The organism is Brachybacterium sp. AOP42-C2-15, from assembly GCF_052377065.1.
GTDB lineage: Bacteria > Actinomycetota > Actinomycetes > Actinomycetales > Dermabacteraceae > Brachybacterium.
Window position 1 is genome coordinate 111800 of the sequence record NZ_JBQSWK010000002.1, and the last position, 55307, is coordinate 167106.

Consider the following 55307-nt stretch of genomic DNA (forward strand, 5'->3'; position numbering starts at 1 on the left):
GCCGCTCTCCGAGGATCTCGGTGAGCCGTGCCGAGACATCCGCGTCCGCGGAGCGCAGCACCTGCGAGGAGCGGGCGATCAGCGTGACCTCCACGCCGAAGGAGGCGAAGATGTGTGCCATCTCCACCGCGATCACGCCGGAGCCCAGGATCGCGAGCGAGGCCGGCAGCTGGTCGATCCGCATGATGGTGTCGGAGGTGTGGGGCTTCGCCTCGGCGAGACCGTCGATCGGAGGCAGCGTCGGGCGCGATCCCGCCCCCAGCACGATGGTCTCGGCGCTGATCGTCTGCACTGAGCTCTCATCGCCGTCGTTCAGCGTCACACGCAGCGTCTTCGCACCCGTGAAGCGAGCGGTGCCGCGCAGCAGCGTGAGGTTGGCATTGTCCTCGTGGTCGCGGCGGTACTCCTCCCCACCGGCGGTGATCGGATCGATGCGCCCGAAGATGCGGTCGCGGATCGCGGGCCAGTCCACATGGCGCAGCTGCTCGGTGAGCCCGAAGCGGGTGGACTCTGCGGGCGTGCGGGCGAGGTCCGCGGTGTGCACGAACATCTTGGTGGGGATGCACCCGAGGTTCAGGCAGGTTCCCCCGAACACCTGATCGGGGCCCACGCCGCGGTCGATCTGCACGATGCTGCGGCCAGCGAACTCCGGACCCGGGAAGGAGTTCGCGGAGCCGGAGCCGATCAGGGCGATGTCGTAATGCGTCACGTCAGTCACCTCCCCAGGCTAGCCGGGGCAAGCAGCCCGAGTGACACAATGGCTCGGCGTGGGATGGTCCGCGCTCCGATGCGCCCCGAGGAGCCTGCTCGATGTCTGCTTCCCACCACCCGGCCGATGCCCACGATCTGATCCGAGTGCGCGGCGCCCGGGCGAACAACCTCCGCAACATCTCCCTCGACATCCCCAAACGCCGCCTGACCGTCTTCACCGGCGTCTCGGGATCGGGCAAGAGCTCACTCGTGTTCGGCACCATCGCCGCCGAGTCGCAGCGGATGATCAACGAGACCTACAGCTCCTTCGTGCAGGGTTTCATGCCGCAGCTGGCCCGGCCCGATGTCGACTCTCTGCAGGGATTGACCACCGCGATCATCGTCGACCAGGAGCGGATGGGCGCGAACGTGCGCTCGACCGTCGGCACCGTCACCGATGCGAACGCCTACCTGCGCACCCTGTTCTCCAAGCTCGCGCAGCCCCACGTGGGCGGCCCCGGCGCGTACTCCTTCAACGTCCCCAGCGTGAGCGCCGCCGGGGCGCTGACGGTGCAGAAGGGTGCCAAGACCATCGCGGAGAAGACCACCTTCTCCCGGGTGGGTGGGATGTGCCCGCGCTGCGAGGGCATGGGGCAGGTGACCGACCTCGATCTCACCGAGCTGTACGACGAGGACAAGTCGCTCCAGGAGGGTCCGTTCCTGGTGCCCGGATACTCCGCCGGCGGCTGGTACGAGAAGCTGTTCGCCTCCTCCGGCTTCTTCCCCGCAGACAAGCCGATCAGGTCTTTCACCACGCGGCAGCTCCACGACTTCCTGTACAAGGAGCCCACCAAGGTCAAGCTCGACGGGGCGAACATGACCTACGAGGGCCTGATCCCGAAGATCCAGAAGTCGATGCTGTCCAAGGACCGCGACTCGATGCAGCCCCATATCCGCGCCTTCGTGGACCGGGCGGTCACCTTCATCGTCTGCCCGGACTGCGAGGGGACGCGCCTGGCCGAGCACGCCCGCAGCTCGCGGATCGACGGAGTCTCGATCGCTGAGGCGACCGCCCTGCAGATCACCGACCTCGCCGCCTGGGTCTCCACGCTCCAGGCGCAGCACGGCAGCGAGAGCGTCGCCCCGCTGCTGACGAACCTGTCCGCGCTGCTGGACGCCTTCGTGAATATCGGCCTCGGCTATCTCTCCCTGGACCGTCCCTCGGGCACCCTCTCGGGTGGTGAATCGCAGCGCACCAGGATGATCCGTCACCTCGGTTCGGCGCTCACCGACGTCACCTATGTGTTCGACGAGCCGACGATCGGGCTGCACCCCCATGACATCTCGACCATGGACTCGCTGCTGGTGGATCTGCGGGACAAGGGCAACACGGTGCTGGTGGTCGAGCACAAGCCCGAGGCCATCGCGATCGCCGACCACGTGATCGACCTCGGCCCGCGCGCAGGTGCCGAGGGCGGCGTCGTGCAGTACGAAGGGGATCTGGCCGGGCTGCGCGCCTCAGGGACCCTGACCGGCACGCACCTGGACCGGAAGGTCTCCCTCAAGGAGGAGATCCGCACCCGCTCCGGCGTGCTCGAGATCCGCGGCGCGGACCAGCACAATCTGCGCTCCGTGGATGTGGACATCCCGCTCGGGGTGCTCACCGTGATCACCGGGGTCGCCGGTTCGGGCAAGAGCTCGCTGGTGCACGGCTCGTTGCCGAAGGGCGCCGGCGTGGTCGTGGTGGACCAGACCGCGATCCGCGGCTCCCGGCGCTCGAACCCGGCGACCTACACGGGGCTGCTGGAGCCGATCCGGAAGGCGTTCGCGAAGGCGAACGGGGTGAAGCCCGCCTTGTTCTCGAACAACTCCGAGGGTGCCTGCCCCGTCTGCAAGGGCGCCGGGGTGATCTACACCGAGCTCGGCTTCATGGAGACCGTCGCGACCCCGTGCGAGGAATGCGAGGGCAGACGGTTCCGCACCGACGTGCTCGAGTATCGCTTCGGCGGGAAGGACATCTCCGAGGTGCTCGCCCTCTCCGTGGCGCAGGCCCGGGAGCTGTTCTCCGGCCCCGAGACGAAGGTTCCGGCCGCGGCGAAGCTGCTGGGCCACCTGGACGAGGTGGGCCTCGGCTATCTCACCATCGGCCAGCCGCTGACGACGCTCTCGGGCGGTGAGCGCCAGCGTCTCAAGCTCGCCACCCATATGGGCGACAAGGGCGGGATCTACGTGCTCGACGAACCGACCACCGGCCTGCACCTGGCCGATGTGGACCAGCTGCTCACCCTGCTGGACCGCCTGGTCGACTCGGGCAAATCGGTGATCGTCATCGAGCATCACCAGGCGGTGATGGCCCATGCCGACCACCTCATCGATCTGGGGCCCGGAGCCGGCCAGGAGGGCGGGCGGATCGTCTTCGAGGGCTCCCCCGCCGCGCTGGTCGCCGACGCCTCGACCCTCACCGGGAAGCATCTGAAGCAGTACGTCGGCGCCTGAGCAGCAGCCTCCCGGCCGGACGTACCCTGGTCCTCGTGTCCCGCCCCCTCCCCGCGCCCCTCGCCTCCTGGCTCGAGAGCCTGGCCTGCCCGCGCTGTCACCGCCCGCTGGAGATCGCGGACCGCACGCTGCGCTGCACCGAACGCCATTCCTTCGACGTCGCGCGTGCCGGCTACGTCTCGCTGCTCACCGGGGCACCAGCCACCAGCGGCGATGACGACGATATGGCCCGGGCACGGGACAGCTTCCTGGCCACCGGCGCCTACGGCCCGCTGCGGGACGTGATCGCCGATCTCGCACCGAGCTCCGCCCGCAGGATCCTCGACATCGGCGGAGGCACCGGCTACTACCTGGCGGGGCTGCTCGAGCAGCTCCCCGCAGCGCAGGGTCTGTGCGTGGACACCTCGGTGCGGGCGCTCCGCTTCGCCGCCCGTGCCCATCCGCGGGCCGCGGCGGCGAGCTGGGACGTGTTCACCCGCTTCCCCCTGAAGGATGCCGCCGCAGACCTGGTGCTCGATGTGTTCGCGCCCCGCAATCCGGCGCAGTTCGCGCGGGTGCTGGAGCCTGGCGGCCACCTCCTGGTCGTGCGGCCCGACGCCGATCACCTCTCCCAGCTGCGCGCGCAGGTCCCGGGCATGGTCGGGGTGGACCCCCGCAAGGAGGAACGCCTGCATGAGGCTCTGGATCCGCTGTTCAGCACCGTCCGGACCGTCCCTGTGCGCTTCGAGGTGTCCCTCGACGCCGCTATCGCCCGGGATCTGGTGGCCATGACGCCGAGCGCGCGGCACGTCGACGAGGAACAGCTGAGGCTGCTGCTGACCGGCACCCGCGAGGTCACCGTCTCGGTGCGGGCGAGCCTGCACCGTCGGCGCTGAGGGCCCCTGGGAACACAGCGTTGTGGCCTCGCCGGTGCACGGAACTGAGGCCCCACGGGCGCTCAGCGGTGACTCTCCCAGCTCAGAGGTGACATCCCGGACCTGATGGCCGCCGCGCCCAGCGTGCTCACCTAGGCTGAGAGAACCGAGACCACCAGGGAAGAAGGAGCATCCGTGGCAGATCGCCGCTGCGTATTCATCGATTTCGACGGCACGTTCGCCCATCGGGGGGTGGCTCCGCGGTCGCACGCTGACGCCGTCCGCCAGGCACGGGCGAACGGGCACGTGATCCTGCTGTGCACCGGCCGGCCCGACTCCATCGTCGCCTCGGAGGTGGCTGCCCTCTTCGACGGCGTGGTGGCCTCCGCCGGTGGCTGGATCAGCGTCGGCGGCCGGGTGCTGCGCGATGAGCGCTTCCCCGAGGCGCTGGGGCGGCGCGCGGTCCACGTGCTGCAGCGCCACGACATCCCGTTCACGCTGGAGACCCCGGAGGCCCTGCTGTGCACGCCACGTTCCGCGCACGAGCTGCGTGCCCGGGTGCGCCCGCAGCTGCCGCAGGGCGGCGTGGGCAACGGTCTGCAGGACCTGATCGACGCGATACACATGCCCGAGGACCTCGCCTCCGCCTCCTTCGCGAAGATCTCCCTGTGGGGTTCGCCGGTGAAGATCGAGCAGCTGGCCGCGGAGATCGGGCCCGAGGTGGGCGCACTGCCCAACTCGATGACGGAGGACGTCAGCTCCGGGGAGCTGCATCTGGTCTCGATCGACAAGGCCGACGGAGTGCGGAGGGTCGCCGACCACCTGGGCATGGCTCTTGCCTCGACGGTCGGTATCGGAGACGGGATGAACGATCTGGGCATGCTGCAGGTGGCCGGGACCGCCATCGCGATCGACGGCGCCCCCGCGCCGGTCCTGGACGCCGCCGGTGGCAATACGGTGCCAGGACCGATGGAGCACGGCATCATCACCGCCTTCGAGCGACTCGGGATGCTCTGAGTCAGGAGGCGAGGAGCTCTCCCCCGAGGGCCTCTCCCCCAGAGCCCGATCCCCGGACCTGGTGGAAGTCGGACCCGATCCCCGGGGCCGATCTGATCCCCGAGCCCGACCCGCGGTTCAGCTGCGACGGCGCAGGCCCACCAGCACGAGGCCGATCGCGGTCACCAGGGCGCCGGCTCCGAGCATGATCACTCCCTGCGGCATCATCGCCGTCTGGAAGTGGCCCTCGAAGACCTGGACGATCGGGCCGACGAAGGGTGCCTGATCGATCGAGTCGGGCACCACGGCCTGCACCTGCTCGCCGAGCCACCACACGCCGGCCCCCGCCAGGATCCCGCCGAGACCGGCCATGATCAGCATGGCGCGGCGGTGCAAGGCGATCAGCAGGGCCAGGGCGAGCAGCACGAGCGCCGCCGGCCCCGCCCAGTACGCCCACGGGGTCACGGCGGAGACTCGGGTCAGCAGCGGGATGTCGGGGATGCTGGCCAGGGTGATGGTCGCATCCTCAGGTCGCGGGATCTCGATCGGCAGCTTCTCCTCCACCGGGGTGAGGATCCTGTCGATCACCGGGCCGAGGTCGACGTCCAGGTCCGAGGCGCCCGGGGAGAAGAGCGCCCCGTGCAGCTCGACCATGGTGGCCTTCCACATCGTGGCGTACACGCCGGTTCCGGTGAGCGCCGCGGCCTGCTCCTCGGCCAGCGGCGTCAGGCTCTCCTCGATCCATCCCGGGATCCGGTCGTCGCCCAGCAGCATCTCGACAGCGCTGTCGCTCAGGGTGCGCTGGAAGCCGGGATCCTCGGCGAGCGGGTCGGTGATGGCGAGGAATCCCTCGCGCTCGACCACGTTGTGGTGGAGCCAGGTGGCCGGCGCCCACAGTGCGCCGAGCACGACGGCGAGGATCAGCAGGACGACGGCGAGGAGATCACGGGCGGAGGACACATGCCTACGGTACCGGTCTCAGGTGCCTCGAGAATGGGAGCGGCCCCGCACCACGAAGTGGTACGGGGCCGATGCTGCGAGGGATATCAGCCGACGCGGATGAAGGTCCAGCTGCCGGAGTAGATGTTGCGCTCGGAGGTGTCCACGCGGCTGTTGCCGGCGTCGACGAACTGATTGCCGCCGGCGTAGATGCCGATGTGACCGGGCTTGTAGACCAGGTCGCCGGGGCGCGCCTCGGAGCGGGAGATGACGGTGCCAGCAGCGGCCTGGTCGCCGGCGCCGCGCGGCAGGCTGACACCGTGCTGGGCGTAGACCCACTGGACGAAGCCGGAGCAGTCCCAGCCGGAGGGGGAGGTGCCGCCGTAGACGTAGGGGGTGCCGATGCCGGAGCGCGCGGTGGCCAGGACCGAGCCGCCCTTGGCTGCGGAGGGAGCCGGAGCGGACTTCTCCTCGGACTTCTCCTGCGAGGAGGACGAGGAAGAGCTGGAATCGGACGAGCGGGACTCCTCCTGCTCGGAGCCGCCGTCGCGGCTGGAGCGCTCCTCGGAGCGCGAGGAGGTGTCGTCCCCACGGGTCTCGGTGCCCTCGCTGGAGGAGTCGTCCTGCTCGGTGGACTCCTCCTGCTCGGACTGCTCAGCGGCCTCGAGCTCAGCGGCTTCACGCTCAGCGGCCTCTGCCGCAGCGATCTCCTCCTCGGTGGGGCCCACCTCGATGGAGATGGCGCCGGCGACCGGGGCGAGCGCGGGCTCAGCCTCAGCGGTCGCGACCTCGACGGCCGGGATGCCCACGGGGGCGATGGCGGGGCTCAGCAGCGCGGGGGCGGCGTCTGCCTGGGGTGCGTCGGCCTGCGGGTCGGCGGTCGCGGCGGCCGCTCCTCCGAACAGCATGGCGGCGGCCATCGCTGCACCGGCACCGGCGCGTCCCGCCCTGGAGACGGGGGTCACCGTGCGCATGGCGCGGCGGTGAGTGTTGTTCGCAGTCTTCGACACGTTGTGGCTCCCAGCCCCGGGTGAAACCCTCGCGCAGCTCCGACGTCCTGCATCCCGTTCCGGTGCGCGTGGGGCTTCCGGGGGGAGTGCCGAGATCCTTGTCGCCTTGGCACGCCCTCGAGACTAGGTGCCCGGACCCGCCTACGTCAGGGTGACAGGAAGCTTCTGGGGAGAGCTTGACGGAGCCTTTACCCGGCGGTCTACGTCGTCACATGGAGCTGGTCCGCCACCACGTCGCCCACGGCGACCTCTCCCCCTCCAGGGCCCCGCAGCACGAAGCTGCCAGCCACTCTCTCCACCGCCATCTGGGCCCCCGGAAGAATGCCCTGACGTGCGAGTTCTCCGAGCAGCGCGACGTCGCTCTGGGCCCGCTCCCCGATCCGCTCGAGGCGCACCTGGCGGGTCTCGCCATCGGCGACCGCCTCGCTCAGCTCACGGCTGGGATTGGAGGGGTCTTTACCTGCCGAGGTGGTGTGGGTCTCGTCGATCCCGAGGGCGGCGAGGCCTGGGATCGGATTGCCGTAGGGATCCACATAGGGCGGCGTCATCTGCTGCGCGAGCCGCTTCTCGACCTCGAGGCTCATCACGTGCTCCCACCGGCACGCCTCCTCATGGACGTGCGCATAGTCCAGCCCGATCACGTCCAGCAGATGCCTCTCGGCGAGGCGATGCTTGCGCATCACGTCGGTGGCCACCGAGGTGCCCTCCTCGGTCAGCCGGATCCGCCGCTGGTCATCGAGATGGAGCAGGCCGTCCCGCTCCATGCGGGCGACAGTCTGGGAGACCGTGGGACCGGAGTGGCCGAGACGCTCAGCGATACGGGCCCGCATGGGCGCGATGCCGGCCTCGTGGAGCTCGAACACCGTCTTCAGATACATCTCTGTGGTGTCGATGAGATCTCCGGACACGGGCCCTCCTCAGTAGCTGTACGACTGGCGCGGTCCAGCTTAGTCGGCGCTCCGGGAGGCCACCGGCGATTTCGCCACTGGCGTCGGTCGCCTCAGCCGAGCAGGCTCAGCAGGTGCAGGAGCACAGCGAAGCCGTTGAGGAGGATATGGGCGAGCACACATGGCCACAGCCGCCGCCAGCGGCTCCAGATCACGCCGAGCGCGATCCCCGTAGTCCCCTGCAGCGCGATCACCTGTGCGGCATTGACCCATAGCGGTCCGTCGCCATGGGAGAAGATGTGCATCAGGCCGAACAGAAGGGACGCCGCCAGGATTCCGGTCCAGGGGCCGGCCAGCGCCTCCAGACGGGTCTGCAGCAGCCGGCGGAAGAGGACCTCCTCGCCGATCCCGGCGGTGACCGCTGTGGCGGTCGCCGCGATGATCAGCATCGGCAGCGGCGGCCAGGAGCTCGGCATGCCCGGGGAGAACGGGCCGATGCTCGAGAGCACTCCGAGCACGAGCACCGGGAGGATCAGGACCCACCGCGGAACCTGCGGCCGCGGGATCCGCACGCTGGAGCCCCGGCGCCTCTTCCCCACGCCGAGCACGAGCCCCGGGATCAGCAGGAACATCGCGAACTTCAGCAGCACGTAGTCCTCGGGCAGCGGGAGCACCGGCACCAGCAGCAGAAAGCCAGCTGCCAGCCCGATCAGTCCGGCGGACTCCGTGGCAGCACGAGGCTGTCTGCGCACGATGGCCGAGCTGTCTCCGCTGCCCGCCGGCAGCAGCAGCGCGAGCACGATCGCGAGCCCGGCGGGGACCAGCAGCAGCGGCACAGCCATCGGCACGTAGCCGGGATCGGCGGAGACGACGACCCCTTGAGGGCTGCGGAGCGCGGTCACCACGATGGCGGTCACGAAGATCCCGCTCAACACCCCGATCACCGCCGGATGGTCGGCGCGGGCGCGGTCGGCGAGCGGAGGCGTCACAGCGGACGATGGCGGTGCCGGAGCCGGGAGCTGAGCAGTCATGAGGACATCCTTCCCGCAGCCTGCGGGACGGCGCCTCCGCCGGACGGAGGAGATCCTCTCATCATCCTCCGCGAGCGATCCTCCGCGATCGACCTCGAATGCGCAGCGCCCCGGATCCGCAGGGGTTCCGGGGCGCTGGCGTCGCGGTGGGACGGACTCAGCCGTCGATGCCGCGTGGGTCGGCTCTCAGGCCAGGCCCTTCATGATCTCGCGCATCAGGTCAGCGGTCTCGGTGGGGGTCTTGCCCACCTTGACGCCGGCGGCCTCGAGAGCCTCCTTCTTGGCCTGCGCGGTGCCCGCGGAGCCGGAGACGATGGCGCCGGCATGGCCCATGGTCTTGCCCTCGGGGGCGGTGAAGCCCGCGACGTAGCCGACGACCGGCTTGGTCACGTGCGCCTTGATGTACTCGGCCGCACGCTCCTCGGCGTCGCCACCGATCTCACCGATCATCACGATGCCGGCGGTCTCCGGATCGTTCTCGAACGCCTCGAGCGCATCGATGTGGGTGGTGCCGATGACCGGGTCGCCGCCGATGCCGATGGCGGTGGTGAAGCCGATGTCGGCCAGCTCGTACATCATCTGGTAGGTCAGGGTGCCGGACTTGGAGACCAGGCCCAGCTTCCCCGCACCGGTGATGTTCGAGGGGGTGATGCCCGCGTTGGACTTGCCGGGGCTGATCAGTCCCGGGCAGTTCGGCCCGATGATGCGGGTCGAGCCCTTCTCCTGCGAGTAGTTGAAGAACTCGGCGGAGTCCTTGACCGGGATGCCCTCGGTGATGATCACCAGCAGCTCGATCGCGGCATCAATAGCCTCGATCGCGGCGCTCTTGGCGAACTTCGGCGGCACGAAGACCACCGAGACGTTCGCACCGGTGGCCTCCATGGCCTCGGCGACGGTCCCGAAGACCGGCACCTCGGCGCCGCCCTCGAAGGTGACGGACTGGCCGGCCTTGCGGGGGTTCACGCCGCCGACGATGTTCGTGCCGGAGTCGAGCATGCGCTGGGAGTGCTTCATGCCCTCCGAGCCCGTCATGCCCTGGACGATGACCTTGCTGTTCTCATCGAGAAAGATAGACATGTCGGGTGCTGCTCACTTTCCTGCGGCGGCGAGCTCGGCAACCTTCGCGGCGCCGCCGTCCATGGTGTCGGCCTGGGTGACGAGGGGATGGGCGAAGTCGGCGAGGATCTTGCGACCCTCCTCGACGTTGTTGCCGTCGAGGCGGACGACGAGCTGCTTGGTGGCTGCATCGCCAAGCTTCTTCAGGGCGCCGACGATGCCGTTGGCGACCGCGTCGCAGGCGGTGATGCCGCCGAAGACGTTGACGAACACCGCGGAGACCTGCTCGTCGCCGAGGATCACGTCGAGGCCGTTGGCCATCACCTCGGCGGAGGCGCCGCCGCCGATGTCCAGGAAGTTCGCGGGCTTCACGCCGTGGGACTCACCGGCGTAGGCGACCACGTCGAGGGTGGACATGACCAGGCCCGCGCCGTTGCCGATGATGCCGACCTCGCCGTCGAGCTTGACGTAGTTGAGATCCAGCGCCTTGGCCTTGGTCTCCAGCGGGTCCTCGGAGGTGACGTCGACGAGAGCGGCGTGGTCCTCGTGGCGGAACTCCGCGTTGTCGTCGAGGGTGATCTTGCCATCCAGGGCGACGATGTCACCGGCGCCGGTCTTCACCAGCGGGTTCACCTCGACGAGGGTGGCGTCCTCGTTCTTGTAGACATCCCAGAGCTTCTCCAGCACGGGGGCGACCTTCGCGCCGGTCTCGGCGTTGAACTTCGCGGCCTCGACGATCTCCTTCGCCTTGGCCGCGTCGATCCCGACGTTGGGGTCGACGGCCACGCGGGCGAGGGCCTCGGGGCGCTCGACGGCGAGCTGCTCGATCTCCATGCCGCCCTCGACCGAACACATGGCCAGGTAGTTGCGGTTGGCCCGGTCCAGCAGCAGCGAGAAGTAGTACTCCTCGGCGATGTCGGCACCGGCCGCGATCATGACGCGGTGCACGGTGTGGCCCTTGATGTCCATACCGAGGATCTCGGAGGCCTGCTGCTCCGCCTCCTCGGGGGACTTGGCGATCTTGACGCCGCCGGCCTTGCCGCGGCCACCGGTCTTCACCTGGGCCTTGACGACGACGACCGGGGTGCCGAGCTTCTCTGCGCCGGCCTTGGCGGCCGCCGGATCCTCCGCGACGACTCCTCCGAGCACGGGCACGCCGTGCTTCTCGAAGAGATCGCGGGCCTGGTATTCATACAGGTCCACGGGGTGGGTTTCCTCTCGATGTCGGCAGTGGGCGGCCGGCCGCACTGGCCTCGATGCCACCCCTGGGAACATCGCCAGGGTATCGCTTCCCCCGACCGTGATCGCACCACTGGCAATGGTGTGCGTGGAGTCTCACTCGATGCGGTCACGACCTGGCGGGGCTCCCCCGCGCCCGTCCTGCGCTCCCCGCGCCCGCCCTGCCCCCGCACCGCCCACGAGACCCGACCTCGTCCTGGGTGCATGTCCAGCCGGCGCGACTACGATGACGGGATGAATCGACGACCCCGCGGCCTGGTCCGGCGAGTACGGGACCACATCGGCTTCAGCGTGATCGCGATCGGCGTGCTGTTCATCGTGCTGCGGCTGGTCGGGGTGCGCTCCACGTTCGCGGGCTTCGTCCTGTCCGTGGCCATCACGCTGGCCCTGAACGTGGGCCTGTCCTACTACACCGACTACCGCGCGAAGCATCCCCGGCCGCAGCGGGAGAACCGCGGAGGCGGAGACATCCGCTTCCGTGAGGACGATGCGCGAGATCAGCGCCGCATGGACCCTCGTGACCGCGACCGCCACCCGGTGCGCGAGCATCGCGACGAGAACCGCTGAGAGGAAGAGTCGCCATGGCCGATTGGAAGACGTACGCGAAGGCCGCTCGAAATACGGCCCGCAAGCAGGCCCCGGAGGCGCGCGACGCCGCCCGGCGCGCTTCCGACCGAGCGGGCGGTTACGTCCGCGCCGCCGGGAAGGCGATCGACGAAGGGCGCGACGAGCACTCCTCGCCGCGGACCACGACCTCAGAACGGCCACGGGTCGACGGCGACAGGCTCCGCAGCGACGCCGTCGCCTACTACACGGTGGCCAGCCGCCGCGTGACGGCTGCGAACATCGGCCCCCGGATCCTGCGTTCTCTGCGGGACGCCCTGCTGATCGGGCTGTCCCTCTTCATCATCTGGGGCGTGCTCGCTGCGGCCGGGATCCCGATCCCTTTCACCACGGTGCTGATCATCGTCGCGGTGATCGTGGTGGTCAGCTTCGCCGGTGGCGTGTATGCGCAGTGGAAGCGCGCCCGGGAGGCGCAGCCGCCCGCCGCCGAGCCGCGGGCCTGACCGGCCGGCTCCGCAGAGTCGCGGGCCTGACCGACCCAGGACCTTCGCCACCGCCGTAGTGCGGCCCACGGATCTACTCTGGATAGGTCCCTGCCCGTGGCTCGACCGGATGAACGTCGTCCCGGCCGGAGCCTCCCCCCGAGGTGGTCATGCCTGAGCCGTCCCTCCCCCACGCCGCCACCCCGCTCCGCGGTCGTCCCCGCCCGGAGGGCTCGTCGGGCCGTGGCTCCTGGCATCGCCGCGCGTCCCGCCCCGTCTCGTTGTGGATGGTCGCGCTGGTCGTGGTGGTGCTGACCCATCAATGGATACCGCAGTCACGCTGGCTGCTGGTGCACATGGTGACCCTGGGGCTGATCACCACCTCGATCATGGTGTGGGGGCAGCATTTCACCGAGGCGCTGCTGAAGACCCGCCTGGGTGAGGAGTCCCGGCCCCGACAGCTCAGCCGCATCCGTCTGCTGAGCGCCGGGGTGCTGGTCACGATCCTCGGCATGCTGCCGACCTGGCCCTGGGTGGTGGTGCTCGGGGCTCTGATGGTCTCCGCTGCGCTGGTCTGGTACGCCGTGGCGCTCGGTGCCCAGATCCGAGCGGCTCTGGCGCCTCGCTTCGAGTTCACCGTCAAGGCGTACATCGGCGCGGCCTGCCTGATCCCGGTGGGTGCGACGCTCGGCGCAGTGATGGCGTTCAGCCCGGGCGAGCCGTGGCAGGGACGTCTGCTGCTCGCCCACCAGCTGGTGAACATCCTGGGCTTCGTGGGGATCACGGTCACCGGCACCCTGCTGACGCTGTGGCCCACGGTGCTGCGCACCCGGATCGAGCTGGCCGCTGCTCGGCGGTCAGCGGGCGGCCTGCTGGGCATGCTGCTGGCGGTGCTCGGTGCGACCGCAGGCGCCCTGCTGGGCTCGACGCTCCTCGGCTGCGCCTTCCTGCTCGCCTACCTGGGCTCCTTCGCCTGGGTCGCGGTGACCCTGATCCAGGTGACGCTCCGCGCCGCCCGCCAGGAGCGCACCGTGCCGCTGCCGCTGTTCCCCGTGCTCTCGATCGCATCCGGGGTGATCTGGTTCGCGGTGACCGTGGTGGGGCTGCTGGCGATGTGGTGGCGATCGGCCGACGAGCAGCTCGCCAGCTCGCTGGTCGCCGCGGATATCCAGCAGCTGACTGTTCCGTTCGTGACCGGCTTCCTGCTGCAGGTGCTGCTGGGCGCGATGAGCTACCTGCTGCCTGTGACGATGCGCGGCGGCCCACGGTCCACGAAGGCCGCGCTCGAGGTGATGAGCCGCTTCGCGGTGCTGCGCATCGTCACCTACAACCTCGCGGTCGCACTGTTCGTGCTGTCCGGGATCGGGACCTCCGCCTCTGGGGCGGTGTTCGCTGCGCTCACGCTCGGAACGGCCGACGTCGCGGACTTCGGGTCGTTGTCGCGGGTGGTGCTCTCGCTGCTGGGCTTCGCGGTGCTGTTCACGTTCCTGGTGCTGATGGTCATGGCCATCAGGGCGAGCGTGCGGAATCGAGGCGTCGGCCTGCCGATGCCGGTCCGGGCCCCTGACACGGCGCCCGGCGCCGCGACCGGGACCGCCTCGGCCCTGCCGGTCCCGTCGACTCCCGTCAGCGCGGCGGCACCGGCCTCCGTTCCAGCCACCGCCGACGCAGCGGCATCGCCTTCCGCTCCGGCCCCCGCCAGCGCGGAGGCAACGCCCTCCCCGTCGGCCCCGCCCCGGGCAGCGGCCGCTTCGGCGTCCCGCTCCGAGGGGATGGACCGTCGGGCGCTGACCGGTGCGCTGCTGGGGATCGGTTCGGTGCTGGGAGCGACAGCGCTGGGCACCTCGCTGGACCGTGCACAGGGTTCGGTCCCCGACCACGGCGCTCTGCACGGGGCCGGCGTCGGCAGCGCGGTCGCCCCCACCGGAGCGACCACCACCATCGCGGTGAGCATGGCGGAGATGCGCTTCTCCCCCTCCACTCTCGACGTGCCCGCCGGGAACGCGCTGGTGATCGAGCTGAGCAATGACGACCCCTATGACGTGCACGACCTCGTGCTGGCCAGCGGTGTCTCCTCCGGTCGGCTGCAGCCCGGGGAGAGCACCACGGTGGATGCCGGGGTGATCGGCCACGACCTGGAAGGCTGGTGCTCGATCGTCGGCCACCGCGCGATGGGGATGACCCTCCAGATCACTGCCGGCGGAGCAGGCGCCGCACCCGGGCCCGAGCATCCTTCCGCTGGTGCGACCGGGCAGGAGCTCGCTCGGATCCCCCTGGATCTGCAGGCCGCTCCGGGCACCGCCCACCGCCCCCGCCCGGCGCTCCTGCCGCCGAGCGCAGGACCGCAGCAGCGCCTCCCCCTCGAGATCACGGAGGTCGACGCCGAGATCGCCCCGGGGGTGCGGATGGACGCCATGACCTTCGGCGGCACGGTGGTCGGCCCGGTGCTGCGCTCTGAGCTCGGGGCACGGCTCACCGTCGATCTGGTGAACCACGGCTCGATGGGGCACTCGCTGGACCTGCACGCCGGACGCATCTCCCCGGACCAGTCGATGCGCACCATCCCGCCCGGCGAGAGCCTCGAATACTCGATCACCACCGACTATGCCGGGATCTGGCTCTATCACTGCTCGACCATGCCGATGAGCGTCCACCTGGCGGCCGGGATGGTCGGGGCGCTGATCGTCCCGCCAGCGGTCCTGGCGGAGGTGGACCGCGAGTACGTGCTGGTCCAGTCCGAGCACTACCTGGTGCCCGAGGGTGCCGCCGGATATGACGCGGCGATGCACGAGGGCGCCCATCCCGTCAGCCCTGCGAAGATCGCAGCCGAGCAGCCGGACGCCACCGTGTTCAACGGGCATGCCAACCAGTACGTCCACGCCCCGCTCGAGGCTCGAGTGGGTGAACGGGTGCGCCTGTGGGTGCTCGCCGCCGGCCCGTCGCGGGGGATCTCCTTCCATGTGGTGGGCGGGGTGTTCGACACCGTGTTCAAGGAGGGTGAGTATCTGCTGCGCCCGGACAACGAGAACCGTGGCGGGTCGCAGGCGCTGGACCTCGCTGCCGCGCAGGGCGGGTTCGTCGAGCTGGTCTTCGACGAGCCGGGCACCTATACCGCGGTGAACCACTCCTTCGTGGAGATGGAGCGCGGGGCGCGAGCACTGATCCGGGTGACCGGCTGAGAGTCCGCTGCGGTGGTACCGTCAGCCCATGACCTCACCGCCGCCTCGTTCAGGCCTCCATCATCTTGAGCTGTGGACCGCAGATCTCGCCGCCGCAGAGCCAGCCTGGCACTGGCTGATGACGACCCTCGGCTGGGCGGCCGAACGGTTGGAGGGCTGGGAGCGGGGCCGCATCTGGCGCTCGGCAGATGGCGGCTACCTGGTGCTCGAGCAGTCCCCGGACGTGCTCGGCACGCGCTCGGAGCGTCGCTCCCCGGGCATGAACCATCTCGCCCTGCGGGTGACCGACCGTGCCGTCCTCGACGCGATCAGGAGCGCCGCCCCGGAGCACGGCTGGCGCGAGCTGTTCGCCGAGCGCTACCCACACGCCGGCGGGCAGGACCACACAGCCTGGTACGGCGAGGACGCCGAGGGCATCGAGGTGGAGCTGGTCCTCGCTCCCTGAGCCCGGCTGAGCAGGCCGCGCCGGAGTTCGGTCCGACGGGCCACGCACGAGCCAGGCCCCTGGGCTCCGCCGGAGTCAGGCCCTCGACCCCGCCAGAGCCCGGCCCCGCGAGTCCCGCAAGAGCGGGGCCTCGCGGTCCAGGTGTGCTCAGAGCTTGGTGTGCTCAGAGCTTGGTGACTGCGGCGTAGCGCAGCACCAGGCGCTTGGTGCCGTGCGGAGGCTTGAACTGCACCTCGATCTGGGTCTTGTCCCCCTGCCCGGCGACCTCGGTGACCGTCCCCATCCCGAAGGAGTCATGGGTGATCCGATCACCTGCCACGAGCTGGGGCAGCTTCTCCGCAGGGGTCGCCTTGCGGCCCGAGCCGAGGCTCGGTCGCTTGATGTCGCTGCGCCCGCCGCCGATGCCGCCGCTGAAGGAGGGTCCGCGTTGGGAGCTGGTGCTGCGGCCCCCGCCGTAGCCGCCCGAGCCGCTGTAGCTCCCGCCGAATCCGGCACCGCTGAGGGTGGACCCCGCACGGGCGACGTCGAGCACCTCTTCAGGGACCTCGTCGAGGAAGCGACTGGCGGGCATGAACTGCGACTGCCCCCAGGTGGAGCGCATCTGCGCGCGGGTCAGGTAGAGCTTCTCTCGGGCGCGAGTGATGCCCACATACGCGAGGCGCCGCTCCTCCTCGAGCTCCTCCGGGTCGCCGAGCGTGCGGTTGTGGGGGAAGGTGCCGTCCTCCATCCCGGTGAGGAAGACGACCGGGAACTCGAGGCCCTTGGCGGTGTGGAGGGTCATCAAGGTGACGAACTGGTCCTCCTCCCCGGGGATCTGGTCCGCATCGGCGACCAGGGAGACCTTCTCCAGGAAGCGGTCCACAAGGCTCGCCTCGGGATCATCCGGAGCAGTCAGTGCGGCATCGGGCGCGACGTCGGCGCCGGGAGCATCCGCTGCGGGGGTGGCGTCAGCGGCGGTGGTGGTGGTGACGGTGGCGGAGCTCACATCGACCGCTGCCGGAGCGTCGCCTGCCTCCGCCATCTCGTCCTCGTACTCGCTGGCCACCGCGTCGGCCTCTTCGGTCTGCGCCTCGAACTCGGCGGCGACGCTGATCAGCTCGGCGAGGTTCTCCAGACGGGACTCGTCCTGCGGATCATCGCTGCCCTGCAGCTCGGCGTAATAGCCCGAGCGCTGCAGGATCGCCTCGAGCAGCGCGGCGGGGCCGTGCCCGGCCTCGGCCATCTCCTGCAGATCCTCGAGCATCGCCACGAAGACGCGCACGGCGTTCAGCGAGCGCGTGGCGATTCCGGGCGCCTCCTCGGCACGGCGCAGTGCCTCGCCGAACCCGATCCGGTCTCGTTCGGCGAGCATCGCAATCGTTGCTTCGGCCCGGTCGCCGATGCCGCGTTTGGGGACGTTGAGGATGCGGCGCAGGTTGATCTCGTCGGCCGGGTTGGCGAGCACCTGCAGGTAGGCGATCGCGTCCTTGATCTCACGGCGCTCGTAGAAGCGCGTGCCACCGACCACCCGATAGGGCAGCCCGACCCGGATCAGCTGGTCCTCGAGCGCCCGGGACTGGGCGTTGGCGCGGTAGAAGATCGCGATCTCGCCGGCGCGGCGGCCGTCGTCCACCAGGGCGTCGATCTGGCGGCCGATGTACCGGGCCTCCTCCCGCTCGTCGTCGGCGACATAGAGGGTGATCTTCTCGCCCTGTCCCTGATCGGTCCACAGGTTCTTCTTGCGGCGCCCGGCGTTCTCCTCGATCACGGAGTTCGCCGCGGACAGGATGTTCTGGGTGGAGCGGTAGTTCTGCTCGAGCACGATGGTGCGGGCTGAGGGGAAGTCCTGCTCGAACTCGACGATGTTGCGGATCGTCGCACCGCGGAAGGCGTAGATCGACTGATCCGAGTCGCCCACGACGGTGAGGTCAGCGCGAGGGTTCTCCCCCACGAGCTCTCGCACCAGCTGGTACTGGGCGGTGTTGGTGTCCTGGTACTCGTCCACCAGCAGGTGTCGGAAGCGCCGGCGATAGCCCTCCCGGATCGCCGGGTTGTCCCGCAGCAGGGTCACCGTCAGCCCGATCAGGTCATCGAAGTCCACGGCATTGGCCTGGCGCAGCCGCTCGGTGTAGTTCGTGAAGATCCGGGCCAGGGTCCGCTCGAAGGGATTCTTCGCACTCTCCGCCTGGGCGGCGAAGTCCGCCGGCTCGACCAGGTCGTTCTTCAGGCTCGAGATGCGCGAGGCCAGTGCCCGGGGCGCGTGCTTCTTGGTGTCCAGCTGCAGGTCCTTGGCGATCGTGGTGATCAGCCGCAGCGAGTCCGCGCTGTCGTAGATGGTGAAGGAGCTCTTGAGCCCAGCCGCCTGGGCGTCCCGACGCAGGATGCGCACGCAGGCGCTGTGGAAGGTGGCGACCCACATGCTGCGGGCCACCGGACCCACCAGCTCTCCCACGCGTTCGCGCATCTCGGCCGCCGCCTTGTTGGTGAAGGTGATCGCGAGGATCTCCCCGGGCATCGCCTCACCGGTGCGCAGCAGGTGCGCGATCCTGCGGGTGAGCACGCGGGTCTTGCCCGAGCCGGCACCGGCGACGATCAGCAGGGGGCTGCCGCGATGCTCGACGGCCTCGTGCTGGGCCGGGTTCAGCCCGTCGGTCAGTTCTGCGAGCCCCGCCGCTGCGGCGCCGGCAGGCGACCTCCAGCCGCCGCTCTCCGATCCACGCTCAGCGGGATGCGGGGCCTCCTCCAGATCCGCCGGGGGCTGGGGTACGGGGCGGTCCTGCGCCGGCGGCGCCGAATCGAAGGGAGGCTCCTCGCCATAGGGCGGTTCGTCCTCGCCATAGAACGGTTCGTCGTCCTCCGGGGGGCCGTCGGGCAGCGGCGGCTGCTCGGAGCGATCGCGCTCCTGCTCGCGCCTCGTCGCGGAAGCGGCAGGGGTCACCGACACGCCATCCAGTCGGCGGAAGGCATCGGGCAGCGAGAGGTCGTCGAAAAGTGAGCTCATGAGGGTTCCAGGATAGGCACGGGGCCCGACAGCGTGTGTGCTGCCGGGCCCCGTTGTGGACTGATCGGTGAAGAGGGTGAGCGCGAGCACGCTCGAGCGGTGTCTTTCAGCCGGTCACGGCTCAGACGAAGACGGCGATGATCACATTCGCGACGATCGCGGCGGGAATGCCGAACCAGACCGCGGAGGGCGTCTCGGGGCCCTTCTTGTTCGCGATGTAGGCGAGCACCACGGCGACCACACCGATCAGCAGCTTGATCCCGAGCTTCATGTGATTCGGGTCGCCGGGGAGGGCGCCCGGGATCGAGACCAGAGCGGCGAGCAGAACGCCGATCACGACGGCACCCGCCGTGGCGTGGGCCATGCCCTTGTTCGGCTGGCGGGTACGGGCAGCTGCCACCCAGGTGCCGAGCGCCACGGCCCAGCAGATCAGGTGCAGCACGACAAGGAGGGAGAACAGGAAGGACATGACACCATGTTAGATCCTTCCCCTGAGAGGACTCTGCTCGCCGCGTGCGAGAATCACCGCATGTCAGCGGCTTCCCCAGGCTCCCCCGACTCTCCGGACCCCGGTCCTGCCACCGTGCCGCTCGGCGCGGACGATGCCGCGCGCGCTCGGCGAGGGCCCGACTGGCTCATCCAGGAGCTCTCCGAGTTCGACGCCGAACGCCCGCCCCGCCTCACCCCGGGGCGCCTCGTCGCAGGAATCCTCTCCGGGGCGCTGGTGATCGCGCTGCTCGGCTGGGCGCTCCCCTGGACCACCGGCGCGAGCTGGGCCGAGATCGGCGGGACCCTCGCGTCCCTGCCGCTGTGGGCGCTGCCCGCCATGGTGATTCTCGGAGCCGGGGCGCTGGTGCTGGAATCGCTCACCGTGCGTGCCGCTCTGCCCGGGTCACGCTGGCGCCCCGCCCTGCTGGGGCACGCCGCCTCGTCGGCGACCACCCTGGCCATCCCGGGGGGCTCAGTGCTGGGGCTGGGCGTGCTGGGCTGGATCCTGCGTCGCTCCGGGCTCGCGCTGCCGCTCATCTTCACCGGCATCGTCGCCGCGTCACTGGTCGAGATGGTGATCACCTCGGTGCTGATCCCGCTGCTGGGACTTGGCGCCTATGCGCTGAGCTCGGTGCTGGCGCCGACGGGGATCGCGCTGCCCGGTGCGCTGTGGGCGGCGCTGGTCGCGGTTCTCGGCGCTGTGCTCGCCCTCGCGCTCACCTCAGTGCTGCTGCGCCGGCCGGTGCTGGCGAAGATCCTCGCCCAGTTCGGGCAGACGCTGCCCGAGCACCTCGCACGCGAGATCCTCATGCAGCGCGATGCCCTGGTGCAGATGCTCCGGCGCCGTCCGCTGCAGCTGCTGGCACCCACGATCGGCGCCCGGCTGCTGCAGTGGATCGCGCTGCTGGCGGCCTTCGAGGCGGTGGGGGCCACCGTGCCGCTGGCGTTGACGGTGGCGATCTTCGCGCTCGGGAGGGTGCTCTCCCTGGTACCCCTGACCCCGGGCGGTGCCGGCGTGTCCGAGGCGGTCGGAGCCGCTGCGCTGGTGGCCCTGGGGGTGGGTGCCGCCGAGTCCGCGGCGGCGATGCTCCTGCTGCTGGTGACCATGCTGATCATCCCGCTGTTGGGAGGGGCGCTCGCTGCCGTGGTGGCACTGAGCTTCGCGCCCGATCGACGACCGGCGCGCTGAGGCGGCAGTACTCGACCAGCAGCACTGAGCCAGCAGCGCCGGGCAAGTCGGCAGGGCCCGCACCCGGGTCCGATCACGTGCGGGGACGGGACTCAGCCCATCTCGTCGTCGTCGGGTTCGTCGTAGTCGGGGGTGTCGATCCCGAGGGTGTGGGACGGATGGGCGAGGAGGCCCTCGCCAGCGCTCGGCAGCAGGGGGAAGCCGCCGATGCTGGCACCGTGCTCGGTGCCGACGAAGGCAGCGACATCCTGCACATGTCGATGCGCCTCATCGCCCCTGCCCAGGAATCCAGCGCCGGAGTATCCTCCCAGCCGGCGCCCGCTGCTGCGTTCGGCGGCCACCGCGGCGCCGTCCAGCTGCTTGGCGCTGGCCCGCATCCCGCTCGCGATCCTTCCCAGCTCCGGATACTGGTCCAGGGTCCAGCGCTCGTGGAGCTTCTCGCCGATCTCCCGGGTCTCGGGGACCACGGAGAGGGTGACGTCCACCAGGGAGTTGGCCAGTCGCAGCCGCAGGATGGTGAGGCGGTCTGCGGCACGGCGCAGGGCAGCTGCGTGCCCTCGCAGCTCACACGGGTCCGCGGTCATCGGTCAGCTCCTTCCCGGGACGTGCTGGCACCGAGGTGCCGAGGTCGGAGGCACCGTCGAGTGCACTCATGGTAGGGGCTCCAGCGCTGAGCGCATCCAGCCATTCGTCCAGGATCGTGGTGGCCCTGGACCGGGCATCCGCGTCGGAGAGGAAGACGTCGTGGCGGGCTCCGTCGATCGCCTCGATCCGCACCTCGGGGCCGAGGCGGGCGGCGGCGCGGGCGAGGGTGCGGACGTCCAGCACCGAATCGGCACGTCGCATCTCTTCGACGAACCGCGCACCGATCCGGCTGCGCGCGGAGTGCATCACCAGCACCGGGATGGACAGCGGGCCGGCAGCGGCGAGGCGGCTCTGGCCCTCGATGATCGCGCCGAGGGTGACGGCCGGCAGGCCATGCCCGCCGGGTGGCTTGAGCGTCAGGTCATAGTCATAGGACCCACCGAAGTCACGATGGGTGGCCCGGGCATAGTTATCGCTCCCCGAGGGGAAGAGGGGACGGCGCCGGAGTCGTTCCGCGAGCAGTCTCACCGGTGCCTCCGCGAGGGATCGGGCCACCGGCCCCAGATGCATCTCGAGCCATGGGGAGTTCAGCGCGAGGCCCGCGACCGTGCCGGGATGGCGCTGCGCCCAGAGTGCCGCGGTGAGCCCGCCGGTGGAGTGGGCCAGCAGCACCGGCGGCCGGTCGCGGCCGATGATCCGCAGCGCGGCCCCGATCTCCTGGTCATAGCGGTTGAGGTGATCGACCTCGGTCGCGGTCTGGCCGGGCAGCAGGCTGCGTCCGTGCTTGCGCAGGTCCACGCCCCAGACTTCATGCCCGTGGCGTCCCAGGTGCTCCATCAGATCACGGTCGAACACATAGTCGGACCATCCGTGCATCAGCAGGATCGGCGGCTTCTTCGCCGCGCCCGTTGCCTCTGCACCGACCGGCTGTGGGGTGTCCGTCGCCTCGCGATGGATCAGCGTGGCGATCAGGGGTCCTTCGTCATCCGCTCCGAGGTCGATCGGGTGCGCTGTGTACCCCTCCCCCAGGATCGGGTCTCTGCTCACTCGTCCTTGGTGCTGTCCTGGAGCAGGTCGACGACCTCATCGCGGCGGTAGCGGCGATGGCCGCCGAGGGTGCGCATGTAGGTGAGCTTTCCTGCCTGGGCCCAGCGGGTGACCGTCTTGGGGTCGACGTGGAACATCTTGGCGACCTCGGCGGGGGTCAGTAGTTCCGCGGTGTCCTCATTGCCCGCGGGGTGTTGCTCCGTGGATGCATTCATGGGGCGTGCGACCTTTCACTGCGGGCATCGGGGAGCGGGCAGCGCCCTGATAGACAGGTGATGTGCGCTCCGGTCTCCAGACTACTGGGTAATGTCTGAAGTCGAGCAAACTTATGACCAGTGTCGTGCCAATATCCAGAGTTCGGCCGTGCCCTCTGGGTCACATCCTGATTCCCCGAAGGGATGTCCGGCACGTCTCACTCCTCGGGGTTCGCCGGACGACAGGGCGACCATGTACCCTGGGCCCACGAAACTAATGCCATCTTCCGGGTCGACAAGAGCACCCGGCAGCCGATGCACAGGGGGTCAGATCCATGGGTCGCGGCCGACAGAAAGCCAAGCACACCAAGGTGGCACGGGACCTCAAGTACTACAGCCCGCCGACGGACCTCACGGCACTGCAGCGCGAGCTGCAGTCTCAGAGAGGCGAGACAGCCTCCGCCAATGGAGACAGTCGGGCCGAGGACAGCGACGACCGGGCCGACGAAGACGCTCCGTCCGTCTATCGCCGTTGAGGACGCCCGGCACCAGCCGGGAAGCACCGTGACACAGCAGGAGGGCCGACCCATTGGGTCGGCCCTCCTGCTGTGTCACGGCCACTGTGTCACGACGTCACGGCTCCTGTGTCACGACATCACGGATCCTGTGCCACGAACCAGCGCCGTGACCAGCGGAGTCTCAGGACCAGCCGGGGTACTGACCTGCGAGGAGAACCGAACCGCCGTCGACGCCCTTCGCGCCGGCGACCACATGCTCGAGTGCGGCGCCCGGCTCGGGCAGCGCGTCCTCGCCGACGACCTCGCCGATCACGCGCGCCCCGAGACCCTGCTCGGCGAGCACCGCCAACGTGGCGTCGGCCTTCGTGGGATCGACCAGCGCCACCATCCCGACGCCCATGTTCAGGGTCCCTTCGAGATCCAGCTGAGGCACCGAGCCCCACTGCGCCACGCGGGAGAACACGGCGCCGGGCTGCCAGCGTGCACGGTCCACGCGTGCGGCGAGCCCGCGGGGCATCACGCGGGCGAGGTTCGCGGCGAGGCCGCCGCCGGTGACATGGCTCAGCGCGTGGATGGCACCGGTGGTGCGTGCATCCCGCAGCACGGCCAGCAGATCCGCGGTGTAGATGCGGGTGGGCTCGAGGAGCTCCTCGCCGAGCGTGCGACTGAAATCGTCGACATGCGTCTCCAGCGAGACGCCTGCGGCCGCGATCACGGCGCGCACCAGGGAGTATCCATTGGAGTGGAGACCGGAGGCGTCCATCCCGATCACCACGTCGCCGGCCCGGACGCGGTCCGGTCCGAGCAGCTCATCAGCTTCGACGACGCCGACGGCGGCACCGGCCACGTCATAGTCCTCGGCGGCCATCAGCCCGGGGTGCTCAGCGGTCTCTCCACCCACCAGGGCGCAGCCGGCGATCTGGCAGCCCTCGGCGATGCCGCGCACGATGTCGGCGATCCGCTCGGGCACCACCTTGCCGCACGCGATGTAGTCGGTCATGGCCAGCGGCGCTGCGCCGACGACGATGATGTCGTCCACGACCATGCCCACCAGGTCACGTCCGATGGTGTCGTGGATGTCGAGTTCGCGGGCGATCGCGATCTTGGTGCCCACTCCGTCGGTCGAGGAGGCCAGCAGCGGGCGCCGGTACTCCTTGAGCGCGCTGACGTCGACAAGGCCGGCGAAGGCGCCGATCCCGCCGAGCACCTGCGGCCCGTGGGTCGCGGCCACGGCCTCCTTCATCAGCTCGACGGCGCGGTCTCCAGCGGCGGTGTCCACCCCCGATCCGGCGTAGGTGATCGAAGCGGGCCTGGGGTCCGTGGTGTTCATGCGTCCTTCCCGACGACGGCGGGCTCGGGCTCACGAGCCTGGGTGATGCCCTGCGCCCGGGCGACGGGCTCCGGCAGGGCGACCGGGTACTTCCCGGAGAAGCAGGCGGTGCACAGCGCCTCTTCCGGCTGTGCGGTGGCGGTGATCATCCCCTCTTCGGAGATGTAGCCGAGCGAGTCCGCACCGAGGGACCGGGCGATCTCCTCGATGCCCAGACCGTTGGCGATCAGCTCTGCCCGGGAGGCGAAGTCGATGCCGTAGAAGCAGGGCCAGCGCACCGGCGGGGAGGAGATCCTCACGTGCACCTCGGCTGCTCCGGCTTCGCGCAGCATCCTCACCACGGCGCGCTGGGTGTTGCCGCGCACGATCGAGTCGTCGATGACGACCAGTCGCTTGCCGGCGATCACCTCTCGCAGCGGGTTGAGCTTGAGTCGGATCCCGAGCTGGCGGATGGTCTGGCTGGGCTGGATGAAGGTGCGTCCCACATAGGCGTTCTTCACCATCCCCTGGCCGTAGGGGATGCCGGACTCCTGCGCGTAGCCGATCGCGGCCGGGGTCCCGGATTCCGGGGTCGGGATCACCAGATCCGCCTCGACGGGATGTTCGCGGGCCAGCTGGCGGCCCATCTCGGCACGGGCCTCGTTCACGCTGCGGCCGGCGATGCGGGTGTCGGGGCGGGCGAGGTAGACGTACTCGAAGACGCAGCCCTTGGGCTCGGGCTTCATGACCTGCTCGCTGCGCAGGCCCTGCTCGTCGATGACGATCATCTCGCCGGGGGCGATCTCCCGCACGAAGCTCGCACCGCAGATGTCCAGGGCGGCGGTCTCGGAGGCGACCACCCAGCCGCGCTCGAGCCGGCCCAGCACCAGCGGGCGGATCCCTTGCGGGTCACGTGCCGCGTACAGGGTGGTCTCGTCCATCAGGGTGAAGCAGTAGGCGCCGCGCAGGTGCGGCATCAGCTCGCGCAGCGCGTCCTCGAGCGGGCCTTCGCTGTTCAGCAGTGCGGTGACCAGTGCGGTGTCGGTCGTGTTGCCGCGTCCCAGCTCACCGGTGCGCGGAGTGCCATGGCGCTCCGCGATCAGCTCGAGCAGCTCCTCGGTGTTCACCAGGTTGCCGTTGTGGGCCATCGCCACGGTGCCGTCGGGGCGGGGGCCCAGTGCGGGCTGGGCGTTGGACCAGTTGGAGGCACCGGTGGTCGAGTACCGGGTGTGCCCGAGCGCGATGTGTCCCTGGAGCGCTCCGAGGGAGGCCTCGTCGAAGACCTGGGAGACCAGCCCCATGTCCTTGTAGACCATGATCTGGGAGCCGTCGCTGGTGGCGATGCCGGCAGATTCCTGCCCGCGGTGCTGCAGCGCATAGAGACCGTAATAGGTCAGTTTCGAGACGTCCTCACCGGGCGCGAAGACACCGAAGACGCCACAGGCGTCTTGCGGGCCCTTCTCACCGGGGAGCAGGTCATGGGAGAGTTTTCCGTCGCCGCGTGCCACCGGTCCATAGTGCCACAGCGCGAGGTCCCGCCGACATGCCGTCCAGCATGGGATCAGCGCTCGGGCGAGCTCTTCCGGCGGTGGCGAACCGAGTCGATGACGGCCGCGATCGTGGCCAGCGGGAGACCGACGATGACTGCGGCGAGCAGCACGAAGTTGAGCACTCCGCCGAGGTCTGCGAAGTCGAAGAACGGGGCGCTGATCAGCGCGGCCACAGCAGGCAGCGCGATCGCGACGGCGACCCAGAAGCCCAGGGTCGGGGTGCGACTGCGACGCACGTAGATGCTGGTCTCGTCCGGCTCCGCGGTCGCCGTCGCCGGATCGTCGGCCTCTGGGGCGTCCTCTCGGGTGGCCTCCTGCGGGGTGGCGACCTGGTGACCGTCAGGGGTGTCGCTCTCATCACGGCCAGCGGGCTCGGCGCGCTCAGGGCGCTCAGAGCGCTCAGCGCGCTCAGGGCGTTCAGGGCGTTCAGGGTGTTCGGGTGCATTCACAGTGTTCACAGTCCTCCAGCAGCGTCGACCGCCGCGGCGACGATCGCCGGGTCGGTGCGGGTCTCGGGGGCGTCGGCCTCGACCGGTGCGCCGGCGCGACGGCGAGCGGACAGGTGCACGTCGGGCACGCCGCTGCGGCGCGCGAGATCGACGAGGTCCGCGGGACGCACTCCGCCACCGGCGCAGATGTCGAGCAGCCCCTCGGCGGCGTCGACCATGGCGCCCAGATCCTCGGCTCCGTCCAGGGCACGGGCCGCGCCGCCCGAGCTGAGCACGCGGTGGAAGCCGAGGCCCAGCAGGGTCCGCACGGCGTGCTCGCGCTCGGCACGACCGGGCAGTGCGTCGACGGCGCGGTGGGCGGTGAGGGTGATGCCTCGCAGTGCGCCGCTGCCGGCGGTCAGAGCCCCGTCCCGGATGACCTCGATCGCGGGGACGTCCAGCTCCCCCGACTCGGTGAGGGCCCCGATCACCACCCCGGCAGCGCCGGCGGTCACGGCGTCACGAGCTTGGCGGGCCATCAGCTCGACCTCGTCCTCGGAGTACAGGAACTCCTCGGGATGGTCCAGGAAGTCGCCGCGCTCCGCCCGGGCGCGGATCAGCACGTGCACATCGAAGTGCGGCTTCGCATCTCGGGCTGCCACCAGCGCGGCGGCCCGGCGCGTGCATTCCTCGACCAGTTCGGGCGGTGGGGTGATCCCACCGCGCTCGAGCTCGATGCACAGCTCCACCCGGTCCGCGCCCGCCTTGGCGGCGACATCGAGGCCCACGAGGTCCTCGACCGCGATCTCTACGGCGATGCTCATCGCTTCTCCTGTTCACGGGCGGCGCGCACGACGCGGCGCGGACCGGGCAGCGGCAGCAGCTCTGCGAGGTCACTGCGTTCGCCACTGGCATGCACACGACCACCGGCGACAGCTTCTGCCCAGGCGAGGTCACCGCTGACCAGCGCGAGCCAGGTGGCGGCGTCGGTCTCGACGACGGCGGGCGGGGTGCCTCGGGTGTGGCGGGTGCCGGCGATGGCCTGCACCGCCGCATAGGGAGGGACCCGAAGTTCGACGGCGCCGCCGGGGAACTCCTCGGCGAACGTCTCCAGGGTGTGGCGCACCGCGGGGGCCAGGACGGGGCGTCCGGCATCCGCTGGCGCGGTCGCCCAGGTCGCGAGCGCGCTGCGCCCTGCCTCAGGATCGGTACGACGGCTCACCACGTCAGCCGGCCACCTCCGGCAGCAGGTCGTGGACAGCGATGGTCGCGGCGCGGTCCGGGCCCACGCCGATGGCGCTGATCCGGCAGCCCGCGAGCTCCTCGAGACGGAGCACATAGGCGCGGGCGTTCTCCGGCAGCTCCTCGAAGGTGCGGGCCTCGGAGAGATCCTCGGTCCAGCCCGGGAGCGTCTCGTAGACCGGCGTGGCGTGATGGAACTCGGTCTGCGTCATCGGCATATCACGGTGGATCACGCCGTCGATGTCATAGCCCGTGCAGATCGGCACCTCATCGATGCCGGTGAGCACGTCGAGCTTGGTCAGCACGATGTCGGTGAAGCCGTTGATGCGCACCGCGTGGCGGATCATCAGCGCGTCGTACCAGCCGCAGCGACGGGGGCGGCCGGTGTTCACGCCGACCTCTCCCCCGGTGGTCTGCAGGTACTCGCCCCACTTGTCGAACAGCTCGGTCGGGAACGGCCCGGCGCCCACACGGGTGGTGTACGCCTTGACGATCCCGATCACCCGGTCGATGCGGGTGGGACCGATGCCGGTGCCTGTGCAGGCACCGCCCGCGGTCGGGTTGGAGCTGGTGACGAACGGATAGGTGCCGTGGTCGACGTCCAGGTAGGTGGCCTGGCCGCCCTCCATGAGGACCACCTCGCCCCGGTCCAGCGCGTCGTTCAGCACCAACGTGGCGTCGACCACCATCGGGCGCAGGCGCTCGGCATAGGACAGGAGGTTCTCGACGATCTCGTCGACCTCGACCGCCCGCCGGTTGTACAGCTTGACCAGCAGCTCGTTCTTCTGGCGCAGTGCGCCCTCGATCTTCTGCCGCAGGATCGACTCGTCGTAGAGGTCCTGGACACGGATGCCGAGACGGCCGATCTTGTCCATGTACGCGGGACCGATGCCACGCCCGGTGGTGCCGATGGCGCGCTTGCCCAGGAAGCGCTCGGTGACCTTGTCGAGCGTCTGGTGATAGGGCGCGACGATGTGGGCGTTGGCGCTGATCCGCAGCCGCGAAGCGTCCACGCCGCGCGACTCGAGCATCCCGATCTCCTCGAACAGAGCCTCGAGATTCACCACCACACCATTGCCGATCACGGGCGTGACCTGCGGCGAGAGGATGCCGGCGGGGAGCAGCTTCAGCTCGAACTTCTCGCCGTCCACCACCACGGTGTGCCCGGCGTTGTTGCCTCCGTTGGGCTTGACGACGTAGTCGACCCGCTCACCGAGGAGATCGGTGGCTTTGCCCTTCCCCTCGTCACCCCACTGGGCTCCGACGATCACGACGGCGGGCATGGCGACTCCTGGAGGACGAGAACGAACTGATGGGGGCCTGCGGCGCAGGGAGCGCACAGGACCGCGAGAATCCTACCAAGCAGAGCCGGACGGCCCCTGCTGACTGCCGCGTTCTCTGCCGCGCAGGCTCGGGGACATCAGCCCAGCAGAGTCGGGTCGGCCTCGCGTAGGAAGGCGGTCACGCGATCCGCCTCGGCCACGTCGCCGAGCCGGCGGGAGGTCTCCCCGAGCATCGCCAGTGCGCGCAGGAATCCGCGGTTCGGGGCATGGGAGGCGGGAATCGGACCCTGGCCGCGCCAGCCGGACTTGCGCAGCGCATCCAGGCCCCGGTGGTAGCCGGTGCGGGCGTAGGCGTAGGCGGCGACCTCGTCGCCGTCGGAGAGCGCGTCCTCGGCCAAGGTGGCCCAGGCGAGAGGCGACTCGAGATGGCGAGCGGCGATCTCCTGCGGCTCACCATCGACGAGCTCTTCGGCCACCTGTACATCAACGAAGTCGTCGGGCAGTCGGGTCTCGGGAATACCCAGAAGGTTCCCGCTGGTGAGGTTATCGGTACGATCAGCCATGAAAGCATCGTAGGCGTTGTCGCCTGATGACCTCATGACAAGAATGAATCGCCCATGTCACACACGCAGGACGGCTCCGAGCTCCTCACCGGGCCCGGCGCGGGAGGACTCCTCCGCTCGGCCGTCGTCAACTCCGGCGGAGTGCTGCACAGCTGGCAGCTCGACCACGTCGACCACCGCCCCGGACGCAGCACCAAGGCGCTGTACCGGACGATGGTCTCCTGGCCTGAGCTCGACGGACCGCAGGCTCCTGCACGTGAGGAGTTGTTCGGGGCGAGCGCGCATATCGGCGAGCGCGAGAAGAACCTCTACGTCGCCGAGCAGACCCTGGTGATGACCGACGGGGACATCAACGTTCGCGTATGGCGCTATCCGCACGATCCCTGGCTGCCGATGCTGCCGCAGGTCTGCTACCCCGACATCGTCGGCCGCACCCTGCGCGATCTCGGCGCGCCGATCGGCAGCGACCCGTCGGTGCCGATCGCGATCGACGTGGTGTCCTATCGCCCCGGGCGTCGCGCCGTGCTGCGCGCCTCGCAGGGCGAACGCGCCGTCTTCCTCAAGGTCATGCAGCCGCATCGCAGCGGAGAGATCGTGGACCGCCATCACCGTCTGCTGGCCGCAGGAGTGCCGGTTCCCGAGGTGATCGCCCACCACAACGGGCTCGTGGTCCTCGCCGAGCTCCCCGGCCGTCCGCTGGCCCGTGCGGTGATCGACGAAGGCGTCAGCGCCTGCCGGGCCGAGGACCTCGTGGCCCTCGTCGATCGGCTCCCCGCCTCGATGTACTCCCTCCCGCTGCGCCCGCCGTGGACCGACTCCGTGGAGTTCTACGCCGGGATCGTCAGCTCCGCCGTCCCCTCCCTCGGCCCCCGCTTGGATGCGCTGGTACGAGCGATCCGCGAGGGTCTGACAGCACTCGAGCAGCGCATGGACATGCGCCCGCACGATGTGGTGCACGGCGACTTCTACGAGGCTCAGGTATTCGTCGAGAACGGCAAGGTGGTGGGCCTGCTCGACATCGACACCGTGGGTCCGGGCCGTCGGGCCGACGATCTCGCCTGCCTGCTTGCCCATCTCAGCGTCCTGGCGGACTACGGCAACGCCGGGCGCATCGACCGCGCCATGCAGGAGCGTGTCGAGGAGGCCATCCGCACCTGGCATGAGGTGTTCGCTGAGCGGGTGGATCCGACCGAGGTCGCACTGCGTTCCGCGGGCGTGGTGCTGTCCCTGGCCACCGGCCCGCACCGGCAGCAGGAGGCCGCCTGGGAGGCCGCCACCGAAGCGATCGTGCGCGTCGCCGAGGAGTGGGTCACCGAGGCCCGCCGGGCAGAGCAGCGTCGCAGGGACGCCGCTACCGCTGCGGGAGGACCGGTCGTACAGGGCCCCGGGTCCCCTTCCCAGCCCCAGCAGCCGGTCCCGCCCACCCATGGGCCGACGGGAGTGCGTCAGGCTCCCGCCCCGGACCCCGCCCCGACCGGGCAGCAGCCGGCGCCTCAGCAGGCCCAGCAGCAGTCGCAGCAGCAGGCCCAGGCGCAGGTCCCATCGCGCCCATCCGTCGCTCCGCAGCAGGGCATGTCCGCCTCCGCACAGCAGTCGGCGCCCCCGCAGACCATGCCCACACATTCGGCACCGCAGCAGTCAGCGCCGCCGCAGCCCGGGTTGTCACAGTTCGCGCCCTCACGGTCTGTGCCATCGCACGCCGGGCCGCAGCAACCCGCGTCGCAGCAGCCGGCATCTCAGCAGCCAGCGCCACGTCATGGCGTGCCGCAGAACCCTTCGTCACCGTGGCAGCAGTCTGCCCCGCCGCAGTTCTCCGCCCCGCTCGAGCACACCGGCCCCCCTCCCCCTCGCTCCGCACCCGCTCCCAGGAACCTTCCGGCGACCCAGCCGCTGCCCCCGCTGGACTCCTCACGCGGTCAGCAGCACGACGGGGACGACGACTCCCCCACCCAGGAGCGCAGGATCGACTCGATCCTTCCCGGCTGACCAGATCCTTCCCGGCTGGCCAGACTTGATCCGTCCCGGCTGACCACAGGATCTGGCGCCAGCCTCCGCAACGCGTTCCCCTGTGCGACCATCGGGGCATGCGTGCAGTGCTCCAGAGAGTCGACGGTGCCGAGGTCGAGGTCGAGGGTGAGGTGGTCGGCTCGATCGAGGGCGAAGGCCTCTTCGTGCTGGTCGGGGTCACCCACGAGGACGGGCCCGAGCAGGTGGCCACGATCGCCCGGAAGATCTGCGAGCTGCGCATCCTGGAGGGCGAGCGCTCGGTGCTCGATGCCGGGGCGCAGGTGCTGGTGGTCTCCCAGTTCACGCTCTACGCCGATGTGCGCAAGGGGCGCAGGCCCTCCTGGAGCGGCGCGGCCCCGGGGCCCGTCGCCGAACCGCTCGTCGCACAGGTGGTCGAGGCGATCCGCGAGCGCGGCGTCACCGTCGCGACCGGCCGCTTCGGCGCGATGATGCGCGTGGGCCTCACCAACGACGGCCCCTTCACGATCCTGCTCGAGGCCTGAGCGCCCGCACGAGGGCTCAGCCCATCAGGAGTGCAGAGAGCTCGGCGACGGTCGCGACCCGTGGGACGTCGGCCGCCTGCTCGACGGGCCCTCCGTATCCCCAGCCGACCAGCAGCGCGGGCACGCCGTGCTCCGAGGCGCCCTCGGCGTCGTGGATCCGGTCACCGATCATCACGGTCCGCGCCCTGCCCGCCGCCCCGGCCGCGAGACCCAGGCGCTCGAGCACGCTGCCGATCACCGCCGCCTTGTCGCTCCTGCCCGAGGCGCGGTCGGTGCCGCCGATCAGCGCGAAGCGGTCCCCGAGGCCCTGGTGCTCGAGCAAGCGCCGCGCCGTGGTCTCCGGCTTGTTGGTGGCGACCGCGACGGTGCGCCCGGACGCCGCAAGTCCGTCCAGCAGCTCCGGGATCCCCGGATAGGGCAACGCGTCCAGCAGGCCGTGGGACTGGTAGTGCTCGGTATACGAGAGGCGGAGCTGCTCCGCGCGCTCGGCGCTCATCCCGAGCACGCCGCGGAAGGAGGTCGTCAACGGCGGACCGATGAAGGTGCGCAGCACGGCGGGCTCGGGGAGCGGCTCGTCGCAGGCCGCGAAGGCGTGCCCGAGCGCCGCGAAGATGCCGGGTCCGGAGTCCACGATCGTGCCGTCGAGATCGAGCAGGACGACGGGGACGTCGGCGAGGGCGCCGGGAGCAGTGCTGAGCATGGGATCGAGCGTAGCGTCCGCCCCGCGCCCGGCGAGGCGGGCAACCGATGGGCAGGAACTGCGCCCGCTCCCCCGCGCCGTTAGGCTGTGACCATGACCTACACACTCGTGCTGCTCCGCCACGGCGAGAGCGACTGGAATGCGAAGAACCTGTTCACCGGCTGGGTGGACGTAGCCCTCACCGAGAAGGGTGAGGCTGAGGCCGCCAACGGCGGCGTGCTGCTGAAGGAGGCCGGCATCCTCCCCGATGTCGTGCACACCTCGCTGCAGCGCCGGGCGATCATGACCGCGAACCTCTCCCTCGACGCCGCCGACCGCCACTGGATCCCCGTCAAGCGCGACTGGCGCCTGAACGAGCGTCACTACGGTGCGCTCCAGGGCATGAACAAGTCCGAGATCCGTGAGAAGTACGGCGAGGAGAAGTTCATGGCCTGGCGTCGTTCCTACGACACGCCGCCGCCCGAGATCGAGTTCGGCACCGAGTTCAGCCAGGACCAGGACCCGCAGTACGCGGGTCTCGGTGATCAGCTGCCCAAGTCCGAGTGCCTCAAGGATGTCGTCGAGCGCTTCCTGCCGTACTGGGAGGAGGGCATCAAGCCTGACCTCGTCGACGGCAAGACCGTGCTGATCGCCGCCCACGGCAACTCGCTGCGCGCACTGGTGAAGTACCTCGACGGCATCTCCGACGAAGAGATCTCCGGCCTGAACATCCCCACCGGCCAGCCGCTGGTGTACGAGCTGGACGAGGACTTCCAGCCCGTCGAGAAGGGCGGCCGCTACCTTGACCCGGTCGCTGCGAAGGCCGCGGCGGAGGCCGTCGCCAACCAGGGCAAGAAGTGATCTGAACTCCGTCTGATCCCGGTCCTCACAGGACCTGATGCACCGAGAGCCCCCGGCAGATGCCAGGGGCTCTCGTCATCTCCGGGCCTGCTGCGATGGGCCGGTGCTGCGAGGGACCGGTGCTGCGACAAGCGAGCCTCGGCTGGCCCGACTGCTCAGCGGCGGCGCTTCGTACCGAACAGGCTGCGGGTGATCTCTCGGCCCAGCACGGTGCCGGCGGAGCGGAGAAATGACTTCACCGCCGGCTTCTCGAAGAACCCGCCTTCGTCCTTCTTGTTCTGCGCCTTCGGCTGTGACGAGGTCGAACCCGTGGATCCCTTCACCCCCTGCTCAGCGCCGTCATCGGCCCCCTCCTCGAGGGCCTTCGCGTCCTTCTCGGCGCGTGCGGTGAGGATCTCGTACGCGGACTCCCGATCCACCGGGGTCCCGTACTCCGCAGCGAGCGGTGAGGCCTTCACTGCAGCGGAGATGACCTCCGCACCGGCCGGTTCCATCGAGGATTCCGGCGCGCGCACTGCGGTGATCGCGACGGGAGTGGGGGCGCCGTCTTCGCTCATCACGGTCACGATCGCCTCGCCGGTGCCGAGTGCTGGGATCACCTCGACCAGGTCGTGGTCGGAGGTGGGGAAGGTGCTGGCGGTGGCCTTGAGCGCCTTGGCATCGTCGGGCGTGAAGGCGCGCAGCGCATGCTGGACCCGGTTGCCGAGCTGGGCGAGCACATCTCCCGGGACGTCCTTCGGGGTCTGGGTGATGAAGAAGACGCCCACGCCCTTGGAACGGATCAGTCGCACGGTCTGGACGACCTGATCGAGGAACGCCTTGGAGGCGTCCTTGAACAGCAGGTGCGCCTCGTCGAAGAAGAACACGAGCTTGGGCACCTCGAGGTCGCCCACCTCAGGCAGGTCCTGGTACAGCTCGGCGAGCATCCACATCATGAAGGTGGAGAACAGGGCGGGTCGGGTGGCGACGCCCGGCAGCTCGAGGCAGGAGATGATCCCCGTGCCATCCTCGGCCTTGCGCAGCAGCTTCTCCGTGTCGAAGGCGGGTTCGCCGAAGAAGACATCCGCCCCGGAGGCCTCGAAGGCGGTCAAACTGCGCAGGATCACGCCGGCGGTCGCGGTGGAGATCCCTCCGATGCCCTTGAGCTCACCCTTGCCCTCGTCAGAGGTGAGGAACTGGATCAGGGCGCGCAGATCCTTGAGGTCCAGCAGTCCCAGTCCCTGGCTGTCCGCGTAGTGGAAGATCAGGCCCAGCGAGCTCTCCTGGGTCTCGTTCAGCTCGAGCACCTTGGACATCAGTACCGGCCCGAAGGTGCTCACGGTGGTGCGGATCGGCACTCCCTCGCCCTGGCCGCCGAGGCTGAAGAACTCGGTCGGGGCGGCGCGGGAGATCCACTCCTGGCCGCGTGCAGCGGCGCGTGCGGACAGCTTCTCGGACGCCTCCCCCGGCACGGCGATGCCGGAGAGGTCACCCTTCATATCTGCCACGAACACGGAGGCTCCGGCGTGCGCGGCCTGCTCGGCGATCACCTGCAGGGTGCGCGTCTTGCCGGTGCCGGTGGCGCCGGCGATCAGTCCGTGACGGTTCAGCATCCCCACCGACAGGTTCACGGCCACAGCGGGGCTCGGGGTCTCCCCCTCGATCATCGCGCCGAGGTGGATCCGACCGCCTTCGAAGGCGTAGGCGTCACGGATCGCGACGGCCGACGGGCTGAGCTCCGCAGCGGTGCCGCCAGAGGTCTCAGGGGTCTCAGGGGTCTGGGTGCTCATGCTCTGGCTCCTCCTGCGTCGGCGCAGGCCGACGGGTGCGTGGTCTCGACCCTGGAATCGTAGCGGCCCAGCTCACATCCGGTGGGCAGTGAGCGCTACCGTGTGCGCATGACCGATCGCTGTGATGCCCAGTTCGAGGTCCTCGGCGATCCGCCGCGGGCCGTCCGCGCCACCGACGAGCTGCCACCGGCGGCTGTCGCCCAGATGCTGAGCGCTCCCTCGACGCCAGCACTGCTCGAGCGGCTGGGCATCACCGGCCAGGATCATGCCGAGCTCCGTGCTCTGATCGCCCCGGCCATGGCGGATCAGGAGATCCTGACGGAGGTCACCCGCACCGCGAACCTGCTGCGGGCGAGCGCGGGGCTCGAGCCGCCCGCGGCTGATCTCGGCTCTCTGGAGGAGCGCCACAACCTCCTGCAGCAGCGTCTCGCCCCCGGGGAGGGCCTGCTCTCGATCCTCGCGCTCGTGGTGAGCACGTCGACGGTGCGAGCCTGGCACCGAGAGCGCGGCCTGAGCGCCGAGCAGTCCTGGCACGTGCTCGCGGATCTCGGCCAGCAGATGCGGGTCCATCGCCGCAGCAGCGGAAGGCTGGGGCTGCACCAGCTGGCATGGATGGCGCTGAACTGGCGAGGGCGGCTGGTGCACCTGGGCCGCCTCCAGTTCGACCTGCATCGCGCCGAGAAGGGAACGGCGCAGGAGCGCTGGGTGATCGGTGCCCACATCCCCGCCACCGGGCCGCTGGATCCCGCCGCGGTCGATGAGTCCCTCGATCAGGCGACGGCATATTTCACCACCCACTACGCCGATCTCGACACCGCGCGCCCGTCGGAGGCGGCGCCCTTCGGCCATGAGTTCCTCTGCGACTCCTGGCTGGTGAACCCGCTGCTCACCGAGGAGCTCGGCGCGAACTCGAACCTCGGTGCTTTCGCGGGCCGCTGGGAGCGGCTCTCCTATGAGCGCTCCGACGACGGTGCGGCCTTCTTCGTGTTCGGCGAACGCCCGCCCTATGAGGTCACCGCCCTGCCACGCCGCACACGGCTCGAGCGCCTGGTCGCCGAGCGGCTGGCGGACGGCCGCGGCTGGGAGAGCGGGCACGGGCGCCTGGTGCGGTGAGACCCGGCGCGTGACGCCTCGCGCATGACGCCCGGTGCGTGACGCGTTGATGCGTTGACGCGCGAGACTCGGCTCTCTCCGCGGTCAGAAGGGCCCGTCGGCCGCGTCGTAGCGGTCCAGCACTTCGTCGAAGGCTGTCCCCAGATCGATCCCGCGCGACATCGAGACGGCGAAAGCGGTACGGGTGACGGCGAAGCCGATCTGCACGGCGAGCATCGCCCGCTCCTGGGCGTCCTCCCCCTCGAGGACCGCCGCGAGCGCCTCGACCATCTCGGTCTGCACCAGGTGCAGGTTGCCGGTGGAGAGGGAATGCAGCCGCGGCTCCTTGGCCATGACCTGCTTCTTCAGCTCTCGCAGCCCGGCATCGATGGGCGCGGAGGAGATCGCCTCGCGCATCACCGTGCGCAGCGCCTGCTGCGGCCCCTGCTCCTCAGCCAGATGGCGCAGCCGCTCCGCGATCTCGTCGTCCCCGGCGCTGAGAACCCCGATGATCGCGGATTCCTTCGTGGACCAATGATTGAAGAAGGTCCGGGTGGAGACCCCGGCACGATGGGCGATCGCTTCGACGGTGACCCCGCCGAGCCCGTGCTCGCTCACCAGCTCGAGGGCGGCACGGTGCATGGCGATGCGGGATTGGCGCTTCTTCAGCTCGCGCAGTCCCAGGCCCTGATCGGTATCGGTCAACTCGTTCACCGGACCATCGTAGGTCCGACAGATCACAAAATCTGCACTCAGTGAAATAGTGCATTGACTGCAACAGTTGGATAGGGTGTTCCCGTCGAGGCCCAGTGACGCGCTACGACCATCGGACGCCCGCCGGCGCCCTCTCCATCATTCCGTCAGCACATCACTGTCCCGAGGAGCTCAATGAGCACAGCACCCGCCACCACGCCGCCCTCCGGCCCGAGCACCGCCCCCGTTTTCACGGGCCTGGACCGACAGGGCAAGCTCGTCTTCGTCGGCCTCATGCTCGGCATGTTCGTCGCGTCCCTCTCGCAGACGATCGTCGGCCCCGCGATGCCCCGCATCGTCGGCGAGCTCGGCGGCATCGAGCACTACAGCTGGATCGCGACCGCCGCAATGCTGGTGTCGGCCGTGTCCGTGCCGGTCGTCGGCAAGCTCTCCGACCTCTACGGCCGCCGCTGGTTCTACCTGGGCGGCCTGGCCGTGTTCATGGTCGGCTCGGCCCTCGCCGGCATGGCGGAGGGCTTCTGGTTCCTGGTCTTCGCCCGCGCCGTGCAGGGCCTGGGCATGGGCACCCTGATGCCGCTGAGCCAGACGATCATCGGCGACATCATCCCGCCCCGTCAGCGTGGCAAGTACCAGGGCATCATGGGCGCCGTCTTCGGCGTGACCTCGATCGCGGGGCCGCTCATCGGAGGCGTCGTCACCGACCATCTGGGCTGGCGCTGGCTGTTCTACCTGACCCTCCCGATCGGGATCGCCGCCTTCGTCTTCATCATGAAGTTCCTGCACCTGGAGAAGGCCGATCAGCACGGCAAGATCGACTACTGGGGCATCGTCACCCTCACGCCGGGCCTGGTCATCGCGCTGCTCGCGACCACCTGGGGCGGTGGCGACTTCGCCTGGACCTCCCCCGTGATCCTGGGCATGTATACGATCGCCGCCGCCTTCCTCATCGCCTTCGTGATCATCGAGACGAAGGTCGAGGAGCCGCTGCTGCCGATGCAGCTGCTGCTGCGGCCGATCGTGGCCCTGTCGGTCGCGGCCTCCTTCGCGATCGCCGTGGCGATGTTCGGCGCGATCATCTACATCCCGGTCTATGCACAGGGCGTCATGGGCGTCTCCGCGACCGCCTCCGGCATGATCCTGATCCCCCAGTCCGTCGCGATGATCCTCACCTCGATCATCGTGGGCCTGCTGATCTCGAAGACCGGCCGCTACCGTCCGTTCCTCATCGTCGGCGGCATCATCATGGTGATCGGCTACGTCCTGCTGGTCGCCCTCGAGTACGGCGACACCCAGTGGCACCTCACCCTCGCCATGATCGTGATCGGTCTGGGACTCGGCCTGTCGATGCAGGTGTACACGCTGATCGTGCAGAACGCCGTGGCACGTCGCGAGCTCGGCACCGCCACCGCCGCAATCCAGTTCTTCCGCAACATCGGCTCGACCGTGGGCATCGCGGTGCTGGGCACCGTGATGACCGCCTCCATGTCCACCTCGATCACCGAGCAGATCGCAGCGCTGCCCGCAGAGGACCTCGCCGCCCTGCAGGCCTCCGGCGGCGCGGACGTCTCCGGCCTCGAGAACGCGGCGCTGGATCCCTCCGCGCTCTCGGAGCTGCCCGAGATCCTCGTGGAGCCGATCCGCATGGGCATGGGCGAGGCGATGCACATGGTGTTCCTCACCGCCGTGCCCTTCGCAGTGATAGCGCTGGTGCTCTCACTGTTCATCAAGCACGTGCCGCTGCGCGAGACCGTCGAGTCCGCGGACGAGTTCGCCTCCCAGCCGGGTGCCGACGCGGCCGCCGAGCTCGGCGGCACAGGCACCGAGCCGCAGGACTCGCACCCGCGCACCGGGCCGATCCCCGTGATCGATCCGGAGCAGCTCGAGGCTGCGGACGCGGGCGAGCTTGGCGATGGCGGCGCCGCCTCTTCCGCCCAGGACCGGGAGTCGGTCACGGCCGACGAGCGCTGAGCGAAGCACCGCGCTCCGCGGCCCCAGGCCGAATCGTGAAAAGATGGACGGATGCTGCTGACCGATCACTTCCCGCCCACGATGCCCGCAGCCCTGGAGGGTCGACTGACCACCCGGGTGCCGATCGAGGCCGATGTTCCTGCAGTCGTCGCGCTGGTCACCGCGGACATCCGTCGCCACACCCCGGGTGGGGTGGCCGACGAGGCGGGGATGCGCTCGCGCATGGTGGGGCTGAAGTCCTGGGCGCGCCGCGAGGTCGTGGTGGTGCCCGTCGCCGCTGATGGATCCCCCTCGCTCGATAAGGACCCGCTCGCCTGGGTGGCTCTGGAGGACCGCGCCACCGGCCGCACCAACGTCCAGTTCGTGATCGCCGAGGACGCCCCCGAACGGGACGCCCTGGCCGCCGCGCTGCTGGACTGGGCGGTCGAGGTGGGCGGGTCCTTCGCCCGAGCACGCGGGGTGGAGCGCACACAGCTCGACGCCGACGCGAACGAACTGGACACCGACCGCGGGCGGCTCCTCACCGCTGCGGGCTACTCGATGGTGCGCACCTGGTTGCATATGCGACGCCCCGTGGACCCCGCCGAGCTGCCCGGACTTCCCGCGCCACGAGAGGGCACTCGGGTGAGGAAGGTCCACCGCCACGAATCCGGCCTGCCTGTCGCGCAGGACGTGCGCACCGTGCACCGGATGCTCGAGGAGTCCTTCGCGGACCACTTCAACTCCTACCGGGAGTCCTTCGCCGAGTTCGTCCAGCGACTCATCGAGAACCCCGAGGAGGCGGGATGGGACCACTGGTGGATCGCCGAGATCGACCGCGGCGGGGTCTGGTTGCCTGCTGGCGGCCTGGTCGCCGCTGTGATCCCGGCGACCGAGACCCTGGGCGAGGGCACCTACCTGGAGTACCTGGGAGTGCACCGCTCCGCCCGCGGCCACGGCATCGCGAAAGCACTGCTGAACGCCTCGATCCAGGACGCCGTCGAGCGTGGACGCACCCACGTGGACCTCGAGGTCGACGACGACTCCCCCACCGGCGCCGACGGCCTCTACGTCGCGATGGGCTGGGAGACCTACGAGCGCACCCAGTCCTGGCACTCCTCCGCGCCCGCTCATCCTTCCCGCCTGCTCGAGCCGCCGACGGCCTGAGAGGGACGCCGATGATCAGTCTGAGGCGGACGCCGACTGACTGAGGCGGATTCCGACAATCGGTCTACGTCGGACGCCGACGATTCAGCCCTCGGGCCCGCCCCGGCGGCGCAGCCATTGCCAGATCCGCAGCGGGAACATGCCGAGCAGGGGGGCGTTCTTCCCGAGCCCGTCGTCGCCGCGCCGGTCGAAGGCCGCCGCAAACCGCTCCGCCTCCGCCGCGGTGGAGTAGGTCTTCTCGCCGCCACCCTCCGCGCAGCCGCGCTCGCACTCCCAACGCATGGTGCGCCCCTCGGCGCGGAACGCTGGGCGATGGCCGAAGACCAGGCACCCCACCGGCATCAGGTGCGCTCCCGGCCCGGGCCCGGGCCGGAGGAGCCGCCGGTGTCATCGCCGTTTACACCATCGCCCTGCGCACTATCGGCCTGCGCGCCATCGCCCTCCGCGCCGGGGGCCTCCGCATCGTCGGCGTCCTGGACGGTGAGCGGGGTGGCGAGGTCCTCGAGCTTCTGGCCCTCGGCCTTGACCCCGAAGAGCAGCTCGGCAACGCCGCCCAGTGCCATCACCACCGCGGCGACGAGGAAGCCGATCGCCACGGGCGCACGCTCTCCGGTCGCGATGAGGGTGCCGAAGAGCAGCGGACCGGCGATGCCACCGACCGCGGTGCCGACTGCATAGAAGAAGGCGATCGCGAGCGCCCGCGTCTCCATCGGGAAGATCTCGCTCACCGTCAGATAGGCAGCGCTGGCCCCGGAAGACGCCAGGAAGAAGGTGATCACCAACAGGATCATGAACGCGGTGAGCCCGCCGGCCTCGCTGAGGAACACCCAGGCCAGCGGCAGCGTCACCAGGGCGCTGCCGAGATAGGCCAGGGTGATCATGGGCTTGCGGCCCACGGAGTCGAAGAAGTGGCCCAGGATCACCGGACCGGCGAAGTTCGACAGCGCCCAGAAGATGATGAACAGCGGGGCGAGGGCCGCCCCGACGCCGTAGAAGGAGGAGAGCAGAACGCCCAGGTTGAAGGTGATGCCGTTGTAGAGGAACGCCTGCCCGACGAACAGGGCCAGGCAGAGCACCGAGCGCTTCGGGTACTTCCGGAACGCGACGGCGGCGATCTCCCGGAACGGGATGCTGGTGCGCTGGCGGATGGTGAGGGAGTCCTCTGCCGGGGGCAGCTCGGTGCCCTTCTCCTCCTCGATCGACTCCTCGATCCCGCGGACGATCCGCTCGGCCTCACCCTCCTGGCCGTGGATGAACAGCCAGCGAGGGCTCTCCGGCACGTGACGGCGCACCATGAGCACGGCGATGCCGAGCACGGCGCCGAAGCCGAAGGCCAGACGCCAGCCCAGATCCATGGGGAAGAACGCTGTGCTCAGCAGCACGAGCGCCAGCGCAGAGCCCGCTGCCGAGCCCAGCCAGTAGCTGCCGTTGATGATCAGATCGACCCGCCCGCGCACCCGGGCAGGGATCAGCTCATCGATAGCGGAGTTGATGGCCGCGTACTCGCCGCCGATGCCGGCGCCGGTGAGGAAGCGGCAGAGGAAGAAGAACCAGGGTGAGAAGGAGAACGCCGTGGCGACAGTCGCGACGAGGTAGAGCACGAGCGTCCAGAGGAAGAGCTTCTTGCGGCCCAGCCGATCGGTGAGCTGGCCGAAGAAGAGCGCACCGAGGCACGCACCGACGATGTAGATGGCGCCCGCGATACCGATCTGGGCGGCGGAGATGTCCAGCCCGCTGCCGTCCTCGGTGAGTCGGGCGGCGACATTGCCGACCATCGTCACCTCGAGACCGTCGAGGATCCAGACGCTGCCCAGGCCGATCACCACTCGCCAGTGGAAGCGGGACCAGGGCAGTCGGTCGAGTCGCGAAGGCACCCGCGTCGTGATGGTGCCGGTCTCGGCGTTCGACATCGGTCCCCCTCCTCCCCCTCAAGACGCCACGGAAGCCGACGAGTGCAGCCCCTCAGCGACGTGTGGGGGAATTTAACCCCTCTCCACCCGGCGCGGCAAGGAACCTCCCCGCCGATCGGTCGGGAACCGGAGTTCACTCCTCCCGGGTCAGTCAGTGCTCTGGGTCGGCGCCTTCTGCGCACAGTCCGGCTTCTGCACCTCGGTCTCCGCAGCGGTGCCATGCTTCCGGCTGCAGAATCGGTGATTTCCACAGCGCGCCGCTGCGTCACGCACGATCGAGTCGTGAGTTCCGCGCACCATGACGCTTCTTACGGCGCACTTCTCACGACTCGATGGGCAGAACTCACGTTGAGACCCAGCAGCACCCGTGCCCGGGCAGAGCAGCGCCCCGCGGCGCGGTCCGGGAGGACGCGCGGCGGGGCGCTGCTGCGGCTGCTGTCAGCGGGAGCTCACTCCCACTCGATGGTGCCCGGGGGCTTGGAGGTGATGTCGAGGGTGACGCGGTTGATCTCGCTGACCTCGTTGGTGATGCGGCTGGAGATCCGCGAGAGCACCTCGTAAGGGACCTTGGCCCAGTCGGCCGTCATCGCGTCGTCGCTGGTGACGGGGCGCAGCACGACCGGGTGGCCGTAGGTGCGGCCGTCGCCCTGGACGCCCACGGAGCGCACGTCCGCCAGCAGCACCACGGGGCACTGCCAGATGGTGCGGTCCAGGCCCGCGGCGGTCAGCTCGGCGCGGGCGATCGCGTCGGCCTTGCGCAGGATGTCGAGCCGCTCCTTGGTGACCTCGCCGATGATGCGGATCCCCAGCCCCGGTCCGGGGAAGGGCTGGCGCCAGACGATCTCGTCGGGCAGGCCCAGCTCAGAGCCGACGGCGCGCACCTCGTCCTTGAACAGGGCGCGCAGCGGCTCGACCAGTTCGAAGGAGAGGTCCTCGGGGAGGCCGCCCACGTTGTGGTGGCTCTTGATGTTCGCCGCGCCCTCTCCGCCGCCGGATTCGACGACGTCCGGGTAGAGCGTGCCCTGGACGAGGAACGCAGTGGCTTCGGCGTGGTCACCCTCGACGACGCCCTGCTCGCGCAGGATGTCCGCCTGGGCCTGCTCGAAGGTGCGGATGAATTCGCGGCCGATGATCTTGCGCTTGGTCTCGGGGTCGGTGACCCCGGCGAGGGCGGTGAGGAACTGCTCCTCGGCGTCGACCATGACGAGCTTCGCACCGCCGGTGGAGTCACCGAAGGCCTGCTCGATCTGCTCGGACTCGTCCTGGCGCATGAGGCCGTGGTTCACGTACACGCAGGTGAGGCGATCACCGATGGCGCGCTGCACCAGCGCTGCAGCCACGGCGGAGTCCACGCCGCCGGAGAGTCCGCAGATCGCGGAGCCCTCGCCCACCTGGGCGCGGATCCGTTCGAGCTGCTCCTCGATCACGTTCCCGGTGGTCCAGGCCGGCTCGATGCCAGCGCCGCGGTGCAGGAAGTTCTCGAGCACCTCCTGGCCGCGGTCGGAGTGGCCCACTTCGGGGTGCCACTGCACGCCGTAGAGCTGCTTCTCGGTGTTCTCGAAGGCGGCGACGGGGCTGCCGGAGGAGGTCGCGACGACCTCGAAGCCAGATGGGGCGGCAGTGACGGAGTCGCCGTGGCTCATCCACACGTTCTGCTCGAGGTCCTGGGAGCTGAGCAGCTGCGACGTGCCGTCGATGCTCTCCAGGCGGGTCGCGCCGTACTCCCGCACGCCCGTCGGCGCGACGGTCCCGTCGAGCGCCGCGGCCATGGACTGAAAGCCGTAGCAGAGCCCGAGCACGGGCACGCCAGCTTCGAGCAGAGCCGGGTCCAGGCGCGGGGCGCCCTCGGCGTAGACGGAGCTGGGCCCGCCGGAGAGGATGATCGCGCGGGGCTGCTTGGCGAGGATCTTCTCGGTGGGCATCGAATGCGGGACCACCTCGGAGTAGACCCGGGCCTCGCGCACGCGGCGGGCGATGAGCTGTGCGTACTGGGCGCCGAAGTCGACGACGAGGACGGGGCGCTGGTCGGTGTCGTTCACCCGGCCGAGTCTACGGGGCGTGTCCCATCGTGGCACCTTCTGGGCCGCGCAGTGGGGAGGATCCTCATCACGCCCAGCCTTCAGCTCACGCCCGCTTCACAGCTCACGCCCAGTCCTCGGATCACGCCCAGTCCTCAGTCCCCCGTCGGCCACTGCCGGACCCCGCGACCCCGGTGGGGCGTCGGACGCCCTGCGACACGCCGTGGTACGGCCGGACCCGCCGACGAATTCAGCAGATTTGACAGGGTGAATAGGCTCTGGACTCGTCCTCTCCCCTTTACGCCGAGTCGTATGCACTCCTCAGAGCCTAAGAACGGGGCCGCGCCCCGCCGAAGGCTCGAAGAGCACCGCAATCGGACCATAGCCGCTGGTCGGCCTTCTAAAGTGAGGGCATGACATCCCTCCCTCTCTTCGCTGCGGCCGCGCCGCCGCCGAGGCCGCGTGCCGGGGGCACGACGGTCTCCCGCTGGGGCGATGAGCTCTCACGGCATCATCGGCTGAGCCTCGCGGCCGGCGCAGCGCTCACCCTCACCGTCCTCGCCGTGGCACTGTCGATGACGGTCGAGGGAATCACGCACCTGAGCTCGCTGCTGCAGCTGCTGGCCGTGTCCGTGCTCCTCGTGATCAGCCAGGCCGGGGCCCTCGCCGCCACACTGCCGCGCTCCCTGGCGCTGCGGGCGCTCGGCACCGTGGCGGGCGTCGTCGTGCTCCTGCTGATGAACGCGATCGGTTTCGGCGGGCTGTGGATCGTGCCGGTCGCCACTGCGGTGGTGCTCCTGCTGCGCAGCTCGCCGGCGTCCTGGCGCCGCCTCCTCGCCGCCGGGACGACACCGTTCGCCGCCGCTGCGATCGCGATGTGGGCGAACGGCCTCGCCGCCTCCGCGCTGGTGCGCACCCCGATCCTGCTCACCTCGTTGCTGGCGCTGGCCGCCGGGACGCTGCTGCTGGTGAACTACCTCGCCGGGCGAGACACGTGGGGAGCGATCCTGCTCGCCTCTGCCGCCACGCTCGGCATGGGCGGGCTGCTGAGCTTCATGGGATCGACCCTCGAGGCCGCCGCCGCCGACGAGGACTCGCTGACCTCCATGATCTACAGCCTCGGGATGCTCGGCATGAAGAAGCTGGATCTCCTCCTGCCGATCCTCGTGGTGCCGGTGATCGCGATCATCGCGCTGATCCGTCTGCGGGGCGGCTCCAGCGGCGAGACCGGCTGGGCGCCCGAAGAGGCCTCCCCTGCCGTCTCTGCGGCGGCGCTCGGCCTCGCGGTCCTGACGCTGCTGCCCGCCCTCGTGGGCGTGCTCAGCGACGATGCCAGCGCCCTGCTGGGCCTCCTCATCGACACCGTCTACATGATCGGCTGGGTGCTGTGCCTAGTGCTGTGGTTCAGTCTGCATCGCGACGTGGTGGGCCGACGGCTGCCGCTGACGGCGCTGTCGCTGGATCACGCCCTTGTGATCAGCTTGATCGTCCTGTCACCGCTGCTCAGGGGCGTCCTGACCTGGCTGGGTCTCATGATCGAAGGAGCGCCGCTGTATGAGAGTCTCTGAGATGCCGCGGATGCCGCGCGCGCAGGCGCGGACCGCACTGCGCTGGCCGGTGCGGATCACCGCCGCGGTGTACGCGCTGGTGATCGTGCTGGGTTTCGTGTGGTTCTGGCAGGACCTCATCTTCTCCGACCGCCAGAACGCGGTCGGCACCCACACCAACCCGAGCGCGCTCGAGGTGGGTGAAGGCCTCACCGTCAACAAGATGAAGTACCACGAGGGCTGGTCCCTCGCCGAGGATCCCGACCAGGGAAAGCCCACCATCGTGGATCTCGAGGTCACCAACCAGCATGGCCCGGGGCTGCTGATGCCCGGGGACCGTGAGGTCCTGGTGGACATCTTCTTCTACCGCGGAGACACCGTGGTGTACGAGGTGCTGTGCTCCTCCGACGGGGAGATCGCCCCCGGGCAGACAGTCACTCTGGACTGCGGACCCTACCTGTACGACTGGACCGAGGACTTCGACCGGATCGAATTCGTCCAGTCGAGCTGACTGGCCGCTTAACCGGCCGCGCGGCAGGTCAGGGCCGCTCGAGGTCGGACAGGGTGGGGCGGCGCGCGAGGTCGGACTCGACCTTCTGGTGGGTCCAGCGCTCACCGAAGAAGGACAGCACCGGGATGATGCCGAAGAACATCAGCAGCAGCATCCGCGGCATGCCCCAGCGCATCTTCATCCACAGGTCGAAGCCGAGGACCACGTAGATCATGTAGATCAGGCCATGGATCGGGGACCACACGGAGGAGACCTGGTCCCAGAACGGAGAGACCGAGGTGAAGAGGCCGTCGCCGCCGTAGACCCCGTAGCGCATCGACATGATCGCGACCAGCACCAGCAGGGCGATGCCCTCCACGATGGAGGCCACGCGGAAGCGGGCGAAGGAGGTCCTGGCGGCGACTTCGTCGAGGGGGCGGGGAGCGGGCACGGGTCACACGTCCTTGTCAGGGGTCGGGGTGGGGGTCGGGATGGGGGCCGGGGTGGGGGTCGGGGTGGTCGTCGAGCCGACGGCCGAAGCGGAGGAGAGCTCGGGGGTCGAGCGCTCGATCGAGGCGTTCTCGGCGAGGATCTGCTCCATGGCCTCACGGCGATCTGCGATCTCGTCGAGATGGGCGGCTCTCACCGAGCGCCACCACAGGTAGAGGAAGAAGACACCGAACATGACCCACTGGAGTGAGTAGCCCAGGTTCTGCCAGTCCAGGCCGCGGGAGAACTCGGACTCTGCGGCAGGGACGGGGCGCAGTCCTCCCGCAGGTTCATCGAGCGAGACGTAGCCGGCGAACATCGGCGAGCCCCATTCGTTGACCAGCAGCGGGGTCGCGATCTCACTGGCCACTCCGTCGACCACTCCACCGGAGGCGGCTTCGCTGGCTTCGAGCCGGCCAGAGATCTCGACCTCGCCCTGCGGGGCTGCGGGAGCGAGCGACGGATCGATCTGGCCATCCTCAGCGGTGAGCTCCGCGGCGGGGATCCAGCCGCGCAGCACCGGGAGCCGCCCCTGGCTGCCGTCCTCGAGCTCGATGAGCAGCGAGGTGACCACGAGCACCGCCTCGGTACCGCCGATGTTCCGGCCCGGGACGATCACCTGCTCCCCCGGCGCATAGGTGCCGACAGCGGTGACGGTGTCTCCCACGATCGAGTTGGTGACTGCTTCGCCCACCCCGACCACGCCGCGGATGTCACCGAGCTGCTCGGAGCCGGCGGCCTTATCGGTGATCGCCTGATGCGCGCGGTCCCATTGCCAGGTCGCCAGCAGACCGCACACCACGGTCGCCACCACCATCAGGGCGAGCAGCCCCAGGAAGCGGGGGCGGAGGGCGACACGGAGCATGAGGTCCATGGTACGAGCCGCCGCCCGGACGGACCCTGGGCAGCGACGCCTCTCACACCGCGTCGTGCAGGGCGCCCTCCCCCGCCCGTCTGCGGACTTCGCGCCCCACCCGTCTGCGGACTTCCAGGTCCGTGCCCTTACCCCGTGCCCGGGCCCGGAACAGGTACCACCAGTCCCGCACTCTGCGGAGGTGCCGCGCCTATGCTGGGGAGCGTGTCCCAGAGTGTCTATATCGCCAGCCCGGAGGGGATGACCGGCAAGTCGATGGTGGCTTTCGGTCTTCTAGAAGCCCTCGCCTCCCGTTCCGACCGCGTCGGGGTGTTCCGTCCCGTCGTCAAGGCCGACCGCACGCGCGACTACGCCGTCGACCTCCTCACCAGCCATCCCGCCGTCGAGCAGAGCTATGAGGATGCGATCGGGGTGGATCACCAACTGGTGATCTCCGATCCCGATCTCGCGCATGAGCGGATCCTCGCCCGCCACCGCGAGCTCGCCGAGCGCTTCTCGGTGCTGGTGGTCCTCGGCTCCGACTATGACGACCTCGCCAATCCCACCGAGCTCGCCTTCAACGCCGAGGTCGCCGCCAATATGGGCGCGCCCGTGGTGGTCGTGCTGTCCGGGCTGGACCGCAGCCCTGACCAGATCGCGGCGCTGGCGGCGGTGTCCGTCAGCGAGTTCGGCGGCCATCACGCGCTGCCGATCGCCGTGGTCGTCAACCGCGCGGAGGTCGATTCCCTGGATGCGATCCATCAGGCGGTCACGGCGAAGGTCCCAGACGCCCTGGTCGCAGCGATCCCGGAGAACCCGGTGATCATGGCCGTCACGGTGCAGGAGCTGAAGGATGCCATCAACGGCACCCTCCTGCAGGGCAATCCGGAGTGGCTGGACCGCGTCGCGATCGGCACCGTGATCGCAGCGATGAGCCTTCCGAACGTGCTCTCCCGCCTCACCGAGAACTGCACCGTGATCGCTCCCGGCGACCGCTACGACCTTCTCCCGGGCCTAGTGATGGCGCAGCAGTCCGGCACCTTCCCGGCCCTCTCCTCGATCGTGCTGACCGGTGGCTATGACGTCCCCGAGGAGGTGGGACGGCTGATCTCCGGCGTGCAGCAGGACCTCCCGATCATCGCCACCGACCTGTCCACCTTCGACACTGCGGTGGCGGTCGCGAAGTCGCGCGGCAGGCTCGACGTCCACAGCCCGCAGAAGATGGATGCGGCACGTCGCGCGGTCGCCGAACACCTGCCGATCCCCGAGCTGCTCAACTCCCTCGAGGTGACCAGGAGCGAGGTCGTCACCCCGATGATGTTCGAGTTCGAGCTGCTCGCCCGCGCCCGCGGGGAGAAGAAGACGATCGTGCTTCCCGAGGGTGATGAGCCCAGGATCATCGCCGCCGCCGAGGCGCTGCTCGCCCGGGGCGTCGCCGACCTGATCCTGCTGGGCGATGAGAACACGATCCGCGCGAAGTCCGCGCAGCTCGGCCATGACATCTCCGAGGCCCGGATCGTCTCCCCTCACGACCATGAGCACGTCGAGAGGTACGCCGCGGAGTACGCGCGACTGCGCGCCAAGAAGGGCGTCACCCTGGAGCAGGCTCGCGAGAAGGTCCAGGACGTCTCCTACTTCGGCACCATGATGGTGCAGATGGGTGAGGCCGACGGGATGGTCTCCGGCGCCGCCCATTCCACGGCCCACACCATCCGGCCCTCCTTCGAGATCATCAAGACCAAGCCCGGGGCGAAGATCGTCTCCTCGGTGTTCCTGATGGCGCTCGAGGACCGTGTGCTCGTCTACGGCGACTGCGCTGTGAACCCCGACCCCACTGCGGAGCAGCTGGCGGATATCGCCGTGCAGTCCGCCGCGACCGCCGAGCAGTTCGGGGTGGAGCCGCGGATCGCGATGCTCTCCTACTCCACCGGCACCTCGGGCACCGGCGCCGATGTCGACAAGGTGCGCGAGGCCACCACCCTGGTGCGCGACAGCAACCCGGAGCTCGATGTCGAGGGACCGATCCAGTACGACGCGGCCGTCGATGCCTCTGTCGCCAAGACCAAGCTCCCGGATTCCTCGGTGGCGGGGCGGGCGACGGTGTTCGTTTTCCCCGACCTCAACACCGGCAACAACACCTACAAGGCGGTGCAGCGCTCCGCCGGGGCGATCGCGATCGGCCCGGTCCTGCAGGGCCTGAACAAGCCGGTCAACGACCTCTCCCGCGGGGCACTGGTGGACGACATCATCAACACCGTCGTGATCACCGCGATCCAGGCGCAGGCCGACTCCGCCGCCCCCGTGCACTGACCTCCCACCCTCCAGCGATCAGGAGCTCCTCTGCCATGGCAGCACCCACGGACCCACGCGTCCTCGTCATCAATTCCGGCTCGTCGTCCCTGAAGTTCCAGCTGCTGTCCCCCGCCGACGGCACGGTCGATGCGACCGGCATCGTCGAGCGGGTCGGGCAGGAGCAGGGCAATGCGACGATCACCGCGGGCGAGCGGGAATCCACCTTCGAGGGACCCGTGCCGGACCACAAGCAGGCGATGAAGATCGTCCAGCACCTCTTCGAGGACGTGGGTCTGTCGCTCTCCGATGACCGGATCCGCGCCGTCGGCCACCGGGTGGTCCAGGGCGGTGCCCGCTACTCCGAGCCGGTCCTGATCGACGAGCACGTGCGCTGGGACATCCACGATCTCGGGAAGCTCGCACCCTTGCACAACTACGCGGCTGTCGACGGGATCGACGGGGCCCAGGCCCTGCTGCCGGAGGTGCCGCACGTGGCCGTCTTCGACACCGCGTTCTTCACCGCGCTGCCCGCCGCGGCGGCGAACTACGCGCTGAACCGTGAGCTGGCCACGCAGTACCGGGTGCGGCGCTATGGCGCGCACGGGACCAGCCACCAGTACGTCGCCGAGACCGTCGCCTCCGATCTGGCCGCGCAGGGGCATGACGTCTCTGAGCTGCGTCAGGTCGTGCTGCACCTGGGCAACGGCGCCTCGGCCTCCGCGGTGCGGGGCGGCGCGGCGGTGGAGACCTCTATGGGGCTCACCCCGCTCGAGGGCCTGGTGATGGGGACCCGCACCGGTGATATCGATCCGTCGATCTACATCCACCTGCATCGTCAGGCCGGGCTCAGCGCGGAGGAGATCGACGACATCCTCAACAAGCGCTCCGGGATGATGGGCATGTGCGGGATGAGCGACTTCCGTGACATCACGGCGGCGGTCGACGCGGGCGACGAGGCCGCGACCCTCGCGATGGACGTGTACGTGCATCGCCTGCGCAAGTACCTCGGCTCGTACTCCTTCGTGCTGGGCGGGCTCGATATCATCGCCTTCACCGCCGGGATCGGCGAGAACGTGCCGATGGTCCGCGAACGGCTGCTCACCGGGCTCGAGAGCTTCGGCATCGAGCTGGATCTCGAGGCGAACGCTGCCCGCAGCAAGGAGATGCGCGTGATCTCGACACCGAACTCGAAGGTCACAGTGATGATCGTGCCGACCGACGAGGAGCTGTCGATCGCACGTCAGTCGGCAGAGGTGGCGCGCGCCCTGCAGGGCTGAACCCCGGGTTCGCGCGGCGGTTCCACGCGACAACCGCGTCAGGAGCGCTGGCCCTCCTCGGGCCCCGGCTCCTGCGCGTCCTCGTCCGGGTCCGTCTCCGGCTCCTCCCGCTGCGGGTCTACCTGCTTCGCGCCGCCCAGGATCGACGTCCCGCTGGTGTACAGCGAGGTCGGGGTGTAGCCGGTGTAGACCGAGGTCGGGGTGTAGACGGAGGCGGAGTACGCCGGCGTGAACGGCTCCGCGGCGCGGCGTGGCTCAGCGACGTCGGACCCGACGGGCTCGGCGCTGAGGGGTTCGGCACTGAAAGGCTCGACACCGAAAGACTCGGCAGCGAAAGACTCGGCCTCTGCAGGCTCGATCCCTGCAGGCCCGACCCCGTCCGGCTCGATCCCCGCGCGCCCGGTTTCGGAGCGACCGGTCTCGACCTCCGCGTCCGTTCCCCGGTCCGGAGCGCTATCGGGCTCATGCGAGGCGTTCGGCTCCGTCCGTGACATCTCGGTCATCACCGGCACGTCGTCGGGCGCTGACGCAGAGCCATCCGTGGGAGCCGCCAGCGTGTCGTCATCGTCGTACTCGAGGCCCGCGTACCGGATCGTGGGCGGCGCCTGGCGGTCCTGCGACAGTCGCAGCGCCTCGTCGAGGCTCTTGGGCTGCGGTGCCTGCGGGCGCGGACGCATCCGGGGGCGCGACGACGTCCTCGCGTCATCCCCGCCTCCCCACAGCGACGATCCCGACGAGTCGTCCTTGCCTCGCTGCTTCATGGCGAACTGCACCACGAAGATCACGCCGATCACGATGATGAACAGGAACTCCATGGCCATGCCCCTTCCCCGGGTACCCCTGCAGACCGCCATTGTGCCAGGCGCCGCCATCGCCGCAGCCACTCCCTCAGAGGCCCGCGCCTCACGTATCTTGATCGCGAGCGGCCACGGATCATGAGCGGCTACGTCGCGGCCCTCGTCGCCGTCGGCGTTGCCCCGCTGACCGCCGCGCCCGTATCCTTCGGCGCGACGACGGGCACGATCCAGGCATCGTCGTCATTCCGCTATTACGTGTACGTCCCGTCCTTTGATGCAGCCTCCTCCGCCGCCTGCACCGTCACCGGTGGGGACGGAGTGACCTGGACGGCGGAGCAGATCGACCTGCCGGCGAAGATCGTCGACACCGAGTACACCCAGATCGGCACCGTCTCCGTCACCGCAGATCAGCAGGTCACGCTGAGCTGCACAGGAGTCGCCGACGTCGCCGTGGCGGCTCTGGGGATGCGGGGAACGGTGCTCGCATTCAGCATCCTGCTCGTGAGCGCGCTGGCCCTGCTGGGCGGGGGCATCGTCGCTCGAAGACGGTCCCGCGGCCCGGAAAGGTCCTCGCGCCACGAGTGGTTCTGACCTCACCCGCGCCGCAGTCAGCTGAACGGTCGCTCGGCCCTTCGCTGCGCCGCCTCGAGGCAGGCGATCGCCCAGCTCTGGTGGTCATGGATCAGCTCGTCACGCCATGGGATGTCGAGCGCCTCGGCCAGCTCCCAACGATGTTCGGTCCCCATCTGCCGAAAGCTCATGGCCGGGATCTCGAGCTGATCGTCCCCGACACCCCGCTGCTCCTCCCGCGCGGAGGGCGAGGAGGTCTTCGCAGGGTCGTCACCGGGAGGGGTTGCGGAAGGCCGCCGGGTACCGCCGGTCAGCGATCTCAGCACGACCGGAACCCAGATGAGGATCAGCAGCACCAGGGCCAGTGGGAGCACCCCGGTGGAGGGGGCGAGCATCCAGGGCAGCAGGAACTCCAGCTGTGACCAGCTCAGGCTCCACGGCGACATCGGCCAGTAGATCACCAGGGCAATCACGACCGCGGCCAGGAGCGTCACCGGGATATCGCGGGCCCGGTGCCCGCGACGGCGCGGGCCTCCCCGCTGCTGGTCCTGCTCAGAGGGAAGCGTCATCCCTGCCCCTCCTCATCGAGATCCTCTTCTGCGTCTCCGTCCCACGTCGACGAGCGGTACAGCGTGGTGGGGGTGTACACGGAGCCGGGGCTGCTCGAAGACTCCTCGGCCGACGGTCGTTCCGCAGTGCCGGCAGCGGAGGCGACCGCAGTGTCAGAGGTGTCTGCAGCCACGAAAGCCGCGACAGTCGTGTCAGCAGGTTCAACGGCGGTATCCGGACTGGAGGCTCCGACCCTCGCGTCCTCGGCGCGGTGAACGCCGACCGGGCCGGTGCCCAGTGCACGCAGCACCTCGAGGAACGCGCGCGCTCCTCCGCTGGTCTCGTAGTCGGTGCGCCACGGGATCCTGGCCGCGCGAGCCATCGCGCGCAGGTCCGAGACGCTGCGCTCGATCATCACGGCATCGGGATCCTCCGGATCCTGGATGCTGCCGTCATCGGAGAAGGTGAGGGAGGTGCTCCGCTCGGTGATGCTGACGCGGGCTGCCCCCGCGTCGCTGCGGGGCCCCGCATCGCGATGGTGCTCACCGGACGCTCCTGCGGTCCCGCCGCGCCGGCGCTCCCGTGCCGCGCCCCAGGGCAGCAGCATGAGGATCATGCCGAGCACGACGGTGGTGGAGAGGAAGAACCAGTTCCACAGCAGGTCGGAGAGGATGCGCGGACCTCTGCCGTCCAGCAGCATCAGCAATCGGTGTCTGATCGCCTCCCCCGGCGTTCCGGTGTACGGGTAGAACGGTCCGAACAGGAGCAGCAGGCAGATGCCCGTGGCGAGCGCACCACAGAGGAGGACGGCCCACGGAGGGAGACCGCGGCGCGCCCCGGCATCGCGACGTCTGCCCGTGCTCTCGCTCATCGCAGCATCGCTGCCGCCGCCTGACTCACGCGGTGGTCACGACCTCGACCCGCTGGAACTCTTTGAGCTCGAGGTAGCCCGTGGTGGCCATGGCGTGGCGCAGGGCGCCCACGAGGTTCGTGCTGCCGTCGGCGGCGGTCGAGGGACCGAAGAGGATCTGTTCGAGCGGGGCTGCGGTGCCCACCGGGACCCGGTGCCCGCGGGTGAGCGTCGGGTGATGCGCCTCGCTGCCCCAGTGGTGGCCGCGTCCCGGAGCCTCCTCGGCGCGCGCGAGCGCGGCACCGACCATCAGCCCGTCGGCGCCGCAGGCGATCGCCTTGACCAGGTCGCCGGAACGTCCCAGGCCGCCGTCGGCGATCACGTGCACATACCGGCCACCGGACTCATCCATGTAGTCCCGGCGGGCTGCGGCGACGTCGGCCACCGCGCTCGCGAGCGGCACCGTGATGCCGAGGGTCTCCTGGGTGGTCTGGGACGCGCCGCCGCCGAACCCGACCAGCACTCCGGCCGCGCCCGTGCGCATGAGATGCAGGGCTGCCGTGTACGTGGCGCAACCGCCCACGATCACCGGGACGTCGAGCTCGTAGATGAAGCGCTTGAGGTTCAGCGGCTCACGATCGGAGGAGACGTGCTCCGCAGAGACGGTGGTGCCGCGGATGAAGAAGATGTCCACGCCCGCATCGACGACGGTCTTCCAGTGCTCCTGGGTGCGCTGCGGCGACAGCGCGCCGGCGGCGGTCACTCCCGCGTCGCGCAGCTGCTGGATGCGGTCCCGGATCAGCTCGGGCTTGACGGGCTCGGAGTAGACCGAGCGCATCTCCGCGACGACGTCCTCGTCCGCGGCGGTGGCGATGCGGTCGAACTGCGCGGTGGGGTCCTCGTAGCGGGTCCACAGACCCTCGAGGTCGAGCACGCCCAGACCGCCGAGCCTGCCCAGCTCGATCGCGGTCTCGGGGGACATCAAGGAGTCCATGGGGGCGGCGAAGATGGGGATGTCGAAGTGGTAGGCATCCACCTGCCAGGACGTGGAGACGTCCTCCGGGTCACGGGTTCGACGGGACGGGACCACCGCCACGTCGTCGAAGCTGTAGCTGCGGCGTCCCCGCTTGTTGCGGCCGATCTCGATCTCGCTCATCACATCGGGGAGTCTACCGTCGGGACGCACCACCGCTGTCCTCAGGGCGCGCGGGCGGGTCGCGGGCTACCGTGGCCGGATGAGCTCCGAGCACCGTCCCGGCCTCGATCCCGAGCACGGGGATGCCGGATCCCCTCCCTCTTTCCCACGGCTGGATGCCGAGGGAATGCTCGCCCGGTCCGATGCGGCGGATGCCGACGACTCCGCCCGGCGCGACAAGGGACCGTCGCTGCTGCTGCCGGGCCTGGTCACGCTGCTCGGTCTCGCTCTTCTCTCCCAGCAGCTGGTGGAGCTGATCCGGATGGCTCCTGCCGAGGGGCAGGTGAGGCCGATGAACGGCCCGGTGCTGGCCGCCGCTCTCGCCCTGGTCGGCTTCTCTCTGACCCGTCTGCTGCAGCTGCTGGGCTTCATCACCGTCCGACGCCGCCGCGAAGCGGCGGGTGGGACGCTGCGCGAAGTGCCCTGGCAGCTGGAGGATGCGCACTCGCTGCACGCGGTGTGGGTGATCGGGGTGGGAGCATCGAT

General features: G+C 69.7%; 52 protein-coding genes (2 of these 52 running past the window's edge). 21 read left to right on the plus strand and 31 right to left on the minus strand.

Annotated elements, in window-relative coordinates; translation table 11 throughout:
- On the minus strand, positions 1–718 hold the 5' end (the start) of the coding sequence (locus ACT3SQ_RS01720) for a mycothione reductase (RefSeq protein WP_441444749.1). It extends 719 nt beyond the left edge of the window; 718 of the gene's 1437 nt are visible here — the first part of the coding sequence; its start codon is at positions 716–718; the stop codon falls past the left edge of the window.
- A 92-nt stretch (positions 719–810) separates the two neighbouring features.
- Between ACT3SQ_RS01720 and ACT3SQ_RS01725 the strand changes: the two genes are divergently transcribed.
- The 3 genes from ACT3SQ_RS01725 (at position 811) to ACT3SQ_RS01735 (ending at position 5057) form a co-directional block, all read left to right on the plus strand.
- Complete coding sequence (locus ACT3SQ_RS01725; RefSeq protein WP_444600773.1) at positions 811–3186, plus strand: ATP-binding cassette domain-containing protein; 2376 nt, start codon at positions 811–813, stop codon at positions 3184–3186.
- 35 nt (positions 3187–3221) lie between these two features.
- Positions 3222–4061: a putative RNA methyltransferase gene (locus ACT3SQ_RS01730; protein ID WP_441444751.1), complete on the plus strand. Its 840-nt coding sequence runs from the start codon at positions 3222–3224 to the stop codon at positions 4059–4061.
- A gap of 174 nt (positions 4062–4235) precedes the next feature.
- Positions 4236–5057, plus strand: coding sequence for an HAD hydrolase family protein (locus ACT3SQ_RS01735; RefSeq protein WP_441444752.1), 822 nt, complete (start codon positions 4236–4238; stop codon positions 5055–5057).
- Positions 5058–5174: 117 nt separating this feature from the next.
- Here the strand turns inward: ACT3SQ_RS01735 and ACT3SQ_RS01740 are convergent, their stop codons facing one another.
- The 6 genes from ACT3SQ_RS01740 to sucC form a co-directional block, all read right to left on the minus strand.
- Positions 5175–5996, minus strand: coding sequence for a hypothetical protein (locus ACT3SQ_RS01740; RefSeq protein WP_442332074.1), 822 nt, complete (start codon positions 5994–5996; stop codon positions 5175–5177).
- Between the two features lie 86 nt (positions 5997–6082).
- Positions 6083–6985, minus strand: coding sequence for a C40 family peptidase (locus ACT3SQ_RS01745; RefSeq protein ID WP_441444754.1), 903 nt, complete (start codon positions 6983–6985; stop codon positions 6083–6085).
- A gap of 200 nt (positions 6986–7185) precedes the next feature.
- Positions 7186–7893: a metal-dependent transcriptional regulator gene (locus ACT3SQ_RS01750; protein WP_441444755.1), complete on the minus strand. Its 708-nt coding sequence runs from the start codon at positions 7891–7893 to the stop codon at positions 7186–7188.
- Positions 7894–7985: 92 nt separating this feature from the next.
- Positions 7986–8903 carry a CPBP family intramembrane glutamic endopeptidase gene (locus ACT3SQ_RS01755; RefSeq protein ID WP_441444756.1) on the minus strand — a complete coding sequence of 306 codons (918 nt, stop codon included), beginning with the start codon at positions 8901–8903 and terminating at the stop codon, positions 7986–7988.
- A 186-nt stretch (positions 8904–9089) separates the two neighbouring features.
- On the minus strand, positions 9090–9980 hold the full coding sequence (gene sucD / locus ACT3SQ_RS01760) for a succinate--CoA ligase subunit alpha (protein WP_441444757.1): 891 nt from the start codon (positions 9978–9980) through the stop codon (positions 9090–9092).
- A gap of 12 nt (positions 9981–9992) precedes the next feature.
- Positions 9993–11162: an ADP-forming succinate--CoA ligase subunit beta gene (sucC, locus tag ACT3SQ_RS01765; RefSeq protein WP_441444758.1), complete on the minus strand. Its 1170-nt coding sequence runs from the start codon at positions 11160–11162 to the stop codon at positions 9993–9995.
- Positions 11163–11432: 270 nt separating this feature from the next.
- Between sucC and ACT3SQ_RS01770 the strand changes: the two genes are divergently transcribed.
- The 4 genes from ACT3SQ_RS01770 to ACT3SQ_RS01785 all read left to right on the plus strand — a co-directional run bounded on the left by ACT3SQ_RS01770 (position 11433) and on the right by ACT3SQ_RS01785 (position 15868).
- Entirely contained in the window at positions 11433–11765 is a 333-nt protein-coding gene (locus ACT3SQ_RS01770) for a hypothetical protein (RefSeq protein ID WP_441444759.1), read from the plus strand.
- Positions 11766–11779: 14 nt separating this feature from the next.
- The gene (locus tag ACT3SQ_RS01775; RefSeq protein ID WP_441444760.1) at positions 11780–12265 is read left to right on the plus strand and encodes a hypothetical protein; all 486 of its coding nucleotides are present in this window, start codon (positions 11780–11782) and stop codon (positions 12263–12265) included.
- Between the two features lie 149 nt (positions 12266–12414).
- On the plus strand, positions 12415–15423 hold the full coding sequence (locus ACT3SQ_RS01780) for a multicopper oxidase domain-containing protein (RefSeq protein ID WP_441444761.1): 3009 nt from the start codon (positions 12415–12417) through the stop codon (positions 15421–15423).
- Between the two features lie 28 nt (positions 15424–15451).
- Positions 15452–15868 (plus strand): VOC family protein, encoded by a 417-nt coding sequence (locus ACT3SQ_RS01785; RefSeq protein ID WP_441444762.1) that lies wholly within the window; start codon positions 15452–15454, stop codon positions 15866–15868.
- Between the two features lie 163 nt (positions 15869–16031).
- Here the strand turns inward: ACT3SQ_RS01785 and ACT3SQ_RS01790 are convergent, their stop codons facing one another.
- Together ACT3SQ_RS01790 and ACT3SQ_RS01795 are read right to left on the minus strand one after the other, a co-directional pair.
- Complete coding sequence (locus ACT3SQ_RS01790) at positions 16032–18848, minus strand: UvrD-helicase domain-containing protein (protein ID WP_442332073.1); 2817 nt, start codon at positions 18846–18848, stop codon at positions 16032–16034.
- A gap of 121 nt (positions 18849–18969) precedes the next feature.
- Positions 18970–19317, minus strand: coding sequence for a hypothetical protein (locus tag ACT3SQ_RS01795; protein ID WP_441444764.1), 348 nt, complete (start codon positions 19315–19317; stop codon positions 18970–18972).
- Positions 19318–19377: 60 nt separating this feature from the next.
- On the opposite strand from ACT3SQ_RS01795, the gene ACT3SQ_RS01800 reads away from it, so the two are divergent.
- The gene (locus tag ACT3SQ_RS01800) at positions 19378–20526 is read left to right on the plus strand and encodes a lysylphosphatidylglycerol synthase transmembrane domain-containing protein (RefSeq protein ID WP_442332072.1); all 1149 of its coding nucleotides are present in this window, start codon (positions 19378–19380) and stop codon (positions 20524–20526) included.
- A 92-nt stretch (positions 20527–20618) separates the two neighbouring features.
- Here ACT3SQ_RS01800 and ACT3SQ_RS01805 read toward each other — a convergent pair whose 3' ends face one another.
- Genes ACT3SQ_RS01805 through ACT3SQ_RS01815 form a run of 3 tightly spaced genes read right to left on the minus strand, consistent with a single transcriptional unit; the run spans position 20619 to position 22373 of the window.
- Positions 20619–21110 carry a hypothetical protein gene (locus tag ACT3SQ_RS01805; RefSeq protein ID WP_441444766.1) on the minus strand — a complete coding sequence of 164 codons (492 nt, stop codon included), beginning with the start codon at positions 21108–21110 and terminating at the stop codon, positions 20619–20621.
- Positions 21091–22158 carry an alpha/beta hydrolase gene (locus ACT3SQ_RS01810; RefSeq protein WP_442332071.1) on the minus strand — a complete coding sequence of 356 codons (1068 nt, stop codon included), beginning with the start codon at positions 22156–22158 and terminating at the stop codon, positions 21091–21093. Before ACT3SQ_RS01810 ends, ACT3SQ_RS01805 begins: the two co-directional genes overlap by 20 nt.
- Positions 22155–22373 carry a BldC family transcriptional regulator gene (locus ACT3SQ_RS01815; protein ID WP_441444768.1) on the minus strand — a complete coding sequence of 73 codons (219 nt, stop codon included), beginning with the start codon at positions 22371–22373 and terminating at the stop codon, positions 22155–22157. The genes ACT3SQ_RS01810 and ACT3SQ_RS01815 overlap by 4 nt, the downstream gene beginning before the upstream one ends.
- Positions 22374–22687: 314 nt before the next feature.
- On the opposite strand from ACT3SQ_RS01815, the gene ACT3SQ_RS01820 reads away from it, so the two are divergent.
- Positions 22688–22888 carry a DUF3073 domain-containing protein gene (locus ACT3SQ_RS01820; protein WP_441444769.1) on the plus strand — a complete coding sequence of 67 codons (201 nt, stop codon included), beginning with the start codon at positions 22688–22690 and terminating at the stop codon, positions 22886–22888.
- 163 nt (positions 22889–23051) lie between these two features.
- On the opposite strand, the gene purM is transcribed toward ACT3SQ_RS01820, so the two are convergent.
- The 7 genes from purM to ACT3SQ_RS01855 all read right to left on the minus strand — a co-directional run bounded on the left by purM (position 23052) and on the right by ACT3SQ_RS01855 (position 29245).
- Positions 23052–24200 carry a phosphoribosylformylglycinamidine cyclo-ligase gene (purM, locus tag ACT3SQ_RS01825; protein WP_442332070.1) on the minus strand — a complete coding sequence of 383 codons (1149 nt, stop codon included), beginning with the start codon at positions 24198–24200 and terminating at the stop codon, positions 23052–23054.
- Positions 24197–25687, minus strand: a complete 1491-nt coding sequence (gene purF, locus ACT3SQ_RS01830) for an amidophosphoribosyltransferase (protein ID WP_441446312.1) — start codon at positions 25685–25687, stop codon at positions 24197–24199. The genes purM and purF overlap by 4 nt, the downstream gene beginning before the upstream one ends.
- 53 nt (positions 25688–25740) lie before the next feature.
- On the minus strand, positions 25741–26178 hold the full coding sequence (locus tag ACT3SQ_RS01835) for a hypothetical protein (RefSeq protein ID WP_442332069.1): 438 nt from the start codon (positions 26176–26178) through the stop codon (positions 25741–25743).
- A gap of 5 nt (positions 26179–26183) precedes the next feature.
- Complete coding sequence (locus ACT3SQ_RS01840; RefSeq protein ID WP_442332068.1) at positions 26184–26981, minus strand: copper homeostasis protein CutC; 798 nt, start codon at positions 26979–26981, stop codon at positions 26184–26186.
- On the minus strand, positions 26978–27382 hold the full coding sequence (locus ACT3SQ_RS01845; protein WP_442332067.1) for a sterol carrier family protein: 405 nt from the start codon (positions 27380–27382) through the stop codon (positions 26978–26980). The genes ACT3SQ_RS01840 and ACT3SQ_RS01845 overlap by 4 nt, the downstream gene beginning before the upstream one ends.
- 1 nt (position 27383) lies before the next feature.
- A complete protein-coding gene (locus ACT3SQ_RS01850) occupies positions 27384–28682 on the minus strand; it encodes an adenylosuccinate synthase (protein ID WP_442332066.1) in 1299 nt (432 codons plus the stop codon).
- Between the two features lie 137 nt (positions 28683–28819).
- Positions 28820–29245, minus strand: a complete 426-nt coding sequence (locus tag ACT3SQ_RS01855) for a DUF3151 domain-containing protein (protein ID WP_442332065.1) — start codon at positions 29243–29245, stop codon at positions 28820–28822.
- Between the two features lie 54 nt (positions 29246–29299).
- Between ACT3SQ_RS01855 and ACT3SQ_RS01860 the strand changes: the two genes are divergently transcribed.
- Together ACT3SQ_RS01860 and dtd are read left to right on the plus strand one after the other, a co-directional pair.
- On the plus strand, positions 29300–31231 hold the full coding sequence (locus tag ACT3SQ_RS01860) for a phosphotransferase (RefSeq protein ID WP_442332064.1): 1932 nt from the start codon (positions 29300–29302) through the stop codon (positions 31229–31231).
- Between the two features lie 98 nt (positions 31232–31329).
- Positions 31330–31755, plus strand: a complete 426-nt coding sequence (gene dtd / locus ACT3SQ_RS01865) for a D-aminoacyl-tRNA deacylase (RefSeq protein WP_444591930.1) — start codon at positions 31330–31332, stop codon at positions 31753–31755.
- A 16-nt stretch (positions 31756–31771) separates the two neighbouring features.
- Here dtd and ACT3SQ_RS01870 read toward each other — a convergent pair whose 3' ends face one another.
- Positions 31772–32455, minus strand: a complete 684-nt coding sequence (locus ACT3SQ_RS01870; protein ID WP_442332063.1) for an HAD hydrolase-like protein — start codon at positions 32453–32455, stop codon at positions 31772–31774.
- 93 nt (positions 32456–32548) lie between these two features.
- On the opposite strand from ACT3SQ_RS01870, the gene ACT3SQ_RS01875 reads away from it, so the two are divergent.
- Entirely contained in the window at positions 32549–33295 is a 747-nt protein-coding gene (locus ACT3SQ_RS01875; RefSeq protein ID WP_441445807.1) for a phosphoglyceromutase, read from the plus strand.
- A 155-nt stretch (positions 33296–33450) separates the two neighbouring features.
- Here ACT3SQ_RS01875 and ACT3SQ_RS01880 read toward each other — a convergent pair whose 3' ends face one another.
- A complete protein-coding gene (locus ACT3SQ_RS01880; protein ID WP_442332313.1) occupies positions 33451–35064 on the minus strand; it encodes a helicase HerA-like domain-containing protein in 1614 nt (537 codons plus the stop codon).
- Positions 35065–35172: 108 nt separating this feature from the next.
- Between ACT3SQ_RS01880 and ACT3SQ_RS01885 the strand changes: the two genes are divergently transcribed.
- The gene (locus ACT3SQ_RS01885) at positions 35173–36177 is read left to right on the plus strand and encodes an acyltransferase domain-containing protein (protein ID WP_442332312.1); all 1005 of its coding nucleotides are present in this window, start codon (positions 35173–35175) and stop codon (positions 36175–36177) included.
- An 84-nt stretch (positions 36178–36261) separates the two neighbouring features.
- Here ACT3SQ_RS01885 and ACT3SQ_RS01890 read toward each other — a convergent pair whose 3' ends face one another.
- Positions 36262–36870, minus strand: coding sequence for a TetR/AcrR family transcriptional regulator (locus ACT3SQ_RS01890; RefSeq protein WP_442332311.1), 609 nt, complete (start codon positions 36868–36870; stop codon positions 36262–36264).
- 174 nt (positions 36871–37044) lie between these two features.
- On the opposite strand from ACT3SQ_RS01890, the gene ACT3SQ_RS01895 reads away from it, so the two are divergent.
- On the plus strand, positions 37045–38838 hold the full coding sequence (locus ACT3SQ_RS01895) for an MDR family MFS transporter (protein ID WP_441445785.1): 1794 nt from the start codon (positions 37045–37047) through the stop codon (positions 38836–38838).
- Between the two features lie 51 nt (positions 38839–38889).
- On the plus strand, positions 38890–39984 hold the full coding sequence (locus ACT3SQ_RS01900; protein ID WP_441445784.1) for a GNAT family N-acetyltransferase: 1095 nt from the start codon (positions 38890–38892) through the stop codon (positions 39982–39984).
- Positions 39985–40068: 84 nt separating this feature from the next.
- Here ACT3SQ_RS01900 and ACT3SQ_RS01905 read toward each other — a convergent pair whose 3' ends face one another.
- The 3 genes from ACT3SQ_RS01905 to guaA all read right to left on the minus strand — a co-directional run bounded on the left by ACT3SQ_RS01905 (position 40069) and on the right by guaA (position 43933).
- Positions 40069–40326 carry a hypothetical protein gene (locus tag ACT3SQ_RS01905; protein ID WP_444501700.1) on the minus strand — a complete coding sequence of 86 codons (258 nt, stop codon included), beginning with the start codon at positions 40324–40326 and terminating at the stop codon, positions 40069–40071.
- Positions 40326–41894 carry an MFS transporter gene (locus ACT3SQ_RS01910; protein WP_442332310.1) on the minus strand — a complete coding sequence of 523 codons (1569 nt, stop codon included), beginning with the start codon at positions 41892–41894 and terminating at the stop codon, positions 40326–40328. Before ACT3SQ_RS01910 ends, ACT3SQ_RS01905 begins: the two co-directional genes overlap by 1 nt.
- A gap of 449 nt (positions 41895–42343) precedes the next feature.
- The gene (guaA, locus tag ACT3SQ_RS01915) at positions 42344–43933 is read right to left on the minus strand and encodes a glutamine-hydrolyzing GMP synthase (protein ID WP_441443346.1); all 1590 of its coding nucleotides are present in this window, start codon (positions 43931–43933) and stop codon (positions 42344–42346) included.
- A gap of 392 nt (positions 43934–44325) precedes the next feature.
- Between guaA and ACT3SQ_RS01920 the strand changes: the two genes are divergently transcribed.
- Positions 44326–45480 carry a hypothetical protein gene (locus ACT3SQ_RS01920; protein ID WP_441443347.1) on the plus strand — a complete coding sequence of 385 codons (1155 nt, stop codon included), beginning with the start codon at positions 44326–44328 and terminating at the stop codon, positions 45478–45480.
- Positions 45467–45970: a hypothetical protein gene (locus ACT3SQ_RS01925; RefSeq protein WP_441443348.1), complete on the plus strand. Its 504-nt coding sequence runs from the start codon at positions 45467–45469 to the stop codon at positions 45968–45970. Before ACT3SQ_RS01920 ends, ACT3SQ_RS01925 begins: the two co-directional genes overlap by 14 nt.
- A gap of 28 nt (positions 45971–45998) precedes the next feature.
- Here ACT3SQ_RS01925 and ACT3SQ_RS01930 read toward each other — a convergent pair whose 3' ends face one another.
- Together ACT3SQ_RS01930 and ACT3SQ_RS01935 are read right to left on the minus strand one after the other, a co-directional pair.
- A complete protein-coding gene (locus ACT3SQ_RS01930; RefSeq protein WP_441443349.1) occupies positions 45999–46400 on the minus strand; it encodes a DUF3817 domain-containing protein in 402 nt (133 codons plus the stop codon).
- Between the two features lie 3 nt (positions 46401–46403).
- Entirely contained in the window at positions 46404–47303 is a 900-nt protein-coding gene (locus tag ACT3SQ_RS01935) for an SURF1 family protein (protein ID WP_441443350.1), read from the minus strand.
- Positions 47304–47504: 201 nt separating this feature from the next.
- Here ACT3SQ_RS01935 and pta point away from each other — a divergent pair, with 201 nt between their 5' ends.
- Positions 47505–49601 (plus strand): phosphate acetyltransferase, encoded by a 2097-nt coding sequence (gene pta / locus ACT3SQ_RS01940; protein ID WP_441443351.1) that lies wholly within the window; start codon positions 47505–47507, stop codon positions 49599–49601.
- Between the two features lie 35 nt (positions 49602–49636).
- Complete coding sequence (locus ACT3SQ_RS01945; RefSeq protein WP_441443352.1) at positions 49637–50860, plus strand: acetate/propionate family kinase; 1224 nt, start codon at positions 49637–49639, stop codon at positions 50858–50860.
- 38 nt (positions 50861–50898) lie between these two features.
- Here the strand turns inward: ACT3SQ_RS01945 and ACT3SQ_RS01950 are convergent, their stop codons facing one another.
- On the minus strand, positions 50899–51681 hold the full coding sequence (locus ACT3SQ_RS01950; RefSeq protein WP_441443353.1) for a hypothetical protein: 783 nt from the start codon (positions 51679–51681) through the stop codon (positions 50899–50901).
- A gap of 114 nt (positions 51682–51795) precedes the next feature.
- Here ACT3SQ_RS01950 and ACT3SQ_RS01955 point away from each other — a divergent pair, with 114 nt between their 5' ends.
- Positions 51796–52248, plus strand: coding sequence for a hypothetical protein (locus ACT3SQ_RS01955; protein WP_441443354.1), 453 nt, complete (start codon positions 51796–51798; stop codon positions 52246–52248).
- Positions 52249–52265: 17 nt separating this feature from the next.
- Here ACT3SQ_RS01955 and ACT3SQ_RS01960 read toward each other — a convergent pair whose 3' ends face one another.
- From ACT3SQ_RS01960 to ACT3SQ_RS01970, 3 genes are read right to left on the minus strand one after another with little or no spacing between them, the layout of a single operon-like run.
- On the minus strand, positions 52266–52796 hold the full coding sequence (locus ACT3SQ_RS01960) for a hypothetical protein (protein ID WP_441443355.1): 531 nt from the start codon (positions 52794–52796) through the stop codon (positions 52266–52268).
- A complete protein-coding gene (locus tag ACT3SQ_RS01965) occupies positions 52793–53647 on the minus strand; it encodes a hypothetical protein (protein ID WP_441443356.1) in 855 nt (284 codons plus the stop codon). Before ACT3SQ_RS01965 ends, ACT3SQ_RS01960 begins: the two co-directional genes overlap by 4 nt.
- Before the next feature lie 25 nt (positions 53648–53672).
- A complete protein-coding gene (locus tag ACT3SQ_RS01970; RefSeq protein WP_441443357.1) occupies positions 53673–54782 on the minus strand; it encodes a GuaB3 family IMP dehydrogenase-related protein in 1110 nt (369 codons plus the stop codon).
- A 79-nt stretch (positions 54783–54861) separates the two neighbouring features.
- On the opposite strand from ACT3SQ_RS01970, the gene ACT3SQ_RS01975 reads away from it, so the two are divergent.
- Positions 54862–55307 carry the 5' portion of a hypothetical protein gene (locus ACT3SQ_RS01975; protein ID WP_441443358.1) on the plus strand. The gene runs 166 nt beyond the window's last position, so the window shows 446 of its 612 coding nt (coding positions 1–446); its start codon is at positions 54862–54864; the stop codon falls past the right edge of the window.

Excerpts from the sequence above, each read along its gene's own strand:
- pta (WP_441443351.1), top strand. The coding sequence starts at position 47,505 with ATGCTGGGGAGCGTGTCCCAGAGTGTCTATATCGCCAGCCCGGAGGGG.
- ACT3SQ_RS01920 (WP_441443347.1), top strand. The coding sequence starts at position 44,326 with ATGACATCCCTCCCTCTCTTCGCTGCGGCCGCGCCGCCGCCGAGGCCG.
- ACT3SQ_RS01820 (WP_441444769.1), top strand. The coding sequence starts at position 22,688 with ATGGGTCGCGGCCGACAGAAAGCCAAGCACACCAAGGTGGCACGGGAC.
- ACT3SQ_RS01935 (WP_441443350.1), bottom strand. The coding sequence starts at position 47,303 with ATGCTCCGTGTCGCCCTCCGCCCCCGCTTCCTGGGGCTGCTCGCCCTG.
- ACT3SQ_RS01795 (WP_441444764.1), bottom strand. The coding sequence starts at position 19,317 with ATGTCCTTCCTGTTCTCCCTCCTTGTCGTGCTGCACCTGATCTGCTGG.
- ACT3SQ_RS01950 (WP_441443353.1), bottom strand. The coding sequence starts at position 51,681 with ATGGCCATGGAGTTCCTGTTCATCATCGTGATCGGCGTGATCTTCGTG.
- ACT3SQ_RS01955 (WP_441443354.1), top strand. The coding sequence starts at position 51,796 with ATGAGCGGCTACGTCGCGGCCCTCGTCGCCGTCGGCGTTGCCCCGCTG.
- ACT3SQ_RS01840 (WP_442332068.1), bottom strand. The coding sequence starts at position 26,981 with ATGAGCATCGCCGTAGAGATCGCGGTCGAGGACCTCGTGGGCCTCGAT.
- ACT3SQ_RS01805 (WP_441444766.1), bottom strand. The coding sequence starts at position 21,110 with ATGACCGCGGACCCGTGTGAGCTGCGAGGGCACGCAGCTGCCCTGCGC.
- ACT3SQ_RS01870 (WP_442332063.1), bottom strand. The coding sequence starts at position 32,455 with ATGCTCAGCACTGCTCCCGGCGCCCTCGCCGACGTCCCCGTCGTCCTG.
- ACT3SQ_RS01815 (WP_441444768.1), bottom strand. The coding sequence starts at position 22,373 with ATGAATGCATCCACGGAGCAACACCCCGCGGGCAATGAGGACACCGCG.
- ACT3SQ_RS01860 (WP_442332064.1), top strand. The coding sequence starts at position 29,300 with ATGTCACACACGCAGGACGGCTCCGAGCTCCTCACCGGGCCCGGCGCG.
- ACT3SQ_RS01965 (WP_441443356.1), bottom strand. The coding sequence starts at position 53,647 with ATGAGCGAGAGCACGGGCAGACGTCGCGATGCCGGGGCGCGCCGCGGT.
- ACT3SQ_RS01960 (WP_441443355.1), bottom strand. The coding sequence starts at position 52,796 with ATGACGCTTCCCTCTGAGCAGGACCAGCAGCGGGGAGGCCCGCGCCGT.
- ACT3SQ_RS01880 (WP_442332313.1), bottom strand. The coding sequence starts at position 35,064 with ATGAGCACCCAGACCCCTGAGACCCCTGAGACCTCTGGCGGCACCGCT.
- ACT3SQ_RS01905 (WP_444501700.1), bottom strand. The coding sequence starts at position 40,326 with ATGCCGGTGGGGTGCCTGGTCTTCGGCCATCGCCCAGCGTTCCGCGCC.
- ACT3SQ_RS01725 (WP_444600773.1), top strand. The coding sequence starts at position 811 with ATGTCTGCTTCCCACCACCCGGCCGATGCCCACGATCTGATCCGAGTG.
- sucD (WP_441444757.1), bottom strand. The coding sequence starts at position 9,980 with ATGTCTATCTTTCTCGATGAGAACAGCAAGGTCATCGTCCAGGGCATG.
- ACT3SQ_RS01790 (WP_442332073.1), bottom strand. The coding sequence starts at position 18,848 with ATGAGCTCACTTTTCGACGACCTCTCGCTGCCCGATGCCTTCCGCCGA.
- ACT3SQ_RS01800 (WP_442332072.1), top strand. The coding sequence starts at position 19,378 with ATGTCAGCGGCTTCCCCAGGCTCCCCCGACTCTCCGGACCCCGGTCCT.
- purM (WP_442332070.1), bottom strand. The coding sequence starts at position 24,200 with ATGAACACCACGGACCCCAGGCCCGCTTCGATCACCTACGCCGGATCG.
- ACT3SQ_RS01885 (WP_442332312.1), top strand. The coding sequence starts at position 35,173 with ATGACCGATCGCTGTGATGCCCAGTTCGAGGTCCTCGGCGATCCGCCG.
- dtd (WP_444591930.1), top strand. The coding sequence starts at position 31,330 with ATGCGTGCAGTGCTCCAGAGAGTCGACGGTGCCGAGGTCGAGGTCGAG.
- ACT3SQ_RS01755 (WP_441444756.1), bottom strand. The coding sequence starts at position 8,903 with ATGACTGCTCAGCTCCCGGCTCCGGCACCGCCATCGTCCGCTGTGACG.
- ACT3SQ_RS01925 (WP_441443348.1), top strand. The coding sequence starts at position 45,467 with ATGAGAGTCTCTGAGATGCCGCGGATGCCGCGCGCGCAGGCGCGGACC.
- ACT3SQ_RS01785 (WP_441444762.1), top strand. The coding sequence starts at position 15,452 with ATGACCTCACCGCCGCCTCGTTCAGGCCTCCATCATCTTGAGCTGTGG.
- ACT3SQ_RS01775 (WP_441444760.1), top strand. The coding sequence starts at position 11,780 with ATGGCCGATTGGAAGACGTACGCGAAGGCCGCTCGAAATACGGCCCGC.
- ACT3SQ_RS01945 (WP_441443352.1), top strand. The coding sequence starts at position 49,637 with ATGGCAGCACCCACGGACCCACGCGTCCTCGTCATCAATTCCGGCTCG.
- ACT3SQ_RS01850 (WP_442332066.1), bottom strand. The coding sequence starts at position 28,682 with ATGCCCGCCGTCGTGATCGTCGGAGCCCAGTGGGGTGACGAGGGGAAG.
- ACT3SQ_RS01910 (WP_442332310.1), bottom strand. The coding sequence starts at position 41,894 with ATGTCGAACGCCGAGACCGGCACCATCACGACGCGGGTGCCTTCGCGA.
- ACT3SQ_RS01875 (WP_441445807.1), top strand. The coding sequence starts at position 32,549 with ATGACCTACACACTCGTGCTGCTCCGCCACGGCGAGAGCGACTGGAAT.
- ACT3SQ_RS01900 (WP_441445784.1), top strand. The coding sequence starts at position 38,890 with ATGCTGCTGACCGATCACTTCCCGCCCACGATGCCCGCAGCCCTGGAG.
- ACT3SQ_RS01770 (WP_441444759.1), top strand. The coding sequence starts at position 11,433 with ATGAATCGACGACCCCGCGGCCTGGTCCGGCGAGTACGGGACCACATC.
- ACT3SQ_RS01780 (WP_441444761.1), top strand. The coding sequence starts at position 12,415 with ATGCCTGAGCCGTCCCTCCCCCACGCCGCCACCCCGCTCCGCGGTCGT.
- ACT3SQ_RS01855 (WP_442332065.1), bottom strand. The coding sequence starts at position 29,245 with ATGGCTGATCGTACCGATAACCTCACCAGCGGGAACCTTCTGGGTATT.
- ACT3SQ_RS01895 (WP_441445785.1), top strand. The coding sequence starts at position 37,045 with ATGAGCACAGCACCCGCCACCACGCCGCCCTCCGGCCCGAGCACCGCC.
- ACT3SQ_RS01970 (WP_441443357.1), bottom strand. The coding sequence starts at position 54,782 with ATGAGCGAGATCGAGATCGGCCGCAACAAGCGGGGACGCCGCAGCTAC.